At 69.8% G+C, this 57,671-nt stretch carries 41 protein-coding genes (1 of these 41 running past the window's edge); 10 read left to right on the top strand and 31 right to left on the bottom strand.

Going from position 1 to position 57,671, the window contains the following annotated elements:
• The 11 genes from ACIBEI_RS47645 to ACIBEI_RS47595 all read right to left on the bottom strand — a co-directional run.
• Positions 1-675, bottom strand: partial view of an FAD:protein FMN transferase gene (locus ACIBEI_RS47645; protein ID WP_398897589.1) — the 5' portion only. The gene continues 513 nt to the left of window position 1, outside the view; the window shows 675 of its 1,188 coding nt (coding positions 1-675); its start codon is at positions 673-675; its stop codon lies beyond the left edge, outside the window.
• The gene (locus tag ACIBEI_RS47640) at positions 675-1,016 is read right to left on the bottom strand and encodes a hypothetical protein (protein WP_398897587.1); all 342 of its coding nucleotides are present in this window, start codon (positions 1,014-1,016) and stop codon (positions 675-677) included. The genes ACIBEI_RS47645 and ACIBEI_RS47640 overlap by 1 nt, the downstream gene beginning before the upstream one ends.
• 128 nt (positions 1,017-1,144) lie before the next feature.
• Positions 1,145-2,839, bottom strand: a complete 1,695-nt coding sequence (locus tag ACIBEI_RS47635) for a proline--tRNA ligase (RefSeq protein WP_398897586.1) — start codon at positions 2,837-2,839, stop codon at positions 1,145-1,147.
• 160 nt (positions 2,840-2,999) lie between these two features.
• Complete coding sequence (locus ACIBEI_RS47630) at positions 3,000-3,569, bottom strand: GNAT family N-acetyltransferase (protein ID WP_398897584.1); 570 nt, start codon at positions 3,567-3,569, stop codon at positions 3,000-3,002.
• Between the two features lie 135 nt (positions 3,570-3,704).
• A complete protein-coding gene (locus ACIBEI_RS47625; RefSeq protein ID WP_398897606.1) occupies positions 3,705-4,553 on the bottom strand; it encodes a GNAT family N-acetyltransferase in 849 nt (282 codons plus the stop codon).
• A gap of 287 nt (positions 4,554-4,840) precedes the next feature.
• Positions 4,841-5,998, bottom strand: coding sequence for a flavodoxin-dependent (E)-4-hydroxy-3-methylbut-2-enyl-diphosphate synthase (gene ispG / locus ACIBEI_RS47620; protein WP_055616509.1), 1,158 nt, complete (start codon positions 5,996-5,998; stop codon positions 4,841-4,843).
• 166 nt (positions 5,999-6,164) lie between these two features.
• A complete protein-coding gene (locus tag ACIBEI_RS47615; RefSeq protein ID WP_398897582.1) occupies positions 6,165-7,469 on the bottom strand; it encodes a M50 family metallopeptidase in 1,305 nt (434 codons plus the stop codon).
• A complete protein-coding gene (gene dxr / locus ACIBEI_RS47610) occupies positions 7,466-8,743 on the bottom strand; it encodes a 1-deoxy-D-xylulose-5-phosphate reductoisomerase (RefSeq protein ID WP_398897581.1) in 1,278 nt (425 codons plus the stop codon). The genes ACIBEI_RS47615 and dxr overlap by 4 nt, the downstream gene beginning before the upstream one ends.
• Before the next feature lie 146 nt (positions 8,744-8,889).
• Positions 8,890-11,682, bottom strand: coding sequence for a preprotein translocase subunit SecA (secA, locus tag ACIBEI_RS47605; protein WP_398897579.1), 2,793 nt, complete (start codon positions 11,680-11,682; stop codon positions 8,890-8,892).
• On the bottom strand, positions 11,673-12,167 hold the full coding sequence (locus ACIBEI_RS47600; protein ID WP_398897577.1) for a hypothetical protein: 495 nt from the start codon (positions 12,165-12,167) through the stop codon (positions 11,673-11,675). Before ACIBEI_RS47600 ends, secA begins: the two co-directional genes overlap by 10 nt.
• Before the next feature lie 102 nt (positions 12,168-12,269).
• A complete protein-coding gene (locus ACIBEI_RS47595; protein ID WP_398897576.1) occupies positions 12,270-14,216 on the bottom strand; it encodes an acyl-CoA dehydrogenase family protein in 1,947 nt (648 codons plus the stop codon).
• A gap of 441 nt (positions 14,217-14,657) precedes the next feature.
• On the opposite strand from ACIBEI_RS47595, the gene ACIBEI_RS47590 reads away from it, so the two are divergent.
• Positions 14,658-15,665 (top strand): LacI family DNA-binding transcriptional regulator, encoded by a 1,008-nt coding sequence (locus ACIBEI_RS47590; RefSeq protein ID WP_398897575.1) that lies wholly within the window; start codon positions 14,658-14,660, stop codon positions 15,663-15,665.
• Positions 15,666-15,782: 117 nt separating this feature from the next.
• A complete protein-coding gene (locus tag ACIBEI_RS47585; protein ID WP_398897573.1) occupies positions 15,783-17,879 on the top strand; it encodes a TIM-barrel domain-containing protein in 2,097 nt (698 codons plus the stop codon).
• A 56-nt stretch (positions 17,880-17,935) separates the two neighbouring features.
• Here the strand turns inward: ACIBEI_RS47585 and ACIBEI_RS47580 are convergent, their stop codons facing one another.
• Entirely contained in the window at positions 17,936-18,391 is a 456-nt protein-coding gene (locus ACIBEI_RS47580; protein ID WP_398897604.1) for a hypothetical protein, read from the bottom strand.
• 6 nt (positions 18,392-18,397) lie between these two features.
• On the opposite strand from ACIBEI_RS47580, the gene ACIBEI_RS47575 reads away from it, so the two are divergent.
• Together ACIBEI_RS47575 and ACIBEI_RS47570 are read left to right on the top strand one after the other, a co-directional pair.
• Positions 18,398-18,697, top strand: a complete 300-nt coding sequence (locus ACIBEI_RS47575) for a hypothetical protein (protein ID WP_398897572.1) — start codon at positions 18,398-18,400, stop codon at positions 18,695-18,697.
• A gap of 1 nt (position 18,698) precedes the next feature.
• On the top strand, positions 18,699-19,289 hold the full coding sequence (locus tag ACIBEI_RS47570; protein WP_398897571.1) for an ABC transporter permease: 591 nt from the start codon (positions 18,699-18,701) through the stop codon (positions 19,287-19,289).
• Between the two features lie 268 nt (positions 19,290-19,557).
• Here ACIBEI_RS47570 and ACIBEI_RS47565 read toward each other — a convergent pair whose 3' ends face one another.
• From ACIBEI_RS47565 to ACIBEI_RS47535, 7 genes are all read right to left on the bottom strand, one after another.
• Entirely contained in the window at positions 19,558-20,271 is a 714-nt protein-coding gene (locus ACIBEI_RS47565; protein WP_189845186.1) for a hypothetical protein, read from the bottom strand.
• Between the two features lie 63 nt (positions 20,272-20,334).
• Positions 20,335-22,623 (bottom strand): glycosyl hydrolase family 95 catalytic domain-containing protein, encoded by a 2,289-nt coding sequence (locus ACIBEI_RS47560; protein ID WP_398897569.1) that lies wholly within the window; start codon positions 22,621-22,623, stop codon positions 20,335-20,337.
• The gene (locus ACIBEI_RS47555; protein WP_398897568.1) at positions 22,620-24,671 is read right to left on the bottom strand and encodes a beta-galactosidase; all 2,052 of its coding nucleotides are present in this window, start codon (positions 24,669-24,671) and stop codon (positions 22,620-22,622) included. The genes ACIBEI_RS47560 and ACIBEI_RS47555 overlap by 4 nt, the downstream gene beginning before the upstream one ends.
• On the bottom strand, positions 24,668-26,893 hold the full coding sequence (locus ACIBEI_RS47550) for a WD40/YVTN/BNR-like repeat-containing protein (protein WP_398897566.1): 2,226 nt from the start codon (positions 26,891-26,893) through the stop codon (positions 24,668-24,670). The genes ACIBEI_RS47555 and ACIBEI_RS47550 overlap by 4 nt, the downstream gene beginning before the upstream one ends.
• A 177-nt stretch (positions 26,894-27,070) precedes the next feature.
• On the bottom strand, positions 27,071-28,021 hold the full coding sequence (locus ACIBEI_RS47545; RefSeq protein ID WP_398897564.1) for a carbohydrate ABC transporter permease: 951 nt from the start codon (positions 28,019-28,021) through the stop codon (positions 27,071-27,073).
• The gene (locus ACIBEI_RS47540) at positions 28,018-29,112 is read right to left on the bottom strand and encodes an ABC transporter permease (protein WP_398897562.1); all 1,095 of its coding nucleotides are present in this window, start codon (positions 29,110-29,112) and stop codon (positions 28,018-28,020) included. Before ACIBEI_RS47540 ends, ACIBEI_RS47545 begins: the two co-directional genes overlap by 4 nt.
• A gap of 4 nt (positions 29,113-29,116) precedes the next feature.
• The gene (locus ACIBEI_RS47535; protein ID WP_055618536.1) at positions 29,117-30,799 is read right to left on the bottom strand and encodes an extracellular solute-binding protein; all 1,683 of its coding nucleotides are present in this window, start codon (positions 30,797-30,799) and stop codon (positions 29,117-29,119) included.
• A gap of 382 nt (positions 30,800-31,181) precedes the next feature.
• Here ACIBEI_RS47535 and ACIBEI_RS47530 point away from each other — a divergent pair, with 382 nt between their 5' ends.
• Positions 31,182-34,037, top strand: a complete 2,856-nt coding sequence (locus ACIBEI_RS47530) for a glycoside hydrolase family 3 C-terminal domain-containing protein (protein ID WP_398897561.1) — start codon at positions 31,182-31,184, stop codon at positions 34,035-34,037.
• 86 nt (positions 34,038-34,123) lie between these two features.
• On the opposite strand, the gene rpmF is transcribed toward ACIBEI_RS47530, so the two are convergent.
• From rpmF to ACIBEI_RS47510, 4 genes are all read right to left on the bottom strand, one after another.
• Positions 34,124-34,294, bottom strand: a complete 171-nt coding sequence (rpmF, locus tag ACIBEI_RS47525) for a 50S ribosomal protein L32 (protein WP_398897560.1) — start codon at positions 34,292-34,294, stop codon at positions 34,124-34,126.
• Positions 34,295-34,439: 145 nt separating this feature from the next.
• Entirely contained in the window at positions 34,440-35,885 is a 1,446-nt protein-coding gene (locus tag ACIBEI_RS47520; protein ID WP_398897559.1) for an aldehyde dehydrogenase family protein, read from the bottom strand.
• Between the two features lie 363 nt (positions 35,886-36,248).
• On the bottom strand, positions 36,249-37,958 hold the full coding sequence (locus ACIBEI_RS47515; RefSeq protein WP_398897557.1) for a PucR family transcriptional regulator: 1,710 nt from the start codon (positions 37,956-37,958) through the stop codon (positions 36,249-36,251).
• A gap of 219 nt (positions 37,959-38,177) precedes the next feature.
• Positions 38,178-40,292, bottom strand: a complete 2,115-nt coding sequence (locus ACIBEI_RS47510; RefSeq protein ID WP_398897602.1) for an ATP-binding protein — start codon at positions 40,290-40,292, stop codon at positions 38,178-38,180.
• 299 nt (positions 40,293-40,591) lie between these two features.
• Between ACIBEI_RS47510 and gabT the strand changes: the two genes are divergently transcribed.
• From gabT to ACIBEI_RS47490, 4 genes are all read left to right on the top strand, one after another.
• Positions 40,592-41,926, top strand: a complete 1,335-nt coding sequence (gene gabT, locus ACIBEI_RS47505; protein WP_398897556.1) for a 4-aminobutyrate--2-oxoglutarate transaminase — start codon at positions 40,592-40,594, stop codon at positions 41,924-41,926.
• A 577-nt stretch (positions 41,927-42,503) separates the two neighbouring features.
• Entirely contained in the window at positions 42,504-43,139 is a 636-nt protein-coding gene (locus ACIBEI_RS47500; protein ID WP_398897554.1) for a phosphatase PAP2 family protein, read from the top strand.
• A gap of 36 nt (positions 43,140-43,175) precedes the next feature.
• Positions 43,176-45,650 carry an McrB family protein gene (locus tag ACIBEI_RS47495; RefSeq protein ID WP_398897553.1) on the top strand — a complete coding sequence of 825 codons (2,475 nt, stop codon included), beginning with the start codon at positions 43,176-43,178 and terminating at the stop codon, positions 45,648-45,650.
• 5 nt (positions 45,651-45,655) lie between these two features.
• A complete protein-coding gene (locus ACIBEI_RS47490) occupies positions 45,656-46,972 on the top strand; it encodes an McrC family protein (protein WP_398897551.1) in 1,317 nt (438 codons plus the stop codon).
• A gap of 22 nt (positions 46,973-46,994) precedes the next feature.
• Here ACIBEI_RS47490 and ACIBEI_RS47485 read toward each other — a convergent pair whose 3' ends face one another.
• The 8 genes from ACIBEI_RS47485 to ACIBEI_RS47450 form a co-directional block, all read right to left on the bottom strand.
• Positions 46,995-48,794, bottom strand: coding sequence for a chitinase (locus ACIBEI_RS47485; RefSeq protein ID WP_398897550.1), 1,800 nt, complete (start codon positions 48,792-48,794; stop codon positions 46,995-46,997).
• 143 nt (positions 48,795-48,937) lie between these two features.
• Positions 48,938-49,390, bottom strand: a complete 453-nt coding sequence (locus ACIBEI_RS47480; protein ID WP_398897548.1) for a hypothetical protein — start codon at positions 49,388-49,390, stop codon at positions 48,938-48,940.
• Positions 49,391-49,507: 117 nt separating this feature from the next.
• Complete coding sequence (locus ACIBEI_RS47475) at positions 49,508-50,935, bottom strand: NAD(P)/FAD-dependent oxidoreductase (RefSeq protein ID WP_398897546.1); 1,428 nt, start codon at positions 50,933-50,935, stop codon at positions 49,508-49,510.
• Between the two features lie 29 nt (positions 50,936-50,964).
• Positions 50,965-51,765: an ABC transporter permease gene (locus ACIBEI_RS47470; RefSeq protein ID WP_398897545.1), complete on the bottom strand. Its 801-nt coding sequence runs from the start codon at positions 51,763-51,765 to the stop codon at positions 50,965-50,967.
• On the bottom strand, positions 51,766-52,695 hold the full coding sequence (locus tag ACIBEI_RS47465; protein ID WP_189845645.1) for an ABC transporter permease: 930 nt from the start codon (positions 52,693-52,695) through the stop codon (positions 51,766-51,768).
• Positions 52,695-53,867, bottom strand: a complete 1,173-nt coding sequence (locus tag ACIBEI_RS47460) for an ABC transporter ATP-binding protein (protein ID WP_398897544.1) — start codon at positions 53,865-53,867, stop codon at positions 52,695-52,697. Before ACIBEI_RS47460 ends, ACIBEI_RS47465 begins: the two co-directional genes overlap by 1 nt.
• Entirely contained in the window at positions 53,864-55,108 is a 1,245-nt protein-coding gene (locus tag ACIBEI_RS47455; protein ID WP_398897543.1) for a spermidine/putrescine ABC transporter substrate-binding protein, read from the bottom strand. The genes ACIBEI_RS47460 and ACIBEI_RS47455 overlap by 4 nt, the downstream gene beginning before the upstream one ends.
• Before the next feature lie 50 nt (positions 55,109-55,158).
• Positions 55,159-56,679: a gamma-aminobutyraldehyde dehydrogenase gene (locus ACIBEI_RS47450; protein WP_398897542.1), complete on the bottom strand. Its 1,521-nt coding sequence runs from the start codon at positions 56,677-56,679 to the stop codon at positions 55,159-55,161.
• A 207-nt stretch (positions 56,680-56,886) separates the two neighbouring features.
• Here ACIBEI_RS47450 and ACIBEI_RS47445 point away from each other — a divergent pair, with 207 nt between their 5' ends.
• The gene (locus ACIBEI_RS47445; RefSeq protein WP_398897541.1) at positions 56,887-57,444 is read left to right on the top strand and encodes an NADAR family protein; all 558 of its coding nucleotides are present in this window, start codon (positions 56,887-56,889) and stop codon (positions 57,442-57,444) included.
• Positions 57,445-57,671 lie beyond the last annotated feature (227 nt).

Raw genomic sequence — 57,671 nt, 5'->3', positions numbered from 1 at the left:
GCCGCCGCGCAGGCCGACCGTCGCGTACGGGCCCTGCGGAGGCGTCCCGTCGACCGGACCCGTGACGTCCTGGACGCGGATCCGCCAGCCACCCGCCGGGGGTTCGCCGGCGACCGCCGTGTCGCCGCCGAGGCTCACAAGCACTCCGCAGCCCGCCGCCCGCGCGAGTGTCGCCGCGGCCCTGTCCGCCGCCCAGGCCTTGGCCGTGGCACCGAGATCGAGGCGGACCCCGGCCGGGACGGTGACCGTACCGGTCGCGCGGTCCAGGCGTATCAGGCGCCAGCCCGGGACGGGGCGCACTGTCAGCTTCACCGGTCGTCCGTCCTCCTGGACCAGCCGGAAGTCGCGGTCGTAGCCGATGGCGTTCATCGCCGAACCGACCGTCGGGTCGACGGCTCCGTCCGTCGCCGCAGCGGCGCGCAACGCGACCGCCAGCGCCTCCGCGAGCAGCGGGCTGACCCGGACCGGGCGCCCTCCGGCACTGTCGAGCGCGACCAGCTCGGAGTCCTCGCGGAATCTGCTGCACGCCGCGTCGACCTCGGCCAGATGCCGGGCGAGCAGCAGGTTGCAGGAGTCCAGCAGCGCCGGGTCCGTCGTGACGAGGCGGACGCTCGTACCGAGGGCACGCCAGTTCGCCGCGGCCGTAGGACGCACGGACGTGTCGGCGGCGGTCATCAGGACGCCCCCGAGGTGGAGTCGGCGGTCCCACTGTCGTCGGCGGAGGTCAGGTCGTCGGACGAGCCCTGCAGCGACGAGGACGAGTCGCTCGTACTGTCCGAGGCCGAGGAATCCGACGACGAGGACGAAGAGGAAGAGTCTTCCGACTGTGACGTCGTCGATGACGATGACGACGAGTCCGTGGTTCCGCTCGCCGTCGTCGTCGCGGCCGACTCCATCGTGCCGATGAGGGCGAAGACGCCCGCCGCGGCCGCCAGTGTCACCGCCGCTGCCGCGGCAGCCGTACGCCGTGCGCCTCTGCGGACCGCCGCGGCGGCCCCCCGTTCGCTGCCAGACATGACTGCTCCCCTCCCGAATGACGCTGTGTCACGTCCTACGGTCGGGGAGCAGCCTGAGAGAAAACTGTGCGGCGCCCAGACGCCGGGCAAGAAGTCTCTGAGAGGCTTCTTAACCGTTGAGCGCGGGGTCAGTTGCTCAGGCGGGCGATCGCCTCGTCCACCGTCAGCTCCTCGCGCTCGCCGGTGCGGCGGTCCTTCAGTTCCAGGACGCCCTCGGCGGAGCGGCGGCCGGCCACCAGGATCTTCGGTACGCCGATGAGCTCGGCGTCCGTGAACTTCACGCCCGGCGAGACACCCGCCCGGTCGTCCACGAGCACGCGGACGCCCGCCGCGCCCAGCTTCTCCGAGACGTCGAGGGCCAGTTCGGTCTGCAGTGCCTTGCCCGCGGCGACGACATGGACGTCGGCCGGCGCGATCTCGGCGGGCCAGACGAGACCCTGCTCGTCCGCGTGCTGCTCGGCGAGCGCCGCCACGGCACGCGAGACACCGATGCCGTACGAGCCCATGGTCACGCGGACCGGCTTGCCCTGCTGGCCGAGCACGTCGAGCTGGAGGGCGTCGGCGTACTTGCGGCCGAGCTGGAAGATGTGGCCGATCTCGATGGCGCGGTCCAGCGTGAGGCCGGTGCCGCAGGCGGGGCAGGGGTCGCCTTCCTGCACCACGACCGCGTCCACGTACTCGTCGACCTCGAAGTCACGGCCCGCGACGACGTTCTTCGCGTGCACGCCCTCCTTGTTGGCGCCGGTGATCCAGGCGGTGCCGGGGGCGACGCGGGGGTCGGCGAGGTAGCGGACCTTCTCCAGGCCCTGCGGGCCGACGTATCCGCGTACGAGGTCGTCGCGGCCGGTGAAGTCCTCGGCCGTGACGAGTTCGACGGCGGCGGGGGCGAAGTGCGCCTCGACCTTGTCCATGTCGACCTCTCGGTCGCCGGGCACGCCGATGGCCACGATCTCGCCGTCCACCTTGACCAGCAGGTTCTTCAGGGTGGCGGAGGCGGGGACGTCCAGGTACGCGGCGAGCGTCTCGATGGTCGGGGTCTCGGGGGTCGGGATCTCCTCGAGAGCGGGGACGGCCGACCCGTCCACCGGCTTCAGCGCGTACGTGATCGCCTCGGTGTTGGCCGCGTAGTCGCAGTTGGGGCAGTCGGCGAAGGTGTCCTCGCCGGCGGCGGCCGGGGCGAGGAACTCCTCGGACTTGGAGCCGCCCATGGCGCCCGCGGTGGCCGCGCAGATGCGGTAGTCCAGGCCGAGACGCGTGAAGATCTTCTGGTACGCCTCGCGGTGCAGGGCGTACGACTTGGCCAGACCCTCGTCCTCGGTGTCGAAGGAGTACGAGTCCTTCATCAGGAACTCACGGCCGCGCAGGATGCCGGCGCGCGGGCGGGCCTCGTCGCGGTACTTGTTCTGGATCTGGTAGAGGATCACCGGCAGGTCCTTGTAGGACGAGCACTGGTCCTTGACCAGGAGGGTGAAGATCTCCTCGTGGGTCGGGCCGAGGAGGTAGTCGCCGCCCTTGCGGTCGTTCAGGCGGAACAGCTCGGGGCCGTACTCCTCCCAGCGGCCGGTCGCCTCGTAGGGCTCCTTCGGCAGCAGGGCGGGCAGCGCGACCTCCTGGGCGCCGATGGCGTCCATCTCCTCGCGGACGACCCGCTCCACGTTGTTCAGGACCTTCTTGCCCAGCGGCAGCCAGGACCAGAGGCCGGCGGCGGTACGGCGTACGTAACCGGCGCGCACCAGCAGCTTGTGGCTGAGCACCTCGGCGTCCGCCGGGTCGTCACGCAGTGTCTTGACCATCAAACGGGACATGCGTTGGACCTGGGCCATGGTTCTCGACTCCTGCTGCGTAAGGGTGATGGCTAGGAGGTTAGCCGGGGGGCCGCCGTCGCCGGAAATCCGTTTACGGAGCCGGAGGGATCCGTCGGCGGAGCCGGAAGGATCGATCGGCGGTGCCGTAGGGGTCGGTCGGCGGCGCGGGGAGGACGGTTCAGCGGCGTCGGAGGGGCAGCGGGGCGCCCATCACCGCGTACGGCTTCGGTGCGCTGGGGAACAGGACCTGTCTGGCGAGGTCCTCGTACCCGAGCGAGCGGTACAGGCCGCGGGCCGGGCTCTCCGTGTCGATGGCGGAGAGGATCGAGCGGGGCTGGGCGGCGCTGTCCGTGATGGTGGTGATCAGGGCGCGGCCGACGCCCTGGTTCTGGAAGCCCGGGTGGACGTGCAGTTCGGTGATCACGAAGGAGTCGTCCAGCCACCCGTCGGATCCCTGGCTGCGCAGATAGGGCTCGACGACGGTGGACCACCAGTGCGTCCTGTCGTTGGGCATGCCGTAGACGAATCCGACGAGGCGGCCGTCGGCGGTGGTCGCGCCGAGCGCGCGGGCGCCGGGGTAGCTGATGTGCCGCAGCACGATCTGTCGTCGTACGGCGATCTCGTCCGAGCCGAGTCCGAACGCCAGGGCCTGGACGGCCAGCGCCTCGTCGATCCTGGCGGCCAGGTCCAGGGGGCCGATGACGATGTCGTCGGGCGTGACGGGGCCCTGACCGGGGAAGCGGAGCATGCCCGGGAGACTACCCGGGCAATTCGTTGGAGGGGGCTGCGAGTCGGGTGGTCCTGTTGGGTGCAGGCCGGATGTGGCTGGTCGCGCAGTTCCCCGCGCCCCTAGTGGGGCGCCCCTTGTGAGGCGTGGCCTCACTCAGAACAAGATGCTCATGAACGCGCCGACCTCTTGGAAGCCCACTCTGCGGTAGGTGGCTCGGGCGGCTGTGTTGTAGTCGTTGACGTAGAGGCTGACGATCGGGGCGACGTCCGCGAGGGCGTAGCGGAGGACCGCTGCCATGCCGGGGGCCGCGAGGCCCTGGCCCCGGTATTCGGGGGCCACCCAGACGCCCTGGATCTGGCAGGCCTGGTTGGTGGCCGCGCCGATCTCCGCCTTGAAGACGACCCGGCCGTTGTGGTCGAGGCGGGCGAACGAGCGGCCGGAGCCGACCAGTTCGGCGACCCGGGCCTGGTAGAGGAGTCCGCCGTCGCCCGCGAGCGGGGAGACGCCGACCTCCTCGGTGAACATCGCCACGCACGCCGGCATGATCGTCTCCATCTCGTCCTTGCGGATGCGACGGACGTACGGATCCGGGGCCATGTCGGTGGGGAGCCGGTCGGTGACCATCAGGGGCTGATGCGGGCGGACCTCACGGGCCGGGCCCCAGTTCGGTTCCAGGAGGCGCCAGAGCTGGGAGGTGGCATCGGACGGGCCGACGATGGAGGAGCAGCGGCGGCCTGCCCTGCGGGCGCGGTCCGCGAAGGCGCGTACGGCTCGGGGGGTGGCGCAGATCGGGACCAGGTTGGCGCCCGCGTAGCAGAGGGACGTCAGCATGCCGTCCTCGTACCAGCCCCACATCTCGCCGCCGAGGCGCCAGGGGTCGAGGCCGGCGACCTGTACGCGGGAGGTCACGAAGGCGTTCGCCACCGGCTCGCGGTCGAGGACGGCGAGCGCGGCGTCCAGGTCGCTCGGTTCGAGGACCCTGGTGGTCGTCTGCGTCAACACGTGCGGGGCCTTCACCATCAGGTCTGCTGATCTCCGCACTGTACCTGGCGAATTTGTGCCACGCCGCCCGATGGGTCGGGGCCGGGTTTCCTCGCCCCCGCCGCCCCTTCCCGTCCCGTCCCTGGGGGCTCCGCCCCCAGACCCCCGCTGTCGGCCTGAACGGCCTCGTCCTCAAACGCCGGACGGGCTGAAAATCAGCCCCTCCGGCGTTTGAGGAGCGGGGGTTCGGGGGCTGGCCCCCGAGTAGTGACGGGAATGGGTAGGGGCGGCGGGGGCGAAAAACGTCGTCAGCCCGCCACGGACACCGAAGGCTCGCCGGAGGGGATTCCGTCCGCCTCCATCTGTTCGGCGATCTTCAGCGCCTCCTCGATCAGCGTCTCGACGATCTTCGACTCGGGGACAGTCTTGATGACCTCGCCCTTGACGAAGATCTGGCCCTTGCCGTTGCCGGAGGCGACGCCGAGGTCGGCCTCGCGGGCCTCGCCGGGGCCGTTGACGACGCAGCCCATGACGGCGACGCGGAGGGGGACCTCCATGCCCTCGAGACCGGCGGTGACCTCCTCGGCCAGCTTGTAGACGTCGACCTGGGCACGCCCGCAGGACGGGCAGGAGACGATCTCAAGACGGCGCTGCTTGAGGTTCAGCGACTCCAGGATCTGCATGCCGACCTTGATCTCCTCGACCGGCGGGGCCGAGAGGGAGACGCGGATCGTGTCGCCGATGCCCTCGGCGAGCAGCGCACCGAAGGCGACCGCGGACTTGATGGTGCCCTGGAAGGCGGGGCCCGCCTCGGTCACGCCGAGGTGCAGCGGGTAGTCGCAGGCGGCGGCCAGCTGACGGTACGCGTTGACCATGACCACCGGGTCGTTGTGCTTGACCGAGATCTTGATGTCCCGGAAGTCGTGCTCCTCGAAGAGCGAGGCTTCCCAGAGCGCCGACTCAACGAGCGCCTCGGGCGTCGCCTTGCCGTACTTCTGGAGCAGCCGCTTGTCGAGCGAACCGGCGTTGACCCCGATCCGGATCGGGGTGCCGGTGTCCTTGGCGGCCCGCGCGATCTCCTTGACCTGGTCGTCGAACTGCTTGATGTTGCCGGGGTTCACGCGGACCGCGGCACAGCCCGCCTTGATCGCGGCGAACACGTACTTCGGCTGGAAATGGATGTCGGCGATGACCGGGAGCTGCGACTTGCGGGCGATGGTCGCGAGCGCGTCCGCGTCGTCCTGCGTGGGGCACGCGACGCGCACGATCTGGCAGCCGGACGCGGTCAGTTCGGCGATCTGCTGGAGCGTGGCGCCGATGTCCGACGTACGCGTCGTCGTCATCGACTGCACCGAGACGGGTGCGTCTCCGCCCACCGCCACGGTTCCGACCTGGATCTGCCGGCTCTTCCGGCGCTCGGCGAGCTTGGTCGGAACGGACGGCATGCCGAGTGAAATCGCAGTCATCTGCTGTGCAACCCCAAGGTAAGGATCGGTCGGTCCCGAAAGCTGACGGGCTCCAGTCATCGAGATTACGGCACCCCCGCAGACGGGAGCACATCCGCTGCGCAGGTCCACCCAATGGAGGGCGGCCGGACACAAATCATGTCCGGCCGCCACAAACTCCGTATGACTAGGAGATTCTCACCGGGTTAACCACGTCCGCGATCAGTACCAGGATCGTGAAGCAGATGAAGATCCCGGCCACCACGTACGCGACGGGCATGAGCTTCGCCACGTCGAACGGACCCGGGTCCGGCCGCCGCAGCACCTTCGCCAGGTTGCGGCGCAGGGACTCCCACAGGGCGCCCGCGATGTGCCCGCCGTCGAGCGGCAGCAGCGGGAGCATGTTGAACAGGAACAGGGAGAGGTTGAAGCCCGCGACGAGGAACAGCATCATCGCGATCTGGTTCTCCGGCGGGATGTCGAGGGTGAAGACCTCGCCGCCTACCCGGGCCGCGCCTACCACGCCCATCGGGGAGTCCGCCTCGCGCTCACCGTCGCCGAAGGCCGCGTCCCACAGGGCGGGGACCTTGGACGGCAGGGCGAGGAGCGACTCGACGCCGTTCTGCATCATGTCGCCCATGCGGTCCACGGACTGCCCGAACGACTGCTGGACGATGCCGGAGGCGGGCGTGAAGCCGAGGAAGCCGGCGTACACGTACTTGCCCTCGACGTAGCCGCCGTCGCCGTCGGTCTGGCTGACCTGGTTGCGGATCAGGTGGGCGGTCAGGTCGAGCTGCTTGCCGTCGCGCTCGACGGTGAGGGTGACGTCCTTGCCGGGGTTGGCGCGGATGTCGGCCTGGAGGGTGGACCAGTCGGTGATCTTCTCGCCGTTGAAGGCGAGGATCTTGTCACCGCCCTGGAGCCCGGCGGCCTTGGCGGGCGCGGCCGTGTCGCTCTTCTGGCACTCCGACCGGTTCTCGCTCTGCTCGATGACACAGTCCGAGACCTTGCCGACCGTGGTCGTCTGGGTCTGGATGCCGAACGTCATCATCACGCCGAGGAAGATCGCGACGGCCAGGATCAGGTTCATGAAGGGGCCAGCGAACATCACGATGACGCGCTTCCACGGCTTGCGCGTGTAGAAGAGGCGTTTCTCGTCGCCCGGCTGGAGCTCCTCGAAGGACTGGGCCCTGGCGTCCTCGATCATGCCGCGCCACGGCGAGGTGGAGCGGGCCTCGATACGGCCGTCGGGGCCGGGCGGGAACATCCCGATCATGCGGATGTAGCCGCCGAGCGGAATCGCCTTGACCCCGTACTCGGTCTCGCCCTTCTTGCGCGACCAGATGGTCGGGCCGAAGCCGACCATGTACTGCGGCACACGGATGCCGAACAGCTTGGCCGTGGAGAGATGCCCCAGCTCGTGCCAGGCGATCGAGATGAGCAGGCCGACCGCGAAGACGACTATGCCGAGGATCATCATCAGGGTCGTCATGCACGAGCCTCCGCCGTTGTCGTGGCTGTCGCTGTCGCTGTGGATCGGGCTGTCAGTTCACGGGCCCGGGCGCGTGCCCAGGTCTCCGCATCGAGGACGTCCGGGACGGTGAGCGAGGTTCCCGTACGGGGCGTGCCGTGCTCGGCGACGACCTTGGTGACGGTCTCCATGATCCCGAGATACGGCAGGGAGCCGTTCAGGAACGCGTCCACGCACTCCTCGTTGGCCGCATTGAACACCGCCGGGGCCGTGCCCGCGAGCTGCCCGACATGCCGGGCGAGCCCCACCGACGGAAACGCGTCGGTGTCGAGCGGGAAGAACTCCCAGCTCGACGCCTTCGTCCAGTCGAAGGCGGGCGCGGCGTCGGGGACGCGCTCGGGCCAGCCGAGGCCGATGGCGATGGGCCCGCGCATGTCGGGGGGCGTCGCCTGGGCCATTGTCGATCCGTCCGTGAACTCCACCATCGAGTGGACATACGACTGCGGGTGCACGACCACCTCAATCCGTTCGAAGGGAATGTCGTAGAGGAGGTGCGCCTCGATGACTTCAAGCCCCTTGTTGACCAGGGTCGCGGAGTTGATCGTGATGACGGGGCCCATGGCCCAGGTGGGGTGCGCGAGGGCGTCCTCGGGGGTGACGTCGGCCAGCTCGGCCTTCGTACGTCCTCTGAAGGGGCCGCCGGACGCGGTGACGACGAGCTTGCGTACGTCGGACCTGGTGCCGGAGGCGAGCGCCTGGAAGAGGGCGGCGTGTTCGGAGTCGACCGGGATGATCTGCCCCGGCTTGGCCAGCGCCTTGACCAGCGGACCGCCGACGATGAGCGACTCCTTGTTGGCGAGCGCGAGAGTGCGGCCCGCCTCCAGGGCGGCGAGGGTGGGGGCGAGGCCGATCGAGCCGGTGATGCCGTTCAGGACGGTGTGGCAGTCGGAGGCGGCGAGGTGGGTGGCGGCGTCCGCTCCCACGAGGATCTCGGGGAGGGGCTCCCCCGCTCCGTACTGTGCGGACAGGGCCTCGCGCAGCGCCGGTACGACGTCCTCGCGCGCGACGGCGACCGTCCGGACGCGGAGCCGGTGCGCCTGCTCGGCGAGCAGTCCGACCCTCCCGCCGGCGGCGGAGAGCCCGGTGACCCGGAACCTGTCGGGATTGCGCAGCACAAGATCGATGGCCTGGGTCCCGATCGACCCGGTGGATCCGAGGATCACCACATCCCGGACTCCGTCCACAGGATCGAAGACAAGATGCGGATCGGCGAGGGGGGCTGGACTGTCGCTCATCCCCCCATTGTTGCCGCAACGCCTCCACAACAGGACAGGGGAGTGCCACCTGTGCCCCTTTAGAGGGCCGTGGGCCCCGTAAGGGGCGCGGGGAACTGCGCGATCAGCCCAACTCCACCCGCACCCGCCACCAAACCGCAGGGCACCTACCTCTTGCGCTTCCGACGGCTCCTGGACCTGACGGCACGCCTCTGCTGGGGCTTCGCATCAGCCACGCCCTCCGCCGGAGGCGACGGAACCGCATCGGCCGGCTCGAAGTCCCCTTCGACAACCCCCTCCGCCGTGTCCAGCGTCGGCGCGCTGAAATGCAGCCCATCCTTACGAGGACCGGACTCCAGCCCCTCCTGGCCACCCGTGGCCTTCCCGGACGCGTCCAGATTGAACACGTACCCGACCGACTCCTCCTTGATCGCCTCGGTCATCGCGGCGAACATGTCGTACCCCTCGCGCTCGTACTCGACGATCGGCTCCCGTCCGAGCGTCCACCGCAGCCCGATGCCGTCGCGGAGGTAGTCCATCTCGTACAGGTGCTCGCGCCATTTGCGGTCGAGGACCGACAGCACGACGAGCCGCTCCAGGTCGCGCAGCGCGTCCTCACCGAGCTGCGCCTCGCGCTCCTCGTAGCGGGCGTGAATGTCGTCGGTGACGGCCTCGACGAGTTCGTCGGCGGTCAGCTCGGCGCGCTGGCCGGCCGCGTCCTCCAGGTCCTCGATGGTGATCCCGACCGGGTAGAGCTGCCGGAAGGCGCCCCACAGCCGTTCCAGGTTCCACTCCTCGGGGAAGCCCTCGGCGGTCTCCTCGGTGATGTACGCGCGGATGGTGTCGTCCATGAAGTGGACGATCTGTTCGCGCAGGTTCTCGCCGTCGAGGACGCGGCGGCGCTCGGCGTAGATGAGGGTGCGCTGCCGGTTGAGCACCTCGTCGAACTTCAGGACGTCCTTGCGGGACTCGAAGTGCTGCTGCTCCAGCTGGGACTGGGCGGAGGCGATGGCCCGCGTGACCATCTTGTTCTCGATGGGGACGTCGTCGGGAACGTTCGCCATCGACATCACGCGCTCCACGACCTGGGCCCGGAACAGCCGCATCAGGTCGTCGCCGAGGGAGAGGTAGAAGCGGGAGGCGCCGGGGTCGCCCTGGCGGCCGGAGCGGCCTCGCAGCTGGTTGTCGATGCGGCGGGACTCGTGGCGCTCGGTGCCGAGGACGTAGAGGCCGCCGAGGTCCTTGACCTCGTCGTGCTCGGCCGCGACCGACTCCTTGATCCGGTCGAGGGCCGCCCGGTGTTCGTCGGGGTTCTCCTCGGGGGTGAGGCCGCGCCGGTCGAGCTCGGCGAGGGCCATCGCCTCGGGGTTGCCGCCGAGCATGATGTCGGTGCCGCGCCCCGCCATGTTGGTGGCCACGGTGACCGCGCCCTTGCGGCCGGCCTGCGCCACGATCTGTGCCTCGCGCTCGTGGTTCTTCGCGTTGAGGACCTCGTGGCGGATACCCCGCTTCTTCAGCCGGGCGGCGAGCGTCTCGGACTTCTCGACGGACGTGGTGCCGACGAGGATCGGCTGGCCCTTCTCGTGCTTCTCGGCGATGTCGTCGAGGATCGCGGTGTACTTGGCCTCCACGGTCCGGTAGATCTGGTCGGGGTCGTCCGCGCGGGCGTTGGGCTGGTTGGTGGGGATCGGCACCACGTGGAGCTTGTAGATCTGGTGGAACTCGGCGGCCTCCGTCATGGCGGTGCCGGTCATCCCGCCGAGCTTCTCGTAGAGCCGGAAGAAGTTCTGGAGGGTGATGGTGGCGAGGGTCTGGTTCTCGTCCTTGACCGTCACCGCCTCCTTGGCCTCGATGGCCTGGTGCAGGCCCTCGTTGTAGCGGCGGCCGGCGAGGATGCGGCCGGTGTGCTCGTCGACGATGAGGACCTCGCCGTTCACGACGACGTAGTCCTTGTCCTTCTTGAAGTGCTCCTTGGCCTTGAGCGCGTTGTTCAGGTGCCCGATGAGGGGCGTGTGGTCGGACTCGTAGAGACTCTCGATGCCGAGCTGGTCCTGGAGGAACTCCACTCCGCTGTCCAGGATCGCGACCGTGCGCTTCTTGGGGTCGTACTCGTAGTCGTGGGTGGCCCGCAGTTCGGCGAGGCGCTCCTTGTCCTGCGGCGAGGTGAAGTTCTCGTCCTGGACGGCGACGCCCCGCATCCGCGTGACCATCCTGGAGAAGGCCTCGTACCAGTGCGTGGGTTGGTCGGCGGGGCCGGAGATGATCAGTGGGGTGCGGGCCTCGTCGATGAGGATCGAGTCGGCCTCGTCGACGATCGCGAAGTGGTGGCCGCGCTGCACGAGTTCGTCCTTCGACCAGGCCATGTTGTCGCGCAGATAGTCGAAGCCGAACTCGGTGTTGGTGCCGTAGGTGATGTCGCAGGCGTACTGCGTGCGCCGCTCGGCCGGGGTCGACTGGGACTTGATGACGCCCACGGTCAGGCCCAGGAAGCGGTAGGCGCGGCCCATCCATTCGGCGTCGCGCTGGGCGAGGTAGTCGTTGACCGTGACGAGGTGGACTCCCTTGCCGGTCAGGGCGTTCAGGTAGACGGGCAGGGTGGCGACCAGGGTCTTGCCCTCGCCGGTCTGCATCTCGGCGATGTTGCCGAGGTGGAGGGCCGCGCCGCCCATGATCTGTACGTCGAAGTGGCGCATGCCGAGTGTGCGGCGGGCGGCCTCGCGCATGGCGGCGAAGGCCTCCGGCAGCAGGTCGTCGAGGCTTTCACCGGCCTCGTACCGCTCCTGGAACTCCGGTGTGAGCGCCTGGAGTTCCTCGTCGGTGAGCTGCTCGAAGTCCTCCTCCAGGGAGCCCACCTGTTCCGCGATGCGCTGGAGTTTGCGCAGGATTCTTCCCTCGCCGGCCCGCATGATCCGGCCGGTGATGTTGTCGAGACCGAGAGCCGGCACTGGAATTACCCCCATTGAATCGCGTCCGCCAGCATCTGTATGCGGCGATTGGCGCGCTGCAGAATGTGGACGCCTTGTTGGTTCGCTTTGATCACCTCGCGCAGTACGGGGTCTTTCGCATACCCCACCGCACCGCGGAAGAGCTGCTGGATCACGGGCCTTTCGCCCGGCCGCCCCGCGTCGAGCAGGGCGTCGACGTCCCGGAGGTCGATTCTCCGGACGGGCAGTGGATCGAATGAGGCCACGGACGGCCGTGGTTCCTCGTCGACCAGTGCCAGCGCGCAGTCGTTCAGCAGGACCGCGAGCGCGTCCCGATGTGCCTCGAAGGTCTCCGGCGCGCTCTGGCGAAGCTTGTCCGCCAGTGGCAGAACCTCATTGCGCACCGTCCGTAACGCCCGTACGAGTTCTGTGTCGTTCAGCTGCTCTCGCGCTTGCCCGCGTGCCCGTGTCAGCTGGACAGAAAATCCCTGACTGTATTCTTCCCCCACACCGTGGCGCATATTTTGTCCCCGTTCGCCATTCTGTTCATTGTTGACGCACACCTTCTGTGCGGCAAGCGGCAGAATGACGACGGGGACGGCAGTGCATTCCTGGGGAAAAGGTCAACGGATGGGGCGGTGGACGTTCTCCCTTTCGGACGGTCCGGGTGTCGCGTCGGCGATCCAGGGGCCTTCGCCGGACGGGTCGACGACTCCCTCCTCCAGCCAGGTGTAGGCGCCGCCGAGGACCCCCTTGACGACCTTGCGGTCGAGGTCGTCGGTGTTGGACCACAGGCGGCCGAAGAGTTCCTCGACGCGGACCCGGGACTGGCTGCAGAAGGCGTCGGCGAGCTGGTACGCCTCGCGGCCGTGGTCCCCGGTGGTGCGCAGGAGTTCGGCGCGGACGCAGGCGGCGCTCATCGCGAAGAGTTCGGCGCCGATGTCGACGATCCGGCCGAGGAAGCCCTGCTTGGTCTCCATCCGGCCCTGCCAGCGGGACATGGCGTAGAAGGTGGACCTGGCGAGCTTGCGGGCCGACCGCTCCACGTACCGCAGATGGCCGGAGAGGTCGACGTGGCCCGCCGGGTTGAAGTCCCCGTACGAGCGCGGGAGTTGACCGGGTCCCGCGACCAGCTTCGGGAGCCACTTGGCGTAGAAGACTCCGGCGTTGGCGCCCGCCTTCGCCTTGTCCGAGAGGGACTTGTCCGGGTCGATGAGGTCACCGGCCACGGACAGGTGGGCGTCGACCGCCTCGCGGGCGATCAGCAGGTGCATGATCTCGGTCGAGCCCTCGAAGATGCGGTTGATGCGCAGGTCACGCAGCACCTGCTCGGCGGGGACGGCCCGTTCGCCGCGGGCGGCCAGCGAGTCGGCGGTCTCGAAGCCGCGCCCGCCGCGGATCTGGACCAGCTCGTCGGCCATCAGCCAGGCCATCTCGGAGCCGTAGAGCTTGGCGAGGGCGGCCTCGATGCGGATGTCGTTGCGGTTCTCGTCGGCCATCTGGGACGACAGGTCGAGGACGGCCTCCAGGGCGAAGGTCGTCGCCGCGATGAAGGAGATCTTCGCGCCCACGGCCTCGTGGAAGGCCACCGGCTTGCCCCACTGCTCGCGCACGGACGACCACTCGCGGGCGATCTTCAGACACCACTTGCCCGCACCGACGCACATGGCGGGCAGCGACAGCCGTCCGGTGTTGAGCGTGGTCAGGGCGATCTTGAGGCCCGCGCCCTCCGGTCCGATCCGGTTCGCGGCGGGCACCCGCACCTGGTGGAGGCGGGTGACACCGTTCTCCAGGCCGCGCAGCCCCATGAAGGCGTTGCGGTTCTCGACGGTGACGCCCTCCGAGGCGGTCTCCACGACGAACGCCGTGATGCCGCCCTTGTGGCCCTCGGACTTCGGCACCCGCGCCATCACGACCAGCAGATCCGCGACGACGCCGTTGGTGGTCCAGAGCTTCACCCCGTCGAGGACGTAGTCGTCGCCGTCCGGCACCGCGCTGGTGGCGAGGCGCGCCGGGTCGGAGCCCACGTCCGGCTCGGTGAGCAGGAAGGCGGAGATGTCGGTACGGGCGCAGCGCGGCAGGAAGATGTCCCGCTGCTCCTGCGTGCCGAAGAGCTTCAGCGGCTGCGGTACGCCGATGGACTGGTGCGCGGAGAGCAGCGCGCCGAGCGCCGGGTTCGCCGAGCCGACCAGGGCGAGCGCCTTGTTGTAGTACACCTGCGTCAGACCGAGACCGCCGTACTTGGTGTCGATCTTCATGCCCAGGGCGCCGAGCTCCTTGAGCCCGTTGATCGTCTCGTCCGGGATCCGCGCCTCCCGCTCGATGAGGGCCGAGTCGACCTTCGTCTCGCAGAAGTCGCGCAACTTGGTGAGGAACTCCTCGCCGCGCTGCACGTCCTCGTCGGGCGGCATCGGGTGCGGATGGATCAGATCGAGCCGGAAGCGACCGAGGAACAGCTCCTTGGCGAAGCTGGGCTTGCGCCAGTCCTGCTCCCGCGCCGCCTCGGCGACCTGCCGGGCTTCACGTTCGGTGACAGCGGGCTGGTGGGGTGTTGCGGACAAGAGGCTCACCTCGCCGCGAATAGGGATCTTGGTCCGGTACGGTTACCGACCGGTTCTACTCGATCGTATGTACCCGATTCCGCCCACCCCCACCACCCCTCGCGCGCCGTTCGGCCCAACCCGACGCACACAAGAGGGAAACCACCTACTCAGAGCCGCAGGGCGGAAAAACGGCAGCGACCCCTCCCACCCGGGGCCCGGGAGGATAGTGGGGGCGAAGCCTCCCACTAAGGGGCGCGGGGAACTGCGCGACAAGCCCCCACCCACCCGCACCCGCCACCCCACCGCACCCCCCACCCCCAAAGGCGCCCCAAAAAACCGACGGAGTCGAAGCGCTTCGACAACCTATGGACACCCACCCGCCGTCAAGCTACTGTCGAGCCACCCTCACTCGCCCCTCATCCGCAACGCGCACTGTCGAAGCGCTTCACACAACGCTTGGAGAGCTGGATGGTCACCCTCGCCGAGGTCGCCCAGCACGCCGGAGTCTCGGCGAGCACGGTGAGCTATGTCCTCAGCGGCAAGCGGTCCATCTCCGCGGGTACCCGCGAGCGGGTCGAGCAGAGCATCCAGCAGCTCGGCTACCACCCCAACGCGGGAGCCCGCGCACTGGCAAGCAGCCGGTCCAACATCATCGCGCTGATGATCCCGCTCCGTACGGACATGTACGTACCCGTGATGATGGAGATCGCCATCGCCGTGGCGACCTCGGCCCGCACCCACGGGTACGACGTGCTGCTGCTGACCGGTGAGGAGGGCCCCGACGCCGTGCGCCGGGTCACCGGCAGCGGGCTCGCCGACGCGATGATCCTGATGGACGTCGAGCTCGACGACGAGCGGCTGCCGCTGCTGCGGGGCACGGACCAGCCGTCCGTCCTCATCGGTCTGCCCGCCGACACCAGCGGCCTGACCTGCGTCGATCTCGACTTCGGCGCCACGGGAGCGCTGTGCGCCGAGCATCTCGCGATGCTCGGTCACCGTGACATCGCTGTCATCGGCGAGGCGCCCGCGGTCTACGAACGGCACACGGGCTTCGCCGAGCGCACGCTCGACGGACTCCGGTCCCGGTCAAGGGAGTTGGGCCTGCGCGTGCTGCACCGCCCGTGCGAGGGCGGCTACGACGCGATGTCGCTGACCCTGTCCCGGGTCTTCGACGAGCGCCCGGGCACCACGGGCTTCGTCGTGCAGAACGAGTCCGCGGTCGAGCCGCTGCTCGCGCTGCTGCGCCAGCAGGGCCGGGCGGTACCCGAGGACGTGTCGGTGATCGCGATCTGCCCGGACCAGGTCGCCACCCAGGCCTCGGTACGGCTGACCTCGGTCGCCATCCCCGCACAGGAGATGGGCCGGCACGCCGTGGAGCATCTGATCGCCAAGCTCGAAGGGCACGGCAAGGACGAAGTCGTGCTCATCGCACCCGAGTTGACGGTACGGGCCAGCACGGGCCCGGCCGCTTCCTGAACCAACCGCACCAACCACCCCACGTCTCATGGGCGTTGAGGCATTCCAACCTGTCCCGGTCCGCCGGAGCCGCGTCACCGGGTCCTGTCGCCACTCCTTCCTCCAGGAGCACCCCAAGTGAATCAGCCTGCCGAAAACCAGCCCGGACAGCCCGGACAGCAGGGTCCGTCCGACAACCCAGGACAGCCCGGACAGGGGTCCGCCAGCCTCGCCCAGTCCTCCCCCACCGTCGGCACGTTCCGCGAACGCGACGGTGCCCTGGAGTGGAGCGGCCGCCAGGAGACCGTACGCGTCGAGCCGTGGGGCCCCGACGCGGTCCGGGTCCGGGCCAGGCTCGGCGGGCCGGTCCTGGAGGGGCTGCCGGGCGCGCTGCTCGACGAGGCGCCCGCGACGGAGGCCTCCGTCAAGATCGAGGACGGGCACGGGCAGTTGACCGTCGGCGCGCTGACCGTCGAGGTCGACGCCGAGGGCCTCGTCCGCTTCCTCCGCACGGACGACTCCGCGGAACTCCTCACCGAGGAGCGCGCCCACTTCTGGTGGCCGGGACCGCGCCTCTACACCCCGGTCGGCAACGGCCACCACCGCCTGGAGCAGCGCTTCGCCGCGTACGAGGGCGAGAAGCTGTACGGCCTGGGCCAGCACCAGCACGGTCTGCTGGACCAGAAGGGCGCGGTCCTCGACCTGGTCCAGCGCAACGCCGAGGTGACCATCCCGGTGCTCACCTCCAGTCGCGGCTACACCCTGCTGTGGAACAGCCCGGCCATCGGCCGCGTCGAGCTCGCGGGCAACGGCACACGCTGGGTGGCGGACTCGGCCCGGCAGATCGACTACTGGATCACCGCAGGGCAGCCGGCCGACGCGCAGCGCCGCTACAGCGCGGTGACCGGCCGTACGCCGATGCTGCCCGAGTGGGCCGCCGGCTTCTGGCAGTGCAAGCTGCGCTACCGCACCCAGGACGAACTCCTCGGCGTGGCAAGGGAGTACAAGCGCCGAGGACTGCCCATCGACGCGATCGTCTGCGACTTCTTCCACTGGACGCACCTCGGCGAGTGGAAGTTCGACCCGGCGGAGTGGCCCGACCCGGCGGCGATGCAGCGGGAACTGGAGGAACTCGGCATCAAGCTGGTCGTGTCCGTCTGGCCGTCCGTCTCCCCGCTCTCCGAGAACCATCAACTCATGGAACAGCGCGGCTACTTCATCGGCACGCAGTACGGCCCGATGGCGCACGCCGACTGGCCGGACAAGGAGGTCGCCTCCACGGTCCAGGTCGCCTTCTACGACGCGACGAACCCCGAGGCGCGCGACTTCATGTGGTCGAGGATCAAGGAGAACTACCTTGATCCGTACGGGATCACGGCCTTCTGGCTCGACGCCTGCGAGCCGGAGCTGAAGCCGGGCTTCCAGGAGAACCTGCGCTATTGGGCGGGCCCGGGCCTCGAAGTCGGCAACATGTACCCGAGCGAGAACGCCCGCACCTTCTACGAGGGCATGACCGCGGCCGGCGAGACCGAGATCGTCACCCTCAACCGCTCGGCGTGGGCGGGCAGTCAGCGCTACGGCGCCGCCTTGTGGTCCGGTGACATCGGCACGGACTTCGCGACCCTGCGACGCCAGATCGCGGCGGGCCTCAACACATCGCTGTCCGGCATCCCCTGGTGGAACACCGACATCGGCGGCTTCCACGGCGGCGACCCGGACGACCCGGCGTACCGCGAGGTGATGATCCGCTGGTTCCAGTTCGGCGCGCTCTCCCCGCTGATGCGGCTGCACGGCTTCCGGGACCCGGGCATGCCGCTCGGCCCGGACATGACCGGCGGCCCGAACGAGGTCTGGTCGTACGGCGAGGAGGCCGGCACGATCATGGAGAAGTACCTCCGGCTGCGTGAGCGCCTCAAGCCGTACGTCCTCGATGTGATGCGGGCCGCGCACGAGGAGGGGCTACCGGTGATGCGACCGCTGTTCCTGGAGTTCCCGGACGACCAGGCGACCTGGTCGGTGGCCGACTCCTATCTCTTCGGCCCGGATCTGCTGGTCGCACCCGTCCTGACGGCGGGGGCGAGCGTGCGGACGGCCTATCTCCCGGCCGGGGCACGGTGGACGGACGCCTGGACGGGAACCTCGTACGAGGGCGGTACGAACGTCACGGTGGACGCCCCGCTGGACCGGATACCGCTCTTCCTGCGGGACGGGGCGGCTCTCCCGATCGACGGGTAACGGCCTTTCCCGTCAGGGGCGTTGAGGAGAAGCCTCAAGAGAGCTGAGGCGCGATCTCAAGGAAGTTGCGGCGCGACCTCGGCCGCCAGCAGATCCAGGTGGCCGAGGTCGGAGAGGTCGCGCAGGCGTACGTACACGCGGGAGGCCCCGAGGTCGGCGTACTGGCCGAGGACGTCGACGATCTTCCCCGGGGGGCCGTACAGCGGCTCCTCCGGGGGCAGGCGGGACGGCTCGTGCAGAAGGGCGAGGCGGGTGTCGATCTCGGATTCGGTGCGGCCGGAGGCGATGCCGAGGCACACCGAGAGGATCAGGGGAGGTCCGCCGACCGCCTCCCTGGCGGCCCGCGCGCCCGCGAACAGGTCGGCGCTCTGCTCGGGTGAGGTGAAGGGCAGGTTGAACTCGTCGGCGTACCGGGCGGCCAGCCTCGGTGTGCGGCGGGGGCCGCGGCCGCCCACGATGATCGGCACCCCCGGCCGCTGGACGGGCTTCGGCAGGGCGGGCGAGTCGGTCAGGCGGTAGTGGCGGCCCTCGTACGAGAAGCGTTCGCCGGGCGGAGTGGCCCACAGGCGGATCGACCATCCGGAGGAAGCGGCCGCGGTACTGGCGAAGAAGCACCCGCCCGTGACGAGAAGGCCGCTGCCGCGGAGATCGAGCTGGTCGGCGAGGCCGTACAGCCCAAGAAGGCCGGGGCGCCGATCGGCACGATGGACCGGGAGCGGGTGGCCGGGGCGATCAAGGCTCTGGTGGACGCCGGGGCGGTCAAGTCCGGTCTGACGCCCGAGCAGTTGGTCTCCTTCGACCTGGTGCCGAAGTCCTGAAGTGCTCAGGCGGGTGATGGAGTTCGGCTGGCCCCTGCTGGGGCTGGCCGCCGCGATCGGTGCCTGGGCACTCGCCGTGGTCGTGTTCGACGTACCGGAGATCGTCCTGCCGTCACCGGCGGACGTGCTGGACGCCTTTCTCCGCGTGCCCGGCTATCTGCTGGGCGAGGCGGTCACCACGCTCGTCGTCATCGTGCTGGGCTTCGCGCTGGCCGTGGCGGCGGGGCTGCTGATCGGGGTCGCGATCGCGGCGTCGCGGATCGTGGAGCTGATGTTCTCGCCGCTCCTGGTGGCGTTCAACGCGGTGCCCAAGGTGGCGCTGGCACCGCTGCTGGTGGTGTGGATGGGGTTCGGGCAGCAGCCGAAGGTCGTCATGGCGCTGCTCGTCTGCTTCTTCCCCGTCGTGCTGTCGGTCGCGGGCGGGCTCACCTCGACACCGGTCGAACTCGTCGAGCTGGCACGGTCGTTGCGCGCCTCGCGCACCCAGACGTTCCTCCGGTTCCGCTTCCCGAGTGCGCTGCCGCATATCTTCGTGGGGCTGAAGGTCGCCATGCCGCTGTCGGCCGTCGGCCGTCGGCGCGGTCATCGGTGAGTTCAGTGCCGGCGACGAGGGGCTCGGCTTCGTCGTCGTACAGTCCGGGGCGAACTCCGACACCGCGCCGGCGTTCGCCGCGATCGCCCTGCTCGCCCTGCTCGCCCTGCTCGGCCTGCTCGGCCTGCTGAGCGTGGCGGCGCTGTTCTACGCGCTCGTGCTCGCGGAGCGGACGCTGCTGCCCGGGCCGGCCCCGCGTGGGGGACGGCGCCGACCCGGGCGTACGGTCACCTGCCGGTGACGGTGGCGATACCGATGGCGGCGGGGCTCAACTGCTGGAGACGGTCAGGTTGTTGGTGGCGAAGTCCAGGCCGCCGGACGACGAGGTGATCTCGAAGCCGAACTGCACGTCTCCGATGGTCTCGTTGCCCATCCAGCCCTTGGTGTCCTTGATCCACTTGAGGATCGGCAGGACGTTGACGGTCCCGGAGTTCGAGTCCGAGGTGCGCAGGAACGAGAAGACCTCGTTGGCGCCGTTGTTGCCCTTGTAGACGGTCCAGGTGTGGCCGCCGAGGGTGACATTGCCCTGGGAGGTGCCGAGCGGCCCGACAGCTCCGTTGTAGTTGACCCAGAGCATGATCTCGTAGTCGTAGTCCGTGTCCCAGATGTCGTACGAGGTGTTGTACGCGCCCGAGGACGGGACGGTGACGTTGTAGCTGCTGCTGAGCGAACCGAGCGAGGTGATCGTCTTGTTGACCACCTTCTTGGAGTTCGGGTACGACTTGATGCCGCCGGTGTTGGGGTGGTTGGCCCAGACACCCCAGTTGGTACCGGAGTTGGCCCAGATGCACTGGCTGCCGGCGCCGGAGCCCCAGATGTTGTTGTAGAGCGTGTAGCCGTTGAGGCTGGTGTTGCCCCACTGGTCGCAGGAGTTCCAGACGGCCGCCGAGGCGGGCGCGGAGGCGAGGCCGATGGTGGCGCCGAGCGCGAGCGCGGGGGCCAGGAGTGCCTTGGTGATCCGGGTCAGCGTGCGTGTTGCCATGGTGTCCCTTCCATGGGTGGGGGGGTGTGTGGGGGTTCGATCTGCTGTGGATCGACTGCGGATCTACTGCGGCCCCAGGGTGAGGACGCAGTCTTCTCCGGCTCGCAGGTGGAGCGGTCGCGCTCCGGAGGAAGTCCTGAGGTCGACGCGGTGGGTGCGGGTGGGCCGTACCACCGCGCGGGCTCCCGCCGGGCTCCAGCTGATGTCGACCTCGGCGCCGAACCTGGTTCGTACGCCCCGGAGTTCGCCCTCCGGGAAGGCGGCGGGCAGGGCGGGCAGGAGGACCAGCCGGTCGGGGGTCGACTGGATCAGCGTTTCGACGATCACCGCGGGGAGGGTGTGGGCGGCGTCCGCGTTGTAGACGTCGCGGCCGGGGTAGTGCGCGCTCATGAGGGAGGCGTGGAAGAAGTCGCCCTCCAGCACCTGGCCGAGCGCGTGCGCGACCCGCTCGCCGTCGTGCAGCCGGGCCGCGACCAGCGCGTGGTGCAGATGGCCGTGCGCGGAGTCGTTCTCGGCGCCCCTCAGTTCGAGGGCCCGGTGCGCGGCGGCCGCGAGATCAGGGGTGTCGTACGGGTTGATCTCGTCGAGCGGCCACACGCCGTACAGATGGCTGAGGTGCCGGTGGTCGTACGTGTCGTCGAGGCCGGGCCACGCCCACTCGGCGAGCGCTCCGTCGTCGTTGACGCGGTGCGGGGGCAGCCGCTCGGCGAGCGCCCGCCAGCGGTCGGCGTCCGGTCCCGGGTGGTACGCGGCGGCCGTGAGCAGGGCGTGCCGGGCCGCCGAGAGGTCCATGGCGGCGTTGATCGCGCCCCAGCTCGCGTTCGCCGGGCGGTTCTCGGGCGAGTAGGAGGGGACGACGACGAGTCGGCCGTGTTCGTCGGTCCGGGTGAGGAAGTCCTCGTAGAACAGGGCGAGTTCGGCGAGAGCCGACTTCAGCCGGGGGTCGTGCTCGCCGCGTGTCTCGTCGTGGTCGACGAGCGGTTTGAGCAGCCAGTCGGCGCCCGCCGTCCACAGGTGCAGGGGGTATTCGCGGCTGAAGTGGTACGTGTGCCCGGACTCGCCGTCCGTGTGCGGTGGGGCGACGATGCCTCGCGTGCCGAAGACGGCCCGGGCGTTGTCCCGCCAGTGCGGCAACTGGCCGTGGATCAGGGCCGCGTGGGCCTCGACGGCCTCGGGCAGCGCGCCCGCGACGGCCGACGCGGTCTGCAGGTTGAGGTTGGCGTCCGTGGTGAACGCCCCGGACCACGCCGTGTCCCAGTCGCCCGTCCACAGCCCGGTGAGCCTCGGCGGCAGCATCCCGGCGGCGGACAGCAGGTGGTATCGGCCGGCCGCGAAGAGCCGTTCGAGCAGTGCGGGGCTCTTGGGCCGCTTGAGCAACTCCGAGCCGGGCAGGGCGCGTTCGGTGTCGTCGGCGTCGAGGGTGAGGGAGACGCGGTGGTACGCGGTGCGGTGGAGGTCCAGGTGACGCTCAAGGAGGCTGCCGTACTGCTCCTCGCCGACACCGTCCGGCAGCAGTTCACGCAGCGCCTGTGCCGCCGCCACCGTGTCCAGCTCCCCGGTGTGCCGCCGCACCCGGGTCAGCAGCAGGACCGACTCGGCCCCGGTCACGCGGATGCCGGGTGGGGTCAGGGTCGTACGCCCGCCGGTGACGACCGCCAGCGTCACTCCGGTGTACGCGCGGTCGCTGCCGGGATAGCGGGCGCTCAGGGTGAGCACGGCGCCCTCGGGCGTGAGGATCACCCCGTCGCTGACCTTCAGCCCCTCGGGGGCGCCGGGGAGCCCGTGGTCCAGCGCGATGTCCGCGGTGAGGCCGGGCGAGGTCACGTGCTGGACGATCACGTCGTCCGCGCGTGAGACGAAGACGCGGCTGCGCCAGCCCGTGCAGGCCGCCTCGGCGACGCCCGTGGTGAAGTCGACCGAGCGGCGGTAGCCGCGCTCCCCGTCGGCGGGCCGGCGCAGCCGCACCTGGAAAGCGGGATGGAAGGGCTGCACCCACTGCAGCGGACGCCCGTCGGTGAACTCCTCGGCCGCGGTCAGGTCCCCGGCGAGTAACCGGTCCTGGAGCTGCGGCAGTTGGGCCGCCAGTTCCGGGGGCCCGGCGTCTTCGCCGCCGTTGGGGCGGACCAGGGTGTGGTGCGTGACGATCACACGGTCGTCGTTCGGATCACCGAACACCATGGCACCGTGACGGCCGTTGCCGCTGAGGAAGGCGTCCTCCCAGCGGCCGGCCGGACGCGGCTCCCAGGTGCCGTGCGGCGAGGGCGAGCGCGAGGGAGCGGGTGCGGGAGCACGTACGGGTGCGGGCGCGGATGCTGGCGCGGATGCGGGCGCGGGCGATGATTCGGCGCTCACGGCGAGAGCACCGCCGCTCCGAGGCGCGCCAACTCCACTGATCCCGTGACCTGTTGACCGGTGAGCAGGTCCCGATGCGACCCCGGCACCCGCACGGTGACCGCCTCGCGCCCGTGGTTGAGCACGAAGAGCAGGTCTCCCCGGCGGACGGCCTCGACTTGCGGAGGCAGCCCGTCGAGCACCGGCCGCACACCCGCGCCGGAGGCCACGCCTGCCAACAGCTCGCGCAGCGCGGCGGGTTCGGGCAGCGTGGAGACGTACCAGGCACGCTCCTTGCGCAACACCGCGGGCATGCCGTCTAGTTCGCCGCCCTTGTAGCGGGCCTCCACGACCGCGCCCGCCTCGGCCTCGATCTCCTCGACCTCGATCTCCTCGGACCACAACGTGCCCCGGAACCCGTCGCATTCGGCGGTCTCATCCGCGTCGAGCGGCCACCACTCGTGCAGGATGCGGATGCCGAACAGCTCTCGCAGCCGCTCGTCCATGCCGCCGGGCCGTACGCGGTCGTCCTCGTCGGCGACACCGGTGAGGAAGCCACTGACGAGGGTGCCGCCGCCCCGTACGTACGCGACGAGGTTGTCGATCGCCGCGTCGGTGAGCAGGTAGAGCTGCGGCACGACGACCAGCCGGTACGCGGACAGGTCGTGCTCCGGGTGCGCGAAGTCCGTGGTGATGTGGGCCTCCCACAGGGCGCGGTGCCAGGCGCGCACGACCTGCGGATGGTCGACCTCGGAGGAGAGACGGCCCTCCTGAGCGCCGGCCCACCAGGCGTTCCACTCGTGGAGGATCGCGACGTCCGACGCGGAGTGACTGCCCGTCACCTTTTCGCCGATGCGGGCGAGTTCGGCGCCGAGCTGCTTGACCTCCTGGTAGGTACGGCCCCGCTCCCCCGCGTGACTGACCATGCCGGAGTGGAACTTCTCCGCGCCCTGGCGGGACTGCCGCCACTGGAAGTAGCAGACGGCGTCGGCGCCGCGGGCGACGGCCTGGAGGGACCACAGGCGGTTGAGGCCGCGCGGTTTGGGGTGGTTGACGCCCCGCCAGTTCACGGGCCCCGCGGCCTGCTCCATCAGCATCCACGGGCCGCGGGCCTGGGAGCGGGTCATGTCCTGGATGAGCGCGCCGTTCTGGGCGCCGAAGGGGTCACGCGGGTCGGGATAGATGTCGACGGAGACGACGTCCTCCTCCCCCGCCCACTTCCAGGCATCCTGACCGACCCACATCGGCATGAAGTTGGTGGTCACCGGGAGGTGCGGGGAGTGCCGGCGGACGATGTCGCGCTCGGCGACGTAACACTCCAGGAGCATGTCGGAGGTGTAGCGCTTGAAGTCCAGCACCTGGGTGGGGTTCTTCATGTAGTGGGCGTGCCGCGGCGGCAGGACCTCCTCCCAGTCGCCGTAGCCCTGGCTCCAGAAGGCCGTTCCCCAGGCGGAGTTGAGGGCGTCGAGGGTGCCGTACCTGTCCCGGAGCCAGCGGCGGAAGGTGGCGGCGGCCTCGTCGCCCCAGTCGTAGGTGCAGTACTCGTTGTTGATGTGCCACATCGTGAGGGCGGGGTGGCTGCCGTAGCGGGCGGCCAGGTCCTCGGTGATGGCGGCGGCGTAGCGGCGGTAGGTGGAGCTGGAGTGCGAGAAGTGCTGGCGGCCGCCCCACCACTCGGTGCGACCGTCCTCGTCACGGGGCAGGGTGTCCGGGTGGAGGCGGCCCATCCAGGGCGGGGGCGAGGTCGTGGGCGTGGCCAGGACGACCCCGATGCCGTTCTCGTGCATCAGGTCCATCAGCCGGTCCAGCCAGCCGAACTCCCGCTCCCCCGGCCGCGGTTCGAGCTTCGCCCACGAGAACACGCCTAGCGTGACGGAGTTGACGCCGGCCGCCTTCATCAGGCGTACGTCCTCGTGCCAGGTCTCCTCGGGCCACTGCTCGGGGTTGTAGTCGCCACCGAAGAGGATGCGGCCACGGGTGGCGTCGCCGAGGCCGGGAGTGCCTGGCGTTGAGGTCGGAGGCGGGTTCGGGTTCGGGTTCGGGTCCGTGTTCCCGTTCGGGTGGCTCATCGGACGGGCTCCCCATACTGGATGCCGCGCCCGTTGGTCGCCAGGTACACCCGGCCGTACACGCGCGGGTCACCGACCACGACCTCGCCGGTCCAGCCCCATTGATGGGCGTCGTCGTTGATCCGCGTCCAGGTCTTCGCCTCGTCGTCGGAGCGGTGGACGGCGGTGATCGTGTCCGTCGAGCCGACCTGGTAGATCGCGGGGTAGCCGGCGCCGTCGGCGGCCTTGCCGAAGCCGAGGGTGTACGAGGCCCAGCAGCTGGTCACCTTCGAGAAGCTCGCTCCGCCGTCGGTGGACCGGTAGAGCCCGTTCCACTTGGCGGACAGCCACAGGTCACCGCTCCGCCCGGGTGCGGCGACGAGCTTGAACTGGGCGTCGCCAGAGGGCAGTCCGCCCGCACGGACCGTGAAGGAACGGCCACTGTCAGTGCTGGCGAGTAGCGTTCCTGTGTCGGTGTCGTATGCGTAGAAGAGCGTCGGGTCGGCCGGGTCGGCGACCGGCGTGGCGCCCTTCGGGAAGGAGGAGATCTCGGACCAGGTCGTGCCGTTGTCGGTGGACCGGTGGGCTGCGTGCTTCGTGCCGTCCCAGTGCACGAAGGACCACAGCAGCGCGCTGCCGTCGGCGTTGGTGGCGATCGGCCCCGGTGCGTCCTTGGCGAGGTCGGGCTGGGCCTCGAAGGGCGCCCAGGTCTGGCCTCCGTCGTTCGAGTAGGCGCCGTTGCCGTTGTCGCCCCAGCCCGCCCGGACCACGTACGACGGCCTGGCCGCGGCCTGCGCGAGTCCCGTCGCCGACCCGGACACGGGGTTCGTCGCCATGCCGCGTGCCGGCGACGCCGTGAGCCGCTCGTGGTACATGACGCCGATGTCCCGCGAGCCGCTGAGCAGGTGCGCCTCCCCGACCGGGGGCGACACCAGCTGCACCACGGACGCCTCCTCCAGACCCCGGATCTGCGGCGCCCAGCGCTTCAGATCACGGGTCCCGTAGAGGGTCGCGCCGGTCCCGTACACGATGTGCTTCGAGTCGTACGGGTCCACGGCGAGCGCCTGGATCCACCAGCCGAACTTCGGCTTGTCGTCGCCCCACTTGAGGTAAGGAGTCTCGGACACGTCGAAGACAGCAGCGTCCTTGAGGGACGTCCAGGTACGGCCGCCGTTCGTGGTGCGGTACACGGTGTCGACGTCGGCCCAGCGGTTGTTGGTGGAGACGACGAGGGTGCCCGGGCGGCGGGCGTCCACGGCGACTCCGCCGTAACCGAAGGTGTCGGCGGACCCGTCTTCCGTGGTCCCGCCCGGCTTCACGGGGGTCACCTCGGCCCATGTGCCGGTAGCGGTGCGCAGTTTGTGCACGCTGCCGTCCGACTGGCCGTTGGGTCCTGGCGCGTTGGCGTAGGTCACGTACAGCTCGCGGGTGTGCGTGTCGTACGCGGCACGGATCGGCACCTTGGCAGCGGTACCGGACGGCTGCCCGGGAACGGCTTCCCATGTCGTCCCGTCGGCCGTGCGGTACAGGTTCGCCGTGCCCGAGGTGCCGTCGCCGTCACCCCACCCGGCGTAGACGGCCCGCCCGACGGCGACGAGGAACATGACGCCCTGCCCGGAAGAGCTCGCCTTCGCCGGAAAGCCGCTCACCGCCGCCCAGGTGGCCCCACGGTCGGTGGACTTCAGCAACCCGTCGTGCCGCGTCCCCAGCCACAGCGTGTCGCTGTCCCGCGGATCGACCAGCAGCCGCTCCCCCGCACCCCGCCCGTCCTCGTTGGCCCCGAGCTTCACATCTAGATCGGTCCGGCTCCAGGTCGCACCCCGGTCCTCGGACCGCAGCACGGCACCGTTCCCGGCCCACGACTGCGCGTACGTGCCGAGAGCGAGGTAGACCCGCCCGGGATGCGCGGGGTCGACGGCGATCGCCTCCACACCGAGCAGGTTCCAGTCGTCCCACCCGAGGTGATCGGTGAGCGGGGTCCAACGGCCGGCGCGGTCGTCCCAGCGGTAGGCGCCGCCGATGTCGGTACGGGCGTAGGCGAGACCGCGTACGCCGGGGTGGAACAACACCCCGGTGACGAACCCGGTCCCGCCGACGACCACATTCCGCCACCGATAGCCGGGCCCGTCCGCCACCGGGGCAGCCACCGCGGGGCTGACGGACGCCCCGGAAACAGCAGTAGCGGCCACGGTGGCAGCGGTCCCGGCAAGGACGGCGCGTCTGCTCAGGCGGGGCGTGCGCATGACATACCTCGTTCTAGGAATGGGGGAACTTCGTAAGGGAGGAGCGGAACGGAGTTGTTTGGGGGCGCGGGGAACTGCGCGACCAGCCACAACCAACCCGCAGCCGAAAAACAACCCAGCAATTCCAAGCAAAGCAAAGCCAAGCCAAGCCAAGCCAAGCCAGAAGGGGGACGCCAGTCACCCCTTGACGGCGCCGGTCAGCATGCCCTTCTTGAAGTGCTTCTGGACGAAGGGTGAGAGGAACGCGACGGGCAGCAGGGCCAGCACCATGACCGCCATCTGGACGGCGAGCGCGGAGAGCTGGCCCGTCTTGATGGCCTGGCTCATACCGACCGGAGGCTCTTGCTTCTGGACGAGCTGGATCATGACGTTCTGCAGCGGCATCATTTCCTGGTCGCTCAGGTAGATCGACGCGTTGAACCAGGCGCTCCAGTAGCCGACGGCGTAGAACAGCGTGATCACCGCGATGACGGCACGGGAGAGCGGGAGCACGATCTGCCAGAGAATCCGCCAGTCCCCCGCCCCGTCGATCCGCGCGCTGTCGGTGAGCTCCGGCGAGATGCTCATGAAGAACGCCCGCAGGACCAGGATGTTGAAGACACTGATCGCGCTCGGCAGGATCAGCGCCAGGTACGTGTCCGTCAGCCCCAGGGACTGCACGAGCAGATACGTGGGGATGAGGCCGGCGCCGAAGAACATCGTCGCGAGCAGGATCATAAGGAACCAGCGGTGCCCGACGGACCCGATGCGGGAGAGCCCGTACGCGGAGAGGACGGACACCGTCATCGAGAACACCGTGCCGACGAGCGTGACGCCCAGGCTGACGAGGGTGGCGCGGGTGACCTGGCCGCCGCTCAGCAGCTCCTGGTAGGCGATGAAGGTGATGCCCTTGGGGATCACCACCAGGCCGCCGGCCTCACTGATGTCCTGCTTCGAGGACAGACTGGTGACGACGACGATCCACAGCGGGAACAGCACGGCGAAGCAGGCGATGGCCAGGACGAGGCCCTTGCTCGCGAGCCCGGCCTTGTTGGGCTCCTCCTCCCAGACGGGCCTCGGCGGTGCGGCCCAGCGTCCGGAAGCCTTCGGGCCGGGGGCCTTCGGCCGTTCCTCGGTGACAGCGCTCACTTCTTGTACACCCCCTGCTCACCCATGAGATGGGCGACCTTGTTCGCGGCGAGGACGAGGCCGAGACTGACCACACCCTTGATCAGGCCCGCCGCCGCCGCGTAACTGAAGTCCTGGTTGCGGACGCCGTTCCACCACACGAAGGTGTCCAGGACTTCCGCCGCGCCCGGCCCCACCGCGTCTCGCTGCAGCAGGATCTGTTCGAAGCCGACCGTGAGCGCGTCACCGACACGCAGCACCAGGAGCAGAGCGATCACCGGCCGCAGCGCGGGCAGCGTGACGTGCCACATACGGCGCCACCGGCCGGCCCCGTCCATGGCCGAGGCCTCGTACAGGTCGGGACTGACGGAGGCCAGCGCCGCGAGGAAGACGATGATTCCCCAGCCGGCGTCCTTCCAGACGCCCTCCGCCGTCACCAGGAACTTGAAGATCCCCGGGTCGGTCATGAGGTCGAAACCCTCGTAGCCGTGCTGGCGCAGGGTCTGCGCGATGATGCCGGCGCCGCCGAAGATCTGTTGGAAGACGGTGATGACCAGCACCCAGGAGAAGAAGTGCGGCAGGTAGAGGATCGCCTGCGACACCGCCCGCACCCGTGGCCTGATGACGCTGTTGATGAGCAGCGCCAGCACGATCGGGATCGGGAAGAAGAGCAGCAGTTGGAGGGAGAACAGGACGAAGGTGTTCTGGACGGCGTCCCAGAACGCCGAGTCCTCGAAGATCCGTGAGAACTGTTCGAAGCCGACCCAGGGGCTGTGGAAGATGGCGACGAAGCCGTTGTCGCTGATGTATGGGTCGTACTCCTGGAAGGCAACGACGTTGCCCAGGATCGGTATGTAGTTGAAGACCAGCACCAGCAGGACGGCCGGCAGGGTCATCAGGATCAGCGTGCGGTCCCGCTTGAGGCGGGTCCTGAGGGTGCCGCCGTTCGCGGCCTTCTTCAGGGCCTTCTTCTCGGCTCTGGAGACCCCGGAGGGCTTCGCGGGCTTGGCGGCCCTGGTAGATCTGCCCCCTCCGGCGGAGGGTTCGACGGCGTCGTCCGCCGTCGACGGCGCGGTGCGCGCGGCGGCGCCCGGAGTGGTGCTGTGTGCCACCTCGTCACCCCTGCGCGGATCCGCTGTCGTCCAGCAGCTTCTTGTACCAGTCCCGCAGCTTGTCGCCGCCCTGGCTCTTCCACTCCGACACCGCCTGCTGCATGTCGCTGACCTTCTTGCGGCCGCGGACGACGCTGTCCTCCAGGTCCTCGAAGTCGTTGGAGAGGCTGGTGTAGCGGGCCGGTTCGGTGACCTGGAGCCCGTAGAAGGAAGACTTCTTGGTGAAGGCGCCCATCCGCTGCTGCCACTCCACCTGCTCCTTCGCGATCTCCGCGAAGTCGGGGTGCGCGATGGTCGGGGCGGGGCTCGCCAGCATGACGAAGGCGTTCAGGACCTCCTGGTTACCCTTGTCGTTCTTGGTGGGAACGCCGTCCTTGACGGTGTAGTGCGTGCCCTCCACCCCGTAGTTGGTGAGCATGTACTCCTTGGTGCCGTACGGGGCCGCGGTGACGTTCGCGGCGGCCAGCACGTCGTGGATCACGGCCTTGGACGCCTTCTTGTTGATGAAGGCGAAGATGCCCGCGGGCGATGCGGCCCACAGCTGGGGGTCGCCCCCGTCATGGCCGAAGATGTCCATGCCGGCGATGCGGAAGTCCTTGTTCTGGGTGGCCTGTTCGGCCATCTTGCCCCACCAGTCCGTGATGTTCTGGTTGTACATCATGACCTGGCCGTCGGTGAAACGCTGCCCCGCGTTGCCCTGGTTCGCCGCCCTGGCGTCGGGGTGGACGACGCCCGCCGCGTACAGCTTGCGCGTCCACTCGAGCGATTCGAGGTACTCGTCGGTCTCGACCCGGTAGATCAGCTTGCCGTCGACGAGGTTCCAGCCGAGCGACTTCTCGCTTCCGGACAGCACGCCGAAGAAGTTGAAGGCGCTCCACTTCATGTCGTCGCAGGCCCACACCTTCGCCTTGGCGTTGGTGATCTCCTTGGCGAGGGCCAGGAACTCGTCGGCGGTGGTGGGGAGTTCGTACCCCTCCTTGTCGAAGACGTCCTTGCGGTAGAAGGGCACGATGCCCACGACGGTGGGGGCGGGCTGGGGCAGGCCGCGCAGCTTGCCGCCGAAGATGGAGTACTGCCAGGCGTCGGTCGGGATGGCCGCGAGGTTCGGGTACTCCTTGACCTTGTCGCCCGAAAGGTACGGGCCGAGGTCCGCCATCTTGCTGATGATGGCGCTGGGTATCTTGCCGCCCATGTTCCAGCTGGGGATCACCACGACGTCCGGCATGTCACTGGAGGCGAGAACCGCGCCCAGCTTCTCGTCGTACGTGTTGCCGTCCTGGTTCTGCCAGACGACGTTGGCGCCGATCGTCGTGTTCATCGTCGAGTAGTAGGGATTGCTGCCCTTCGGCGGCGTGCCCCAGAACGGCGACATGATCTTGATGGTGCTGCCCTTGCCGAGCTTCTGCGGCACCGAGGTCTTCAGGTCACCCAGGACCAGCTTGCTGGTGAAACCGAGGGCGGAGCCGTTCTTCGACGCGATGTCCGGCGTCACCACGTTCTGCGCCACGAAGGCGGGAAGGATCTTCTGCGCGTCCTTGCCCGAGGTCGTGCCGTCCTTGGAGCCGCCGCCGGACCCGCCGCAGGCGGCCAGCAGCGGCATCCCGCCGGCCACGGCGGCGGCAGCGACCGCCGTCGAGCCGAGGAAACTTCTCCGACTGGGAGCGGAAGTGGCGGAGTTCGGCGTCATTGCGTCAACCCTTCATGGCGCACAGCAGGACACCCGGCGGTGGGGCCGTCGGCTGCGGTGTCTGAGTGGAACTGGCTGAGCCGAAGCGGACCTCGGAGGTCTGCGCCCTCCGGGGGCGACATCTTCGACCATCGACGACAGTCGAAGCGCTTCGATGTTGCTGCGAGGTTAAGTGAACACCTGGGGGTACACAAGAGCCGATTCCAACATTCCTCGGAGGTATAAAGGTCTGAACCGGTCGCTTCCGGCCCTTGGGATGGCGGTGAGGATTCGGAGTTGTTGCGTCGGGGTGTCTTGACACCCACCCCGGAGTCGAATGAGCATCGAAGCGCTTCGAAAGCCCTTCACCGTTCTCCCGCACCTTCCACAGAGGGATCCTCGCGTGACCGCTCAAACGCCGCCTTTCCGCGACTCGCAGCTGCCGTTCGCGAAGCGCATCGACGATCTTCTGTCGCGGCTCACCCTGGAGGAACGGGTCGCGATGCTGCACCAGTTCGGGCCCGCGGTGGAGCGGCTCGGCGTCGCCGCGTTCCGCACCGGCCAGGAGGCACTGCACGGGGTCGCCTGGATGGGCCCGGCGACGGTGTTCCCCCAGGCCGTCGGCCTCGGCGCGACCTGGAACGACGAGCTCGTACGCCGGGTCGGCGAGGCGGTCTCCACCGAGACCCGCGCGATGCGCTCGCGCGACGACCGCGTCGGCCTCAACGTCTGGGCGCCCACGGTCAACCTCCTGCGCCACCCCTTGTGGGGCCGCAACGAGGAGGGCTACTCCGAGGACCCGAAGCTGACCTCGGCGATCGCCACCGCCTACACGCGGGGCCTGCGCGGCGACCACCCCGCGTACTGGCGGACGGCCCCGGTCCTCAAGCACTGGCTCGCGCACAACAACGAGACGGACCGGGCGACCGCGTCGAGCTCCGTCCGCCCGCGCGTGCTGCACGAGTACGACCTGCGCGCCTTCCGCGAGACGGTCGAGGCGGGCACGGTGGCCGGCGTGATGCCCGCGTACAACCTGGTCAACGGCCGCCCCAACCATGTGTCGCCGTATCTGCGCGAGCAGCTGCGCACCTGGACGGACCAGGATCTCCTGGTCTGCTCGGACGCGGGCGCGCCCTCGAACCTGGTCGACCACGAGCACTACTTCGACACCCACGAGGAGGCCACGGCCGCCTCCCTGATCGCCGGTGTCGACAGTTTCACGGACCACGGCACGGACAGCACGCAGATCGTCGAACGCCTCCAGGGAGCCCTGAACCAGGGCCTGTTGACCGAGTCCGACATCGACGCGGCGGTCCGCCGCCAGCTCGCGATCCGCTTCCGCCTCGGCGAGTTCGACCCGCGCCTGGACCCGTACGCCGACACCAAGGACTTCGACACACCCGCGCACCGGTCTCTCGCGCGGGAAGCCGCGGAACAGGCGATCGTCCTCCTCAAGAACGACGGCCTGCTCCCCCTCACCGACCTCCCCGGCCAGGACATCCGCATCGCGGTGGTGGGCCTCCTCGCCGACGAGTGCAAGCTCGACTGGTACAGCGGCACCCTCATCCACCGCTCCACCCCGCTCGAAGGCCTCTACGAGCGCTTCGGCGCCGACCACGTGGACTTCGCCGAGGGCGTGGACCGCGTACGCCTCAAGACCTCCGCGGGTACGTATCTGAGTGTGCCGCGGGCGGACGACGCGACCGACGAGGTCCGCGGCGCCGAGGGTGCGCTGGACCCGGCCCTCCTCGCGGGCCGCACGGACCTGCCCCCGCTCACCACCGACACCACGGGCACCGAATTCGCGCTGATCGACTGGGGCGGGGGCGTCCTCACCCTGCGCGCCCCCGACGGCCGCTATCTCTCGGTCGCCGACGACGGCTTCGTACGCGCCTCGGCCGACCAGCCCGGCGGCTGGGTCGTCCAGGAGACCTTCCGCCTGGAACCACATGCGTCCCACGGTTCCCACGAGAACGGTCACCTCCTGAAGCACGTCGGTACGGGTCGCTACGTCTCTGTCGCCGCCGACGGCGTGAAGGTTGCCGCCGAGAACCCGGAAATCCTCGAACTGGAGATCACGGAACGCGGCGAGGACACGGTGGCCCGCACGGCCGCCTCGGCCGACGTGGTCATCGTGGTCGCGGGCAACGACCCGCATATCAACGGCCGCGAGACGGAGGACCGCACGACCCTCGCCCTCCCCGCCCACCAGCAGCGTCTCCTGGAGGCGGCCCGCGCCGCGAACCCCCGCACGGCCCTGGTGATCACCTCCTCCTACCCGTACGCGACCGACCCGACGGACCTCCCCGCCGTCCTCTGGACGGCCCACGGCGGCCAGGCGGCCGGCACGGCCCTGGCCCGCGTCCTGGCGGGTGACGTCTCCCCGGCGGGCCGGCTCCCCCAGACCTGGTACGCCTCGGACGCGGACCTCCCCGACCTCCTCGACTACGACGTGATCGGCAGCCGCCAGACGTACCTGTACTTCGAGGGCACCCCGCTCTTCCCCTTCGGCCACGGCCTGTCGTACGCGTCCTTCGAGTACGGGGACCTCGTGACCCACGCGGGCGAGAACTCCGTGCACGTCACCTTCACGGTCACCAACACGGGCAGCACCCCGGCCGACGAGGTGGCCCAGCTCTACTCCCGCGCTGTGGCCCCCTCGGTCTCCCGCCCCCGCCGCGAACTGCTGGCCCACCGCCGGGTCCACGTGCTCCCCGGCGCCTCCACCGAGCTGACCTTCGAACTCCCGCTGTCCGCCTTCGAGTTCTGGGACGTGGTCCACGGCATCCGACGCCTGGAGCCGGGCCCGTACGAACTCCTCGTGGGCGCGTCCAGCGAGGATGTCCGGCTGCGCGGGACGATCGAGCTGGACGGCACGCCCACCACCCCGCGTCCGGTCCTCGAACACGGCCTGAACGCCGCCGACTTCGACGAACAGCGGGGTGCGGAGATCGTCGACCGTACGAAGCTGTCGGGCGACGCGGTCGCACCCGCGCACGGGAAAACCGCCGAACTGGTCTACCGCGGCTGCGACTTCGGCCCCGCGACCAGGTCCGTCACCGTCGAGGTGTCGGGCGAGGGCTCACTCGAACTGGCCCTGGACGGCGGCCCGGTGATCGCCCGCCTCGATGTCCCGGCCACGCCGGGCCCGTACGACTTCACCACCGTCGTCACCGAATTCGGCGCCACCGAGGTCCACGACCTGCACATCGGACTGCGCGGCCCGGTGCGGCTCGCGCACGTCGGCTTCTCCGGCTGAGGGTCCGGACCGGGCCGACGGCACAAGGAAGGGGCCCGGCACCGGAAGGCATCGGTGCCGGGCCCCTTCGTCCGGGGGCGGGTGGGTCACCCCTCGGGCTTGATGAGCCCACGCTCGTAGGCGCGGATCAGTCGCCGCGGTACGGCGGACTCACGTCCGTCGGCGAAGAACGGGACGAGATCGGCCGTCGCCGCCTTCCACTGTGATCTGCGGTGCCGGGTGTTGGAGCGGGACATCTTGCGCTTCGGAACTGCCATACCCGGAACCCTACATGAAAACGATTGTCACTAGCCATAGGGATTCGCACCATGAGGCCCGGGTCACAGGGCAGCCGACAGACGGCGACGGCCGGAGTCCCCGCACAGCGGACTCCGGCCGTCGCACTACGCCTCGTGTCTGATCTCAGAGAGCGAGTCCCGTGAGCACGAGCACGCGCTCGTACGTGTAGTCGTCCATGGCGAACTTCACGCCTTCACGCCCGACCCCGGACTGCTTCACACCGCCGTAGGGCATCTGGTCGGCACGGTAGGACGGCACGTCACCGACCACGACGCCGCCCACCTCCAGTGCGCGGTGGGCGCGGAAGGCGGTCTGCAGGTCGTGGGTGAACACGCCTGCCTGCAGCCCGTACTTGGACTCGTTGACGGCGGCGAAGGCGGCCGCCTCCCCCTCCACCTTCTGCACGGTGAGAACGGGCCCGAAGACCTCCTCGCAGGAGAGGGTCACATCGGCCGGCACATCGGCCAGCACGGTCGGCGCGTACGAGGCACCGTCGCGCTTGCCGCCCGCGAGCAGCGTGGCGCCGGCGTTCACGGCCTCGTCGACCCACGTCTCGACGCGCTTGGCGGCGTCCTCGCTCACCAGCGGCCCGACGTCGGTGGCGTCGTCGGCCGGATCACCGGTGACCTGCGCCTCGACGGCGGCCACCACGCGGGGCAGCAGCCGGTCGTACACGGAGGCGTCCGCGATCACCCGCTGGACGGAGATGCAGGACTGTCCGCCCTGGTAGTTGGAGAAGGTGGCGATCCGCGAGGCCGCCCGGTCGAGGTCCTCGTCGCTCGCCCAGTCGGCGAGGACGACGGCCGCGCCGTTGCCGCCCAGTTCGAGGGTGAGGTGCTTGCGCGGTACGGAGTCCATGATCGCGTAGCCGACCTTGTCGGACCCGGTGAACGAGATGACGGGCAGCCGCTCGTCCTGCACGAGGGCCGGCATCTTGTCGTTGGCGACGGGCAGCACGGACCAGGACCCGGCCGGCAGGTCCGTCTCGGCGAGCAGCTCGCCGATGAGCAGCCCGGAGAGGGGGGTCGCGGGAGCGGGCTTGAGGATGATCGGGGCGCCCGCGGCGATGGCGGGGGCGATCTTGTGGGCGCAGAGGTTCAGCGGGAAGTTGAACGGCGCGATGCCGAGGACGACGCCCTTCGGGAAGCGGCGGGTGAGGGCGAGGCGCCCCTGGCCGCCGAGGTCCGTGTCCAGCCGCTGGGCCTCGCCGCCGTTGAACCGACGGGCCTCCTCGGCCGCGAACCGGAACACGGACACGGCCCGGCCGACCTCGCCGCGGGCCCACTTGACCGGCTTGCCGTTCTCGGCGGATATGAGCCGGGCGATCTCCTCGGTCCGCTCCGCCAGGCGGCGGCTGACGTGGTCGAGGGCGGTGGCGCGTACGTGGGCGGGGGTGGCGGCGAACTCGTCCCGTACGGCGTGTGCGGCGGCGACTGCCTCTTCGACCTGGGCGTCGGTCGGTACGGAGACCTTGCCCACGGAGTGGCCGTCCCACGGGGAGGTGACGTCGAAGGTGGACTCGCCTGTGGCCTGGCGGCCGGCGAGCCAGAAGGCGTGGGTGTCGGTCATGTGCGAGTCCGGGCCCTTCCGCGATCGGGGGTGTTCTTGGTCTTTCCCGACCACGGTAGAGCCGCAGTGCCGTGGCGGCGTCTGTCCGAGTCGTAGCACTCCCCTGCCGGGGTGCGCCGCTTTGGCCTAGTCCCCGATTTTGTTCTCGCCCCCGCCGCCCCTACCCATTCCCGTCTCTCTGGGGCTCCGCCCCAGACCCCGTGGGGGTTTGTTGTCGGGTGCGGGTTCGGATGTGGCTGGTCGCGCAGTTCCCCGCGCCCCTGGGTATTTCAGCCTCTCCGGCGTTTGAGGAGCGGGGGTTCGGGGGCTGGCCCCCGAGTAAGTGACGGGAATGGGTAGGGGCGGCGGGGGCGAAAAAAGCCCCTACTCCGCCGAAGCCGTCGTCTTCAGCGCGAGCCACAGCTCCATCCGCACATCCGGATCGTCCAGAGACCGCCCGAGGATCTCCTCGACCCGCCGCATGCGGTACCGCAGCGTATGCCGATGCACGCCAAGATCCGCCGCGGCCGCGTCCCACTGCCCGTGCCGCGACAACCACGCCCGCAACGAGTCGACAAGATCCCCCCGCCCGGTGGCGTCATGCTCGTACAGGGGCCTCAAAAGCCCGTCCGCGAACGCCCGCACCGCGTCGTCCGCGAGCAACGGCACCACGGACCCCGCGGCCAGATCCTCGTGCTCGACGAGCACCCGCCCCCGCCGCCGGGCGACGGACAGGGCCTGCTCGGCCTGCTTGTAGGCGGCCCCCGCCGCGATGGGCCCGGCGGGAGCCGAGATGCCGACGACCAGCTCGTCCTCGTCGCCCGCCTGCTCGCCGCCGGACCGGGCGCCCCCGACGGCCTCGGCGTACTGGGCGCAGGCGGCAACGACCGCACCCCGGTCCGCGGCGAGCACCACGAGCCGCTCCCCGTCGGGCACCACGAGCACGGCCTCGCCGGACCGGGCGGCGGCGGACTCCACGACCTCGCCGAGCCCGCCCACGAGATCACCGTCGGCCTCGGCAAGGACGGCGGCGGCCTCGGCGCTGACCGTGGCCCCGCCACCATCCGCGTCCGCCTCCGCGTCCCCGGCCCTAGCCCGGGCCCGCCCGGCGGAAGCCGACGCGGCCTCGGCCAGGATCATCCGGTAGGGCGCGTCCAGCAGCCCCCCGTACAGGTCCCCGGCGACCCCGCGCGCGTGATCCGGCTGTCCGGCCAGCAGCATCCGCAGCACGGCGGCCCCGATCCGCTGTTCGGCGGCGTACAAGGAGCGGGACCGTTCCGTCGTCAGCGTCAGCAGGGCGATGGCCGAGTGCACGGCGTACCGCTCGGCCGTACCCAGCGCGGCCGCGGTCCCGACGGCGAGCGCGGCGCGGGCCCGCCGCCCCGTCCCGAGCGAGTGCAGCTCGACCCGGTCCTCGCCGCTCCCGTCCCCGCCGTCATCACTCCCACCGTCACCAGCGCCGCCGACGACGGAACTCGCGGGTGCGGCCCGCTCCCGCAGCCGCTCCACGTCACCGGTGATCCGGGCAGCCCGCCGCCCCGCCCACTCGGGCGCGGTGGCGACGACGGCGCCGGACGCGTCGTACAGGGCGGCCCATCCGTCCACCTGCGAGGCGAGCGCGGTCAGCAGTCCTTCGGGCCCGTCGCTCAGCGCCTGCTTGGTCAGCTCCCGCTGCGCCGCGAAGCCTGCCGTCACCGCCCGGTACTGATCGGCGGCGATGGCGGCGGACACGGCCTTGCTGATGGCGAGGAACGGTGTCCGGCGGGGCACCTCCAGCAGGGGCAGCCCCTCGCCCTCCGCCGCGTCGACGAGCGCCTTGGGCGTCTCCTCGTAGTGCACGCCGACGGCGAAGCCGAGCCCGGCCACCCCGGCCCCCACCAGGCGCTTCACATACCGCCGCATGGCCTCGGCGTCCTCCGCGTCCAGCTTGAGCGCGGTGATGAGGAGCAGTTCCCCGCCCTCCATGTACGGCACGGGGTCGGTGAGTTCGCTGGCGTGCACCCAGCGGACAGGGGTGTCCAGACGTTCCCCGCCCGCGCGCACGGTGAGCTTGAGCGCCGAGTGATGGACGAGCGAGGCGAGCGTGGGGGGCATGAGGCCTTCAGGTCTTCGAATCTTCACAGGTTCTTCGACGGTCGCGGACGATGTGATCTTTGCGATCTTTTGGCCGCAGCGTATGAACGACCTATGTCGATTCTGCCTCACCGTACGGTCGGCCCGTGACCATATGTCCGGACGTCCCGCTCGGCGCACCCGTCAATTGCCCCTCATCTCAGGAGCCCCCGGCTCCCGCACCCGCGTCCCGCGTCCGCCTCAGCTCCGCAGATCCACCAGCAGCGGGGGCGCGTGCTCCCCGCGCACGCTGGTGAGCGAGAGCACCGCGTGCCCCGGCGGCACCCCGTGCGCCAGCTCGGACGCGGACCACCGCTCACGCTCGACCTGTCGCACGGTCACGGCCCGGGCGGTGGGCGCGTTTCCGGTGATCACCCGCCGCAGCATGTGTACGGCCTTGCCGGCCGGTGTCTCGGCGATGATCTGCCGGTCGGTGACGTCCCGTGCCTCGGTCCACTCCTTGCCCCACACCTCGGCGAAGTCCTGCCCGTCCCACGGCGTGAGCCCGGACAGCGCCATCCGGCACCCGATCGCCCCGAGCAGCGGCGACCGCAGCGGCCGGGGTACGTCGTCGAGCGTGCGCAGCGTCATCACGACCCCGGCGTTGGCGGACCGCAGCCGCTGAACGCCCCGTACGGCCTCGGGTGTGATGACCCCCGTGGCGTCGTCGAGCACGAGACAGGCGAACAGCGACCGGTCCTCCCGTACGGCGACGCTCGCGGCGAACTGGGCGAGCACGAGCCGTGCGAGCATCCGGGAGGCGTCGGCGTGCCCGCGCTCGGGCAGGTCGATCCGCACCCGGACGGGGTGGTCGAGGGCGCGCAGGGAGAAGGGGCGGGACTGCCCGGACGTGTCGAAGAACCCGGCGAACGCGGGGCGGTCGAGCAGCGCCACGCGATCGGCGAGCACACTCCCCACATCCCCCGGGTGACCCAACTGCCGCTCCCGTGCGTCGAGTTCGCGGAGCAGCGACTCCTGGCCGCCCTCGGTGAGTGCCTTGCGCAGCGCGCCGAGCGGTCCGGGCGCGCCGTCGAGCAGCTGCCTCAGCTCGGGCACGGACGGGAAGCGGCCGTGCACCCCCCGGAACGGCCCGAGCAGCTGGGCCAGCACGGTCGTGGACCGCCTGCTGTCGGCCCCCGGATGCGGATCGGCGAGGTCCCCGACGAGCGCCTCGGCGAGCACGGCCGCCGCCTCGTCGGGGTCGGTGGTCCCGCCGTACAGATCGAGGTCGTACACGGACTCGGGATTGCCCACCCGCACCACGACGTCGTACGCGTCCACCGGCCCGAGCCCCGCCCCCGCGGCCCCGACGACGACCACGGCGGCCCGCCCCGCGAGCGCGTGCAGACACAGCGACTCGGCGAGCGGCCAGACGACACCGCCGGTCTTGCCGGACCCGGCGGGCCCGACGGCGAGCAGCGAGGTGCCCAGCAGGTCCGGCCCGAGCGCGAGGCCGGTTCCGCGGTAGGAGTACGGGTTCCGCGGGTCGTCGGCCGTCGTGCCGAGCCGTACCTGCCCGGTGACGAGATCGTGCTTCGCGAGCCTTCCGGGCAAGTCCCGCTCCCCGGAGGGGTGCAGACAGGCGGCGGCCCCGTCCTGCAGAACGGCACCGCTGAAGGTGGCGAGACTGTGCCGTCCGCTCCGCACGCCCTGCCAGGCCCGGGCGATCCGTGCCTGGTCGACGTCACGCATCCGTCCGGCCCTGGCCTCGGCGCCGAGCCGTTCGGCTGCGTCGGCGGCACCCGCGGCGCGCAGTTGGTTCCACTGGGCGGGGTCTTCCTCGGGCGCGGGCGGGCGCTCGCTCACGGGCGCGGCGCGGCGCCAGGCGGGCAGCCCGTAGCGCCGCCACACCTCGCTCCAGCGGCCGAGGCGCCCGACTCCGATCATGATGCCCATGGCGATCGCCACGTAGTAGGCGTAGACGACCACGACGGAACCGAAGCTGTGGGGCTCGGCCCAGGAGTCGGGGATCATCGCGTAGAGCGGCAGCAGCCACCATCCGCCGAGGTAGCCGTTCCACAGCAGCGACCAGATCAGCCATCCCACGAGGAACGCGATGAGCGCCCCGCCGATCAGCTGCCGGGCCGGAATCTGCTCGGGCTCCTCCTCCGGCCGCGGCAGGTGCCCGAACCGCCACACGCCCGGGGCGGCCTCGGGCCGCGGGGTCCGCAGCCAGGTGAGAAAGGTGGACCCGTCCGGCGCCGGTGGCATCCCGGGCGCCTGCGCGGGCCGTGGCGGCACCTGGGGCGGTCCGGCCGGCCGCGGCACACGATCGGCGTGCGTGCCCCGTGCGTCCTGCGTGCCGTCGCTGTCCATCGCCTCTGCCACCCCTGACCAGCCGCTCCGTACGTGGTTTGCGAGTCAATCTAACGCCCTCACAAGGGGAGTTCACCGCTTACCGGGCCGGGTACGCGGCGATACGGACACCCCGGCCCCTCGTCGCTCCCCGCCCACGCTATGTCCATGGCGGACAACCGAATCTCCCGACACCGCCCAGATGGAGCATGCCCACCCCTCATTCCCGGCTCTAGCCTGCGAAGAAGGAAGCCGGGCGCCATCGACGTCCTTCCCAAAGACCTTCCCCAAGCCGTTCGCAAGACCCCAGGGAGCCCCTCATGAGCACACTTCCGCAGGAGCGCCGCGTCGTCACCGCCATTCCCGGTCCGAAGTCGCAGGAACTGCAGGCCCGCCGTATCGCCGCGGTCGCGGCCGGAGTGGGGTCCGTGCTGCCCGTCTTCACCGCGCGCGCGAGCGGCGGGATCATCGAGGACGTCGACGGGAACCGGCTGATCGACTTCGGTTCCGGCATCGCCGTGACCTCCGTCGGCGCGTCCGCCGAGGCCGTCGTACGCCGGGCCTCCGCCCAGCTCCAGGACTTCACCCACACCTGTTTCATGGTCACGCCGTACGAGGGATACGTGGCCGTCGCCGAGGCGCTGGCCGAGCTGACGCCGGGCGACCACGCCAAGAAGAGCGCCCTCTTCAACTCCGGCGCCGAGGCCGTCGAGAACGCCGTCAAGATCGCGCGGGCGTACACCAAGCGGCAGGCCGTCGTCGTCTTCGACCACGGCTACCACGGGCGTACCAACCTCACGATGGCGCTGACCTCGAAGAACATGCCGTACAAGCACGGCTTCGGCCCGTTCGCGCCCGAGGTCTACCGGGTGCCGGTGGCGTACGGCTACCGCTGGCCGACCGGTGCGGAGAACGCAGGCCCGGAGGCCGCCGCGCAGGCCATCGACCAGATCAGCAAGCAGGTCGGGGCGGAGAACGTGGCCGCGATCATCATCGAGCCGCTGCTCGGCGAGGGCGGCTTCATCGAGCCCGCCAAGGGCTTCCTGCCGGCCCTCAGCCAGTTCGCCACCGACAACGGGATCGTCTTCGTCGCGGACGAGATCCAGTCCGGCTTCTGCCGTACGGGCCAGTGGTTCGCGTGCGAGGACGAGGGCGTCGTCCCGGACCTGATCACCACCGCCAAGGGCATCGCGGGCGGTCTGCCGCTCGCCGCCGTCACGGGCCGCGCCGAGATCATGGACGCCGCGCACGCGGGCGGCCTGGGCGGCACCTACGGCGGCAACCCGGTGGCCTGCGCGGGTGCGCTCGGCTCGATCGAGACGATGAAGGAGCTCGACCTCAACGCCAGGGCGAAGAACATCGAGGCCCTCATGAAGGCCCGGCTGGGTGCGATGGCCGAGAAGTTCGACATCATCGGCGACGTCCGCGGCCGCGGCGCGATGATCGCCATCGAGCTGGTCAAGGACCGTACGACGAAGGAGCCGAACGCGGAGGCGACCGCCGCGCTCGCCAAGGCGTGCCACCAGGAGGGCCTGCTGGTCCTGACCTGTGGCACCTACGGAAACGTGCTGCGCTTCCTGCCGCCGCTGGTCATCGGCGAGGGCCTGCTGAACGAGGGCCTCGACATCATCGAGCAGGCTTTTGCCCGCATCTGAGCGGAGTCTGTCTCATCAGTTCCGGTGTCGCGGCGACGAGGAGCGGGGCGTGTGAAGAACGTGTGCGAGGTGCATGGCGGGTCGCGAATCCACCTGTCGGAGGCCTCGGCCCTGACGTAGGTTCTACCCAGATGAGAGATACACCCGGCCACAGGGGACTGTGGACGGTACCGGGACGGGGCCTCCCCAGCTTCCGCCCTGGGCGTGCCTCGCGCACACAACCGGAGCCTCTGGTTTCGGATCTCCTCACCGATCGGACAGTCGCCCGCCCCAAACCCCCCGGGGCGTGCGACAACCCGATCTGATCGGTTCCACCGAAGGGCTTGCACCTACCCCCCCTGGTGCAAGCCTTTCGGCGTTTTTATGGGTGGGCGTTTTGCGGGGCTTGTGTTGTGGTGTGGCTGCGGGTTGGTTGTGGCTTGTCGCGCCCCGCGGCGGAGCCGCAAATGTCACAGCCCCGCGCCCCTGAAGGGGCGGCCCCGGTTACCCCCTGCCCAGCACCACTGTCACTCTGTGTGGCATGACCAGTGTTCCGGATCGGCGATCATCACCGCAGGCGCCTGACAGTCAGGATGGCGTGGGCCCCGCTCAGGGGCCGCCGGTCTGGGCTCTCGGGCCGCTCGTCCTTCTCCTCGCCCTCCTGACCTGGCAGGCCGCCGTCGACGGCCCCGTGCGGCGGGCGGACGAGCGGCTGGCCGGGGAGGTCAGGGGGAGTCGTCTGCCGAGGGGTGCCGCCGAGTTTCTCGCGGATCTCGGCAATCTCGCGGTGGCCGTTCCGGTGCTGCTCGCGGTCGTCGCGTATGTGTCCTGGCGGGCTCGGCGCACGGACCTGCCCCGCTGGTGGGTGCCGTCGCTCGCGGCCCTGACCGCCATGGTCGCCGTACCACTCCTGGTCGTTCCCCTCAAGGAAGCCGTCGGCCGCACCGGTCCGCCCGGTATGGCCGGTGACGGCTACTACCCCTCGGGCCACACGGCCACGGCCGCCGTCGCCTACGGCGCGGCCGTTCTCCTCCTGCTCCCCTGGCTCAACAGCCGCTACCGCCGCCGCGAACTGGTCATCGGCTGCGTGGTCCTGGTGACGGCGGTGAGCTTCGGCCTGGTCCGCCGCAGCTATCACTGGCCGCTGGATGTGGTGGGGAGCTGGTGTCTGTCGCTGGTGCTCCTTCAGCTGATGGCCCTGGCCGTCGCGCGATACGGTCGAGGGTCGGCGTAGGGCCGACGGGCGGGCAGTACGACAAGGGGGAGCACGATGGCGGACGAGCAGGAACGGGTGGCCGTCACCTTCGAGCGCCGCGACTACGCGCTCACCCCCTCACCGGGCGAGGTGATCCTCCCCGCGCACGGCCGCATGATCCACCACGACCCGGCCTGTCTCCATCTGACGGACTCCCACGAGCTGGGCCGTTTCCCCGACCCGGAACGGCTGTTGTGGCGCCGGCTGATCGACTCGGCCCCGTCCGACGACACCGCGGGGCGCGTGGAGTTCGCGCGGTCCATCGGTCTGCTGAACGGCTCGGGGCGTGCCCTCGTCAGCCCGTGCAGTTGCGTTCTGCGGCCCGTCTCGTCCACCCAGGCCGCGGCGTTGCGCCCCTGGCCCCTCGACGAGGCGCTCGCGGCGTTCGACCGTGACCGGTTCTCGGCGACGCTGCGCGGGATGGAGGCGGCGGCCGAGGACGTCCGCCGGGACTTCCCCTGGGAGGACTGGCCGACCCTGCCGCTGGAGCGCTACGCCCTTGGCCAGGGCGACAGCGCCGAGACGAAGCCGTACTGCTATCTGATGGAGTTCGGGACCAACGCGCTGGGCAGCATCGCCGGTGGCTCCTCGATGAAGCACCTCGTCTACGCACGCGGCCAGGACGGTTCCTGGTGGCACGACCCGCGCTACTCGGACGAGGAAGAGGCGTGGGATGCCGTGCGCGCCGGGATCGTCGCGGCCGTGACCGCCGCCCGCGAGGGCCGGATCGCCGACATCGACTCGATCGACGCCATCCGTTCGGGCCCCTCCCTCGTCTCCAAGACCCTCCGTGTGTACGCGCCGGAGGGCTCCGTCCCGGTCTACGGCACCGACCAGGTGCGGCACTTCCTCCAGCGGCTGACCGGGCAGCCCGCGTCCGGACTGGAGCGGTTCGCGCTGCGGGCCCGGCTCAAGGAGGTCGTCGACGCCGACGAGCGGTTCGCCGGGTGGCCGTACGACCTGGTGATGGAGTTCCTCTACTGGTGGGCCGACCCAAACCGGACGCGGCAGATCGTGAAGATCGCTCCTGGTCACGAGGGGAGGCTGTGGGAGGAGTGCCGTGCGGGCGGCTACATCACCGTGGGCTGGGACGACGTGCCGGACCTTCGCTCCTACGCCGACAAGGAGGAGTTCCTGGCCGCTTTCGCCGCCGCCTACACGGACGAGTACAACGGCCACAAACCCAAGATCTCCGCGAAGACCAATGAGGTCTGGAAGCTGCTGAGTCTGCGCCCCGGCGATCTGGTCGTCGCCAACAAGGGCACCAGCCAGATCCTCGGCGTCGGCCGGGTGACCGGCGACGGTTACGTGTGGCGGGAGGACCGCGCCGACCACCGGCACACGGTCGAGGTGGAGTGGGACGACACCCACGCGGGACGGCTGGAGGAGCCCGAGCGTTCCTGGGCCACCGTCACCGTGAAGGACGTACCCGCACAGCTGTGGGCGAGGATCCGGCGGGCCGGGCCCACGGCCGACGGCACCGAAGCCACCGCCGAGACGGAGAACACCGTGGCCGCCCAGCCGCTCGACGCCGAGCTGCGGCCGATCGCCGACGCACTCGGGCGGCGCGGTCAGGCCGTCCTGTTCGGGCCTCCTGGCACCGGCAAGACGTACACCGCCCTGCGCTTCGCCGCCCGCTGGCTGGGCGAGCTGTCGGACGGACTGCCGGGCGTGGATCCGTACGCCGAGCCGGGCACGCCCGCCTTCGGCCGGACGCTCGACGCGCTGACCGCGGCCGGGCGGCTGACGATGGTGACCTTCCACCCCAACTACGGGTACGAGGACTTCGTCGAGGGGTTCCGCCCGGTGAAGGGCGGCTCGGGCGGGCTCGTACTGGACCGGACCGACGGGGTGTTCAAACGGGTGTGCGCGGCGGCGGCCGCGGACCCGGGCCATCCGTACCTGGTCGTCGTCGACGAGCTGAACCGCGGCAACCTGCCAAGGATCTTCGGTGAGTTGATCACTCTCCTGGAGAAGGACAAGCGGGGCTACTCGGTGCTGCTGCCGCTCAGCCAGGAGCGGTTCAGCGTGCCCGACAACGTGTATCTGATCGGCACCATGAACACGGCCGACCGTTCGATCCGGATGCTCGACGCGGCGATCCGCCGCCGCTTCGTCTTCCTCGAACTCCTCCCCGATTCCTCTCCGTTGCAGGGCTGCCATGTGGAACAGCTGCACCTGGCGGACCTGCTCGACTCGCTCAACCAGCGCATCCGTACGCATCTCGACCGAGAGAAGCAGATCGGCCAGGCCTTCTTCCTGCCGAACGGCGCTCCGGTCGACTCGGCGGCCGCCCTCGCCTCGATCGTCCGGGGCGAGATCCTGCCGCTGCTCCAGGAGTACGCGTACGACGACTACTCGCTGCTCGCGGCCTTCCTCGGTGAGGCGCTGGTCGATCCCGAGACGCACACCCTGCGCGACCTCAGCGACGAAGGGCTGACGACCGCCCTCTACACCGAGCTGCAGCTCAAGGGCGGGGCGGCGGAGTAGGTCACGTGGTCACGCTGCGGGAGTACGAGACGCGTGTCGTGGAGGGGGTCCGGCTCAGCTCCGCCGACCGGGCGCTCTGTTCGGGCGAGCAGTTGGCGGGACGCCTCCAGGTGCGTGAACTCGCGGGCGGCCGACTGGAGTTGGCGGCGGGCCCGTGTGTCGGAGTCGTCCGCCTCGACGCCTGCGAGATCCGCGTCCTGCCCAAGTACCTGGGTGAGGAGCTGGACGTCCTGCGCATGCTGGAGTACGCGGCGGGCCGCGGACTGCCCGCCCTGGACGCGGCCCGCACGGTACGCGAGGGAGCTCCCCAACTCCGGGATCTGGTCGCCCTCCTGGCCACGGAGCACTGCGAGCGGCTGCTGGCGCGCGGGGTGCGGCGCGAATATGTGACGGTCGAGGACGAACTGCCGGCGGTCCGGGGCCGGCTGCTGGCCGACCGTCAGGTCCTGCGGCACTACGGACGGCTGGACCGGCTGGCCTGCCGCTTCGACGAGCACGACTCGGACATCGTGGACAACCGGCTGTGTGCCGCCGCCGTCGGTCTCGCGGCGCGTACGGCGCGCTCCCCCGCCGTGCGCGCCAGGGCCCGGCGGGCCGCCGCGCGGTTCGCCCAGGTGTCCCCGACGCCGCTCGGCGATCTTCGGACGGCCCTGGCGGCGCTCGACTACCACCGGCACAACAGCCACTACGAGAGCGCCCACCGGTGGGCGGCGCTGCTGCTGTCCGGCGGCGGCATCACGGACCTGTTCGCCCGGGGGTCACTCGCCTCCCGGGCCTTCCTCATCGACATGAACGTGCTGTTCGAGTCCTTCGCCACGCAGTTGCTGCGGGAGGCCGCGGCCGGTACCGGCTATGCCGTACAGGGCCAGTCCCGGCACGCCGGAGTGCTGCACGACGAGCGAACCGGCCGCTCCTACACCGAGGTTCGCCCCGACGTCCTGCTCTCCGGCAGTGTCGACGGGGCACCGCTGCGGCGCCCCGTCGACATCAAGTACAAGCTGTACGAGGGCAGAAGGCTCGCGGCCCCCGACCTCTACCAGGCCTTTCTCTACGCCCAGGCGCTGGCCCGGCAGCCCGGTGGCGGACCGCCCACCTGCGTCCTGCTGCATCCCGGCGGAACGTCCGGCGGGAGGAGGTCCGGCGGGGGGACGTCCGGCGGGTCGTCGGCGTCACGCGACAGCATCGCCGTGCACCGCTGGGACGGCACCACCTCGGCCCGCGTACGGTCGGTGTCCCTCGACCTGCCGTCGGTGCTCGGCGCTCTGGGAAGCGCCGAGCGGACGACGACACTCACGAGGCTGCTCGCGGCGGTGCTGGAATGACGCCCCCCGTGAGAGCGGGGCCTCAGCCGAAATAGCTGTCGAAGTTCTTCGAGAACTCCCATCCCCCGAACCGGTCCCAGTTGATCGACCACGTCATCAGGCCGCGGAGGGCGGGCCAGGTGCCGTGGGTCGTGTAGGAGCCGCAGTTCGTCTTCTTGGTGAGGCAGTCGAGGGCCTTGTTGGTCTCCGACGACGGGACGTGGCCGTTGCCGGCGTTCGGCGTCGCCGGCATGCCGATGGCGACCTGGTCGGCACGCAGCGGCGGGAAGACGTTGTTGGCGTCGCCCGCGACCGGGAAGCCCGTGAGGAGCATGTCGGTCATGGCGATGTGGAAGTCGGCGCCGCCCATGGAGTGGTACTGGTTGTCGAGGCCCATGATCGGGCCCGAGTTGTAGTCCTGGACGTGCAGGAGTGTCAGGTCGTCGCGCAGGGCGTGGATGACCGGGAGGTAGGCGCCGGCGCGCGGGTCCTGGCCGCCCCACTTGCCGGTTCCGTAGTACTGGTAGCCGAGTTGGACGAAGAACGTCTCCGGCGCCATCGTCAGGACGAAGTCGTCGCCGTACTTGGCCTTGAGGGTCTTCACGGCCGAGATGAGGTTGACGATCACCGGCGTCTTCGGGTTCTTGAAGTCGGTGTCGTCGGCGTTCAGGGAGAGCGAGTGGCCCTCGAAGTCGATGTCCAGGCCGTCCAGGCCGTAGGTGTCGATGATCTTCGAGACGGATGAGACGAAGGTGTCGCGGGCCGCGGTCGTGGTCAGTTGCACCTGGCCGTTCTGGCCGCCGATGGATATCAGGACCTTCTTGCCCGCCGCCTGCTTCGCCTTGATCGCCGCCTTGAACTCCGCTTCGCTCTCGACGTTCGGGCACTCGGTGGCCGGGCAGAGGCTGAAGCGGATGTCGCCCGAGGTGGTCGAGGTGGGTTCGCCGAAGGCCAGGTTGATGACGTCCCAGCTGCCCGGGACGTCGGCCATCCGCGTGTAGCCGGAGCCGTTGGCGAAGCTCGAGTGGAGGTAGCCGACCAGGGCGTGGGCGGGGAGGTCCGCGGGGTCGCCGCCGCCCGGACCGGAGGTCGTGGTCGCCGTGACAGCCGGGGACTTCGCGGACTCGCCCGCCTCGTTCACGGCGGTGATCTGGAAGGAGTAGGCGGTGGAGGGGGACAGCCCGGAGACGGTGGCCGAAGTGCCGCTCGCGGACTGGATCTTCGTACCGTTGCGGTGGATCGCGTAGCCCGTCGCGCCGGGAACGGACGGCCAGGACAGGGCGACGCTGGTGGAGGTGACCGTGCCGACCGTGGGGGTGGTGGGGGCGGCCGGTGGTTGTCCGGCGTCGACGCCCGGGCCGACGAGGGAGATGTCGTCGGCGTGATACGCGGCGGTGCCGTACCAACCGTGGGTGTAGATCGTGACCTTGGTGGTGGACGCGCCGGTGCGGAAGCTCGTGGTCAGCCGCTGCCAGTCCGGCGCGGACTGGGTCCAGGTGGAGACGTCGGTGGTGCCGGTGCCGCTCGCGCCGAGGTAGGCGTAGTCGCCCCGGACGTATCCGGCGAGCGTGTACTGGGAGTCGGGCTTGACGGTCACGGTCTGCGCGCAGCGCGCGTTGTCGCTGCCGGCCGGGGTCGCCTTCAGTGCCGAACCGCCGCTCCGCACAGGTGTGGTGACCACGCTGCCCGCCGTACAGGTCCAGCCGTCGAGGCCCGCCTCGAACCCGCCGTTCCTGGCGAGGTCCGCGTCGGCCGCACGGGCGGCCGACGAGAGTGCGGTGATGCCGGGTACGGCCAGGACGGTGGCCGCACAGAGGGCTAGGACTGATCTGACGCGATCCACAAGTACCTCCTGGCGTGGGGGAATTGGAGGGTGGAGCGCGCCCAATTTGGTCCAGACCAATCCAGGTTGTCAAGACCTCCGGCGACTGGCGCGGTCAACTGCGACCGGCACGGTCGACTGCGGCCGGCCGTGGTCATCGGCGGCTAGGTCGGGTCGTCGGTCGCCAGACCCGCCGCCGCCTCGTGCATCGCCAGTTCCAGCAGCGTCGGGTCGGTGAGCGTGCCCGAGCCGTCCGGCGGGACGAGCCAGCGGACCCCGCCGGTCGACCTCCCCGGATACGGCACCACGATCCACGTACCGTGCCCCGCCGTGCGCACCCCCGTGCCGAGCCACCGGGCCGCCGTGCCCGGGGGCACGAAGAACCCCATCCGGGCGTCACCGAAGTCGACGAGCACCGGGCCCGGTTGATCGAGCACGCGGGTCAGCACGTCGAGCGTCGGATAGCCGAGTTCGCCCGGCAGGATGAGTACGTCCCAGACCTTGCCCGCCGGCAGCAGCGCGACCCCCAGCGGGTTGCGCTCCCACTCCCAGCGGCAGGCCTCTGGATCCGGAGCGACGGATGCCAGCCACTCGACCGCCGTCTTGGCCCCTGTCATGGCGGAACCTCCCTTTTCTCGTGTCGACGCTGGTCGCGTCACAGGAGAGAGGGAGGTTCGGGCCGGGCATTACGCGAGTTCTGAACATTTGTTGAGAGTGAAGCAGGTCACACCGTCTCAGCTGTCGAAGCCGAGCCCCAGCCGGTCCATCGTCTTCAGCCACAGATTGCGCCGGCCGCCGTGCGCGTCCGCCCGCGCCAGCGACCACTTGGTGAGCGCGATCCCCGTCCACGCGAACGGCTCCGGCGGGAAGGGCAGCGGCTTCTTGCGGACCATCTCCAGCGACGTACGTTCCGTGCGCTCCCCCGACAGCAGGTCGAGCATCACGTCCGCGCCGAAGCGGGTGGCGCCGACGCCGAGGCCCGTATAACCCGCCGCGTAGGCCACGCGGCCCTGGTGCGCCGTGCCGAAGAAGGCCGAGAAGCGGGAGCAGGTGTCGATCGCGCCGCCCCACGCGTGGCTGAAGCGGACGCCCTCCAACTGCGGGAAGCAGGTGAAGAAGTGCCCGGCGAGCTTCGCGTACGTCTCCGGCCGGTCGTCGTACTCCGCGCGCACCCGGCCCCCGTACGGATAGACCGCGTCGTAGCCGCCCCACAGGATCCGGTTGTCGGCGGACAGCCGGAAGTAGTGGAACTGGTTCGCCGAGTCCCCGAGGCCCTGCCGGTTCTTCCAGCCGATGGAGGCGAGCTGTTCGGCGGTGAGCGGCTCGGTCATCAGCGCGTAGTCGTAGACCGGGACGGTGTACGAACGCACCCGCCGGACCAGGTTCGGGAAGATGTTCGTGCCGAGGGCGACCCGGCGGGCACGGACACTGCCGTACGGAGTGCGTACGGCCATCCCGGCGCCGTACGGCCTGAGGGTGAGCGCGGGTGTGTTCTCGTACACCCGGACACCCAGCTCGACGCAGGCGCGCTTGAGGCCCCAGGCGAGCTTGGCGGGGTGCAGCATGGCGACGCCGCGGCGGTCGTGCAGGCCCGCGAGGAAAGTCGGTGAGTCGACTTGTTCCCGTACGGCTTCGGCGTCCAGGAAGTCGACGCCGTTCGAGAGGCCTCGGCGCTCCAACTCCTCGTACCAGTCACGGAGTTCGGACGCCTGGTACGGCTCGGTGGCGACGTCGATCTCGCCGGTGCGCTCGAAGTCGCAGTCGAGGGAGTAGCGGGCGACGGTCGCCTCGATGCCGTCGAGGTTGCGGGCGCCCAGCTCCTCCAGTTTGTGGATCTCGCCGGGCCAGCGGGTCAGGCCGTTGGACAGGCCGTGGGTGAGGGAGGCGGCGCAGAAGCCGCCGTTGCGGCCCGAGGCGGCCCAGCCCGCCTCGCGGCCCTCGACCAGGACGACCTCGCGCCCGGGGTCGCGCTCCTTGGCGAGGAGCGCGGTCCACAGTCCGCTGTAGCCACCGCCGACGACGAGCAGGTCGCAGGTCTCGGCGGTGGTGAGCGCGGGCTCGGGGCGGGGCTTGCCCGGGTCGTCCAGCCAGTACGAGACCGGCTGGACGTCCGAAAGCGACTTCGCCCAGTTCTTTTCACGGCTCATGGCGCTTGGGGCCATGATTTCAACTCCCCACAGGAATCTTGCGATTACGCCTTTTGCTTGTTGCGGCGGTTGCCGATGACCATTCCGGCCAGCACGAACAGTACGGCGACGATGAACATGGCCGTACCGATGACATTGATCTGAACGGGTGTTCCGCGCTGGGCCGAGCCCCAGACGAACATGGGGAAGGTGACGGTCGAGCCCGCGTTGAAATTGGTGATGATGAAGTCGTCGAAGGAGAGCGCGAAAGCGAGCAGCGCTCCGGCGGCGATTCCGGGGGCGGCGATGGGCAGGGTGACGCGGACGAAGGTCTGCACGGGACCGGCGTACAGGTCCTGGGCGGCCTGCTCCAGCCGTGGGTCCATCGACATGACACGGGCCTTGACGGCGGTGACCACGAAGCTCAGACAGAACATGATGTGGGCGATCAGGATCGTCCAGAAGCCGAGCTGCGCGCCCAGGTTGAGGAAGAGCGTGAGCAGCGAGGCGGCCATCACGACCTCGGGCATCGCCATCGGCAGGAAGATCAGCGAGTTCACGGCGCCGCGCGCCCGGAAGCGGTAGCGGACGAGCGCGAAGGCGATCATCGTGCCGAGGACGGTCGCGCCGAGGGTCGCCCAGGCCGCGATCTGCAGGCTCAGCGAGAGCGAGCCGCACAGGTCGGCGACCCCGCAGGGATCGGTCCAGGCGTCCGTGGAGAACTGCTGCCATTCGTAGTTGAAGCGCCCCTTCGGATTGTTGAAGGAGAACACCGTGACGACGATGTTCGGCAGCAGCAGATAACCGAGGGTCAGCAGACCCGCGATTACGACGAGACGGCGCTTCAGCCAGCGTACGGGGGCCATTTAAACCAGATCCTCCGTCCCGGACTTGCGAATGTAGAGGGTGACGATGGCGAGAATCCCGGCCATGAGAATGAACGAGAGAGCCGCGGCCGTCGGATAGTCGAGAATCCGCAGGAACTGCGTCTGGATGACGTTTCCGACCATGCGGGTGTCGGTGGAGCCGAGCAGATCGGCGTTCACGTAGTCGCCGCTCGCCGGGATGAACGTGAGCAGCGTCCCGGAGACGACACCGGGCATCGACAGCGGGAACGTCACCTTGCGGAAGGTCGTGAAGGGCTTCGCGTAGAGGTCGCCCGCCGCCTCGTGCAGCCGCCCGTCGATGCGCTCCAGCGAGGTGTAGAGCGGCAGGATCATGAACGGCAGGAAGTTGTAGGTGAGACCGCAGACCACCGCGAGCGGTGTGGCCAGTACGCGGTCCCCGGCCGTGATGCCGAGCCAGCTGGTGACGTCCAGGACGTGCAGCGTGTTGAGGGCGCCGACGACCGGGCCGCCGTCCGCGAGGATCGTCTTCCAGGCGAGCGTACGGATCAGGAAGCTGGTGAAGAACGGCGCGATCACCAGGATCAGGATCAGGTTGCGCCAGCGGCCCGCGCGGAACGCGATCAGATACGCGAGCGGGTAGCCGAGCAGCAGACACAGGATGGTGGCAGTGCCGGCGTACGCGATGGAGCGCAGGAACTGGGGCCAGTAGTCGGCCACCGCGTCCCAGTAGGTCGCGAAATGCCAGGTGACCTTGTAGCCCTCCTCCAGGGAGCCCGTCTGCACGGACGTGGAGGCCTGGTAGACCATCGGCAGCGCGAAGAAGACGAGCAGCCAGAGGATGCCGGGGAGCAGCAGCCAGTACGGGGTGAGGCGGCCTCTTTTACGAGGCGGGCGCTCCTCGGGCGCGGGCGTGGGCGCCAGGGGTGGCGCGTCGGTGACGGTCGTCATCAGGCCGCCTCTTCCTCGACGGTCTCGATTCCGGCGTCGATGTCCTGGGCGGCGTCCAGGCCGAAGGTGTGGGCCGGGTTCCAGTGCAGGACGACCTCGGTGCCGGGCACCAGCCGGGAGTCGCGGTCTATGTTCTGGGCGTAGACCTCGAACTCGGGGCAGACCGGGCTGTCGACGACGTACTGCGTGGAGACGCCGATGAAGCTGGAGTCGGCGATCGTGCCGGTGATGCGGTTGCGGCCCGCCGGGATCTCGCCCGCGTCGTCGGCGTGCGTGAGCGAGATCTTCTCGGGGCGTACGCCGACGAGGACCTTGCCACCGGTCAGCGTCGGCGCCGAACACCGCGCCTCGGGCAGGACGAGCTTGCCGCCGCCCGCCTTGAGGACGATCTCGTCGCCGCTCCTGGTGTCCACCTCGGCCTCGATGAGGTTCGAGGTGCCGAGGAAGTTGGCGACGAACGTGGTGTTCGGGTTCTCGTAGAGGTCGGCGGGCGAGCCGAGCTGCTCGACGCGGCCCGCGTTCATCACGGCGACCGTGTCGGCCATGGTCATGGCCTCCTCCTGGTCGTGCGTGACGTGCACGAAGGTGATGCCGACCTCGGTCTGGATGCGCTTGAGCTCCAGCTGCATCTGGCGGCGCAGCTTGAGGTCGAGGGCGCCGAGGGGCTCGTCGAGGAGGAGGACCTTGGGGGTGTTGATCAGCGCGCGGGCCACGGCGACGCGCTGCTGCTGGCCGCCGGAGAGCTGGTGCGGCTTCTTACGGGCCTGCTCACCGAGCTGGACCAGCTCCAGCATGTCCTCGACCTGCTTCTTCACCGACTTGATGCCGCGTCTGCGCAGACCGAAGGCGACGTTCTCGAATATGTCGAGGTGCGGGAAGAGCGCGTACGACTGGAAGACGGTGTTCACCGGCCGCTTGTACGGCGGCAGGTTCGTCACGTCCTGGTCGCCGAGCCGGACCGATCCGGAAGAAGGCTCCTCCAGCCCGGCGATCATGCGCAGGGTGGTGGTCTTGCCGCAGCCCGAAGCACCCAGGAGCGCGAAGAACGAGCCCTGGGGGACGGTCAGGTCGAGCGGATGGACGGCGGTGAAGGAGCCGTAGGTCTTGCTGATTCCGGAGAGGCGGACGTCGCCACCGGTGTCTGTGCCGTTCTTCGTGGTCACGGTGATCACGCCCCCGTCAGCTTTGCGAACTTCTCTTCGTACGACGTCTCTTCCTTCGTGCTCAGCGAGCGGAAGGAGTGGGACTTGGCCGCCATGGCGGCGTCGGGAATGATCAGCGGGTTGTCGGCCGCCGACTCGTCGATCTTCGCCAGTTCGGCCTTCACGCCGTCGACGGGACAGACGTAGTTGATGTACGCGGCGAGCCGCGCGGCCGGAGCGGGCTCGTAGTAGTAGTCGATGAGCCGCTCGGCGTTGGTCTTGTGCCGCGCCTTGTTGGGGACCAGCAGGTTGTCCGTGGACGTCAGATAGCCGCTCTCCGGGATGACGAAGTCGACGTCCGGGCTGTCCGCCTTGAGCTGGACGACGTCACCGGCCCAGGCGACACAGGCCGCGAGGTCGCCCTTGGTGAGGTCGGAGGTGTAGTCGTTGCCGGTGAAGCGGCGGATCTGGCCCTGGTCGACGGCCTTCTGGAGGCGGGCGATCGCCGCGTCGAAGTCGTCGTCGGTGAACTTCGCCGGGTCCTTGCCCATGTCGAGCAGCGTCATGCCCACGCTGTCCCGCATCTCCGACAGCAGGCCTATGCGCCCCTTGAGCTTGGGGTTGTCGAGCATGTCGGAGAGGGACTTCACCTCCACGCCGTCCAGCGCCTTCTTGTTGTAGGCGATGACCGTGGAGATACCGGTCCAGGGGTAGGAGTACGCGCGTCCCGGGTCCCAGTCCGGCGTACGGAACTGCTGGGAGAGGTTGGCGTACGCGTGCGGCAGGTTGGAGGCGTTCAGCTTCTGCACCCAGCCGAAGCGGATGAGCCGGGCGGCCAGCCAGTCGGTGACGCAGATCAGGTCGCGGCCGGTGTCCTGGCCCGCCGCGAGCTGCGGCTTGATCTTCCCGAAGAACTCGACGTTGTCGTTGATGTCCTCGGTGTACTTGACCTTGATGCCGGTGCGTTTGGTGAACTCGTCGAGCGTGGGGTGGTGCTTCTCGCTGTCGTCGACGTCCATGTACTCGGTCCAGTTGGAGAAGTTGATCTGCTTCTCCTTGGCCGAGTGGTCCTCGGACGAGACGCCCGCGGTGTTCTTCGCCGCGGGGATCCCGCAGGCGCTCAGCGTCCCGAGCCCGCCAAGCGCGAGCGCGCCGCCGGCGGACGCACGCATCAGCGAACGGCGGGTGAGGGAGGCCCTGCCGTTCCTGAGGCTGCGCCGCATGGCGGCCAGTTGGGCCGGGGACAGACTGTCGGGCTCGTACTGCTCCATGCTCGTGGTGCCCTTTCGGGAGGGTGCGGCCTGGTCTCGGCCGGTGGTGACTATCGGTCCCCGAAGATCGTGCGGTGCCAGTCCTTCCTGGCCACCGCGGTGTTGTCGAACATGACGTGCTTGATCTGGGTGTACTCCTCGAACGAGTACGAGGACATGTCCTTGCCGAAACCGGACGCCTTGTAGCCGCCGTGCGGCATCTCGCTGATGATCGGGATGTGGTCGTTGACCCACACACAGCCCGCCTTGATCTCGCGCGTGGCCCGGTTCGCGCGGTACACGTCACGGCTCCAGGCGGAGGCGGCCAGGCCGTACGGGGTGTCGTTGGCCAGCCGGATGCCTTCGTCGTCGCTGTCGAAGGGCAGGACGACGAGAACGGGACCGAAGATCTCGGACTGCACGATCTCGCTGTCCTGCGCGGCGTCCGCGACCAGGGTGGGTCGGTAGTACGCGCCGTGCTTGAGGTCCTGCGGGATCTCGCCGCCGGTGACCACGCGCGCGTAGGAGCGCGCCCGGTCGACGAATCCGGCGACGCGGTCGCGCTGGGCGACCGAGATGAGGGGCCCGAGATCGGTGTCGGGCGCGAAGGGATCGCCGAGCCGGACGGTCGCCATCAGCTCAGCCGTCCGGGAAACGAACTCTTCGTAGAGGGGCCTTTGCACGTACGCGCGCGTGGCGGCCGTGCAGTCCTGGCCCGTGTTGATGAGGGAGCCCGCCACCGCGCCGTGCACGGCGGCCTCCAGGTCCGCGTCGTCGAAGACCACGAAGGGCGCCTTGCCGCCGAGTTCCAGGTGAAGCCGCGTGACGGTGGCGGTGGCGATCTCCGCGACGCGCTTGCCGACGGCGGTGGACCCGGTGAACGACGTCATCGCGACGTCCGGGTGGCCGACGAGATGCTCACCGGCGTCCTTGCCGGCCCCGGTGATGATGTTGACGACACCGTCGGGAATGCCCGCCTGCGTGGCCGCCTCGGCGAACAGCAGGGAGGTGAGCGGGGTGAGCTCGGCGGGCTTCAGGACGATGGTGTTGCCCGCGGCGATCGCCGGGAGGACCTTCCAGGCGGCCATCTGGAGGGGGTAGTTCCAGGGCGCGATGGAGCCGACGACACCGATGGGTTCACGGCGTACGTACGAGGTGTGGTCGCCGGAGTACTCACCGGCGGACTGGCCCTGCAGATGCCGGGCCGCGCCCGCGAAGAAGGCGGTGTTGTCGATCGTGCCCGGGACGTCGAACTCCCGGGTCAGCTTGATCGGCTTGCCGCACTGGAGTGACTCCGCCCGCGCGAACTCCTCCGCGCGGTCTGCCAGCACGGCGGCGAAGCGGTGCATGGCGTCCGAGCGCTCGCCCGGGGTGGTGGCGGCCCAGCCCGGGAACGCCTCGCGGGCGGCGGCGACGGCCGCGTCCACGTCCACGGTGCTCGCCAGCTCGTACGTGTACACGTCGTCGCCGGTGGCCGGGTCGACGACCGCGTGGGTGCGGCCGGACGTGCCCTTCGTCAGCCGGCCCGCGATGTACTGCGCGCCCGCCTCGAAGCGGTCCTGTGCCTGGAAGCGATGGCCCGGATTGTGCATGTCGCTCTCCTCCGCCGTCCTCCCCGTGCACCGGGGGTCGGCGTAGCTCCAGCTCGATTTGAGTGCCGATCCTGACAGAGCAACGGCCCTCCAACAAGTGATTCCGTTGTTGCCTTTTGGTTACGCGACGGAATCTGTCGACCAGGTGTCGAGTTCGCTTGGAAAAGGCGGGACGGAGTGTCAGTGGTTCCTGCCAGACTCGCGTGCATGGGGAAGATCGATTCGCGGGACGCGCTGGTCAGCGCGGTCCGGTCGGGGGCAAAGGTCAAGTACCTCCACTTCTGGGGGCACCGGGCGCGTGCCGACGGGCAGGTGGGGGCGAGCTGTCTGAGTCAGTGGTGGCCCTCGCCGTTCACGGTGGACGGAGTGGAGTACCGGACGGCCGAGCACTGGATGATGGCGCGGAAAGCGCGGCTCTTCGGCGACGAGCGGGCCGAGCGGCTCGCTCTCGACGCGCCGAATCCCGCGCTCGCGAAGAAGGCGGGGCGGTTGGTGCGGGGGTTCGACGAGGCCGTGTGGGAGCGGGAGCGGTTCGGGATCGTCGTGGAGGGGAGCGTGGGGAAGTTCGCCTCGGACGGCGAACTTCGGTCGTTTCTGGTGGGTACGGGGGAGCGGGTGCTTGTTGAGGCCAGCCCTCTCGATCGGGTGTGGGGGATCGGGCTGGCGGCGGACGACGACCGTGCGTTTGATCCCGAGCGGTGGAGGGGGGCGAATCTGTTGGGGTTCGCGTTGATGGAGGCGCGGGGGCGGTTGGGGGTTGCGTGAGGGGTGCGGGCCGGTGGGGGCTGGTTCGTTTGTTGGGTGCGGGTGATCTTGGGCTGAGCGCGCAGTTCCCCGCGCCCCTAGGTTCCAGGGGGTGTCGGGTTCGTTTGTTGGGTGCGGGTTGTCATGGGTTGCTCGCGCAGTTCCCCGCGCCCCTAAGGGGTGCTTTCAGAAAGCCGGGTGTTTGCGGGCGAGGGTCATGCAGTGGGCGAGCTGGAGGAAGGCGTCGT

This window comes from Streptomyces sp. NPDC050988 (assembly GCF_044456225.1).
Classification (GTDB): domain Bacteria; phylum Actinomycetota; class Actinomycetes; order Streptomycetales; family Streptomycetaceae; genus Streptomyces.
Note: the sequence above shows the minus strand (reverse complement) of the source record. Positions and strands in the feature narration are given on the sequence as shown.

Bases quoted from the DNA above. Each gene is read 5' to 3' on its own strand.
- ACIBEI_RS47640 (WP_398897587.1), bottom strand. From the start codon at position 1,016: ATGTCTGGCAGCGAACGGGGGGCCGCCGCGGCGGTCCGCAGAGGCGCA.
- ACIBEI_RS47635 (WP_398897586.1), bottom strand. From the start codon at position 2,839: ATGGCCCAGGTCCAACGCATGTCCCGTTTGATGGTCAAGACACTGCGT.
- ACIBEI_RS47630 (WP_398897584.1), bottom strand. From the start codon at position 3,569: ATGCTCCGCTTCCCCGGTCAGGGCCCCGTCACGCCCGACGACATCGTC.
- ispG (WP_055616509.1), bottom strand. From the start codon at position 5,998: ATGACTGCGATTTCACTCGGCATGCCGTCCGTTCCGACCAAGCTCGCC.
- ACIBEI_RS47615 (WP_398897582.1), bottom strand. From the start codon at position 7,469: ATGACGACCCTGATGATGATCCTCGGCATAGTCGTCTTCGCGGTCGGC.
- dxr (WP_398897581.1), bottom strand. From the start codon at position 8,743: ATGAGCGACAGTCCAGCCCCCCTCGCCGATCCGCATCTTGTCTTCGAT.
- secA (WP_398897579.1), bottom strand. From the start codon at position 11,682: ATGGGGGTAATTCCAGTGCCGGCTCTCGGTCTCGACAACATCACCGGC.
- ACIBEI_RS47600 (WP_398897577.1), bottom strand. From the start codon at position 12,167: ATGCGCCACGGTGTGGGGGAAGAATACAGTCAGGGATTTTCTGTCCAG.
- ACIBEI_RS47590 (WP_398897575.1), top strand. From the start codon at position 14,658: ATGGTCACCCTCGCCGAGGTCGCCCAGCACGCCGGAGTCTCGGCGAGC.
- ACIBEI_RS47565 (WP_189845186.1), bottom strand. From the start codon at position 20,271: ATGGCAACACGCACGCTGACCCGGATCACCAAGGCACTCCTGGCCCCC.
- ACIBEI_RS47555 (WP_398897568.1), bottom strand. From the start codon at position 24,671: ATGAGCCACCCGAACGGGAACACGGACCCGAACCCGAACCCGAACCCG.
- ACIBEI_RS47550 (WP_398897566.1), bottom strand. From the start codon at position 26,893: ATGCGCACGCCCCGCCTGAGCAGACGCGCCGTCCTTGCCGGGACCGCT.
- ACIBEI_RS47535 (WP_055618536.1), bottom strand. From the start codon at position 30,799: ATGACGCCGAACTCCGCCACTTCCGCTCCCAGTCGGAGAAGTTTCCTC.
- rpmF (WP_398897560.1), bottom strand. From the start codon at position 34,294: ATGGCAGTTCCGAAGCGCAAGATGTCCCGCTCCAACACCCGGCACCGC.
- ACIBEI_RS47520 (WP_398897559.1), bottom strand. From the start codon at position 35,885: ATGACCGACACCCACGCCTTCTGGCTCGCCGGCCGCCAGGCCACAGGC.
- ACIBEI_RS47515 (WP_398897557.1), bottom strand. From the start codon at position 37,958: ATGCCCCCCACGCTCGCCTCGCTCGTCCATCACTCGGCGCTCAAGCTC.
- ACIBEI_RS47510 (WP_398897602.1), bottom strand. From the start codon at position 40,292: ATGGACAGCGACGGCACGCAGGACGCACGGGGCACGCACGCCGATCGT.
- gabT (WP_398897556.1), top strand. From the start codon at position 40,592: ATGAGCACACTTCCGCAGGAGCGCCGCGTCGTCACCGCCATTCCCGGT.
- ACIBEI_RS47495 (WP_398897553.1), top strand. From the start codon at position 43,176: ATGGCGGACGAGCAGGAACGGGTGGCCGTCACCTTCGAGCGCCGCGAC.
- ACIBEI_RS47480 (WP_398897548.1), bottom strand. From the start codon at position 49,390: ATGACAGGGGCCAAGACGGCGGTCGAGTGGCTGGCATCCGTCGCTCCG.
- ACIBEI_RS47475 (WP_398897546.1), bottom strand. From the start codon at position 50,935: ATGGCCCCAAGCGCCATGAGCCGTGAAAAGAACTGGGCGAAGTCGCTT.
- ACIBEI_RS47470 (WP_398897545.1), bottom strand. From the start codon at position 51,765: ATGGCCCCCGTACGCTGGCTGAAGCGCCGTCTCGTCGTAATCGCGGGT.
- ACIBEI_RS47465 (WP_189845645.1), bottom strand. From the start codon at position 52,695: ATGACGACCGTCACCGACGCGCCACCCCTGGCGCCCACGCCCGCGCCC.
- ACIBEI_RS47455 (WP_398897543.1), bottom strand. From the start codon at position 55,108: ATGGAGCAGTACGAGCCCGACAGTCTGTCCCCGGCCCAACTGGCCGCC.
- ACIBEI_RS47450 (WP_398897542.1), bottom strand. From the start codon at position 56,679: ATGCACAATCCGGGCCATCGCTTCCAGGCACAGGACCGCTTCGAGGCG.
- ACIBEI_RS47445 (WP_398897541.1), top strand. From the start codon at position 56,887: ATGGGGAAGATCGATTCGCGGGACGCGCTGGTCAGCGCGGTCCGGTCG.